Annotated in this window: 34 protein-coding genes and 4 pseudogenes; 13 read left to right on the top strand and 25 right to left on the bottom strand. The window is 67.0% G+C overall.

The features are described 5' to 3' along the window. Positions 1–104 (top strand): annotated as a pseudogene (locus ACS5Q7_RS23615) (IS630 family transposase); the annotation flags it as partial. Positions 105–117: 13 nt separating this feature from the next. Here ACS5Q7_RS23615 and ACS5Q7_RS23610 read toward each other — a convergent pair. From ACS5Q7_RS23610 to ACS5Q7_RS23580, 7 genes and pseudogenes are all read right to left on the bottom strand, one after another. Continuing rightward, a pseudogene (locus ACS5Q7_RS23610) lies at positions 118–2298 on the bottom strand (efflux RND transporter permease subunit); the annotation flags it as partial. Next, positions 2295–3809, bottom strand: a complete 1515-nt coding sequence (locus ACS5Q7_RS23605; RefSeq protein ID WP_478341706.1) for an efflux RND transporter periplasmic adaptor subunit — start codon at positions 3807–3809, stop codon at positions 2295–2297. The pseudogene ACS5Q7_RS23610 and the gene ACS5Q7_RS23605, both read right to left, overlap by 4 nt. Continuing rightward, on the bottom strand, positions 3806–4216 hold the full coding sequence (locus ACS5Q7_RS23600) for a FixH family protein (RefSeq protein WP_478341705.1): 411 nt from the start codon (positions 4214–4216) through the stop codon (positions 3806–3808). The genes ACS5Q7_RS23605 and ACS5Q7_RS23600 overlap by 4 nt, the downstream gene beginning before the upstream one ends. Positions 4217–4297: 81 nt before the next feature. Next, a complete protein-coding gene (locus tag ACS5Q7_RS23595) occupies positions 4298–4723 on the bottom strand; it encodes a hypothetical protein (RefSeq protein WP_478341704.1) in 426 nt (141 codons plus the stop codon). Positions 4724–4878: 155 nt separating this feature from the next. Beyond that, on the bottom strand, positions 4879–6414 hold the full coding sequence (locus ACS5Q7_RS23590; RefSeq protein ID WP_478341703.1) for a carbohydrate porin: 1536 nt from the start codon (positions 6412–6414) through the stop codon (positions 4879–4881). Further along, complete coding sequence (locus tag ACS5Q7_RS23585; RefSeq protein WP_478341702.1) at positions 6411–7451, bottom strand: CorA family divalent cation transporter; 1041 nt, start codon at positions 7449–7451, stop codon at positions 6411–6413. Before ACS5Q7_RS23585 ends, ACS5Q7_RS23590 begins: the two co-directional genes overlap by 4 nt. 49 nt (positions 7452–7500) lie before the next feature. After that, positions 7501–7728, bottom strand: a pseudogene (locus ACS5Q7_RS23580) (CsbD family protein). A 171-nt stretch (positions 7729–7899) separates the two neighbouring features. Here ACS5Q7_RS23580 and ACS5Q7_RS23575 point away from each other — a divergent pair. Beyond that, positions 7900–9291 carry a multicopper oxidase family protein gene (locus tag ACS5Q7_RS23575; RefSeq protein WP_478341701.1) on the top strand — a complete coding sequence of 464 codons (1392 nt, stop codon included), beginning with the start codon at positions 7900–7902 and terminating at the stop codon, positions 9289–9291. 159 nt (positions 9292–9450) lie between these two features. Here ACS5Q7_RS23575 and ACS5Q7_RS23570 read toward each other — a convergent pair whose 3' ends face one another. The 4 genes and pseudogenes from ACS5Q7_RS23570 to ACS5Q7_RS23555 all read right to left on the bottom strand — a co-directional run. Further along, positions 9451–10086 carry a glutathione S-transferase N-terminal domain-containing protein gene (locus tag ACS5Q7_RS23570; RefSeq protein ID WP_478341700.1) on the bottom strand — a complete coding sequence of 212 codons (636 nt, stop codon included), beginning with the start codon at positions 10084–10086 and terminating at the stop codon, positions 9451–9453. Positions 10087–10413: 327 nt separating this feature from the next. Beyond that, positions 10414–10698: a hypothetical protein gene (locus ACS5Q7_RS23565; RefSeq protein ID WP_478341699.1), complete on the bottom strand. Its 285-nt coding sequence runs from the start codon at positions 10696–10698 to the stop codon at positions 10414–10416. Positions 10699–10759: 61 nt separating this feature from the next. Then, a complete protein-coding gene (locus tag ACS5Q7_RS23560; RefSeq protein ID WP_478341698.1) occupies positions 10760–11113 on the bottom strand; it encodes a hypothetical protein in 354 nt (117 codons plus the stop codon). A gap of 166 nt (positions 11114–11279) precedes the next feature. Continuing rightward, a pseudogene (locus ACS5Q7_RS23555) lies at positions 11280–12046 on the bottom strand (DUF4113 domain-containing protein); the annotation flags it as partial. Positions 12047–12655: 609 nt separating this feature from the next. Here ACS5Q7_RS23555 and ACS5Q7_RS23550 point away from each other — a divergent pair. The 3 genes from ACS5Q7_RS23550 (at position 12656) to ACS5Q7_RS23540 (ending at position 17209) form a co-directional block, all read left to right on the top strand. Continuing rightward, positions 12656–15304: an MGH1-like glycoside hydrolase domain-containing protein gene (locus ACS5Q7_RS23550; RefSeq protein WP_478341697.1), complete on the top strand. Its 2649-nt coding sequence runs from the start codon at positions 12656–12658 to the stop codon at positions 15302–15304. Positions 15305–15423: 119 nt separating this feature from the next. Continuing rightward, complete coding sequence (locus ACS5Q7_RS23545) at positions 15424–16566, top strand: carboxylate-amine ligase (protein ID WP_478341696.1); 1143 nt, start codon at positions 15424–15426, stop codon at positions 16564–16566. Positions 16567–16846: 280 nt separating this feature from the next. Next, positions 16847–17209, top strand: a complete 363-nt coding sequence (locus ACS5Q7_RS23540) for a transposase (protein ID WP_478341695.1) — start codon at positions 16847–16849, stop codon at positions 17207–17209. 56 nt (positions 17210–17265) lie between these two features. Here ACS5Q7_RS23540 and ACS5Q7_RS23535 read toward each other — a convergent pair whose 3' ends face one another. The 7 genes from ACS5Q7_RS23535 to ACS5Q7_RS23505 form a co-directional block, all read right to left on the bottom strand. Continuing rightward, positions 17266–18213 (bottom strand): acetamidase/formamidase family protein, encoded by a 948-nt coding sequence (locus ACS5Q7_RS23535; RefSeq protein WP_478341694.1) that lies wholly within the window; start codon positions 18211–18213, stop codon positions 17266–17268. 20 nt (positions 18214–18233) lie between these two features. Continuing rightward, the gene (gene urtE, locus ACS5Q7_RS23530; RefSeq protein WP_478341693.1) at positions 18234–18947 is read right to left on the bottom strand and encodes an urea ABC transporter ATP-binding subunit UrtE; all 714 of its coding nucleotides are present in this window, start codon (positions 18945–18947) and stop codon (positions 18234–18236) included. Further along, positions 18944–19654: an ATP-binding cassette domain-containing protein gene (locus ACS5Q7_RS23525; RefSeq protein ID WP_478341692.1), complete on the bottom strand. Its 711-nt coding sequence runs from the start codon at positions 19652–19654 to the stop codon at positions 18944–18946. Before ACS5Q7_RS23525 ends, urtE begins: the two co-directional genes overlap by 4 nt. Beyond that, positions 19651–20751 (bottom strand): urea ABC transporter permease subunit UrtC, encoded by a 1101-nt coding sequence (gene urtC / locus ACS5Q7_RS23520; protein WP_478341691.1) that lies wholly within the window; start codon positions 20749–20751, stop codon positions 19651–19653. Before urtC ends, ACS5Q7_RS23525 begins: the two co-directional genes overlap by 4 nt. Then, positions 20748–22247: an urea ABC transporter permease subunit UrtB gene (urtB, locus tag ACS5Q7_RS23515; protein ID WP_478341690.1), complete on the bottom strand. Its 1500-nt coding sequence runs from the start codon at positions 22245–22247 to the stop codon at positions 20748–20750. Before urtB ends, urtC begins: the two co-directional genes overlap by 4 nt. 46 nt (positions 22248–22293) lie before the next feature. Next, the gene (locus tag ACS5Q7_RS23510; protein WP_478341689.1) at positions 22294–23520 is read right to left on the bottom strand and encodes a transporter substrate-binding protein; all 1227 of its coding nucleotides are present in this window, start codon (positions 23518–23520) and stop codon (positions 22294–22296) included. 548 nt (positions 23521–24068) lie between these two features. Continuing rightward, a complete protein-coding gene (locus ACS5Q7_RS23505) occupies positions 24069–26504 on the bottom strand; it encodes a PQQ-dependent sugar dehydrogenase (protein WP_478341688.1) in 2436 nt (811 codons plus the stop codon). A 328-nt stretch (positions 26505–26832) separates the two neighbouring features. Here ACS5Q7_RS23505 and ACS5Q7_RS23500 point away from each other — a divergent pair, with 328 nt between their 5' ends. Genes ACS5Q7_RS23500 through ACS5Q7_RS23485 form a run of 4 tightly spaced genes read left to right on the top strand, consistent with a single transcriptional unit; the run spans position 26833 to position 30900 of the window. Then, entirely contained in the window at positions 26833–27837 is a 1005-nt protein-coding gene (locus tag ACS5Q7_RS23500) for a 2-keto-3-deoxygluconate permease (RefSeq protein WP_478341687.1), read from the top strand. A 1-nt stretch (position 27838) separates the two neighbouring features. Then, on the top strand, positions 27839–29083 hold the full coding sequence (locus ACS5Q7_RS23495) for a four-carbon acid sugar kinase family protein (protein WP_478341686.1): 1245 nt from the start codon (positions 27839–27841) through the stop codon (positions 29081–29083). Then, the gene (gene pdxA, locus ACS5Q7_RS23490; protein ID WP_478341685.1) at positions 29080–30081 is read left to right on the top strand and encodes a 4-hydroxythreonine-4-phosphate dehydrogenase PdxA; all 1002 of its coding nucleotides are present in this window, start codon (positions 29080–29082) and stop codon (positions 30079–30081) included. The genes ACS5Q7_RS23495 and pdxA overlap by 4 nt, the downstream gene beginning before the upstream one ends. A gap of 60 nt (positions 30082–30141) precedes the next feature. Further along, complete coding sequence (locus ACS5Q7_RS23485) at positions 30142–30900, top strand: DeoR/GlpR family DNA-binding transcription regulator (RefSeq protein WP_478341684.1); 759 nt, start codon at positions 30142–30144, stop codon at positions 30898–30900. Between the two features lie 395 nt (positions 30901–31295). Here ACS5Q7_RS23485 and ACS5Q7_RS23480 read toward each other — a convergent pair whose 3' ends face one another. Beyond that, complete coding sequence (locus tag ACS5Q7_RS23480; protein ID WP_478341683.1) at positions 31296–33830, bottom strand: VCBS domain-containing protein; 2535 nt, start codon at positions 33828–33830, stop codon at positions 31296–31298. A 779-nt stretch (positions 33831–34609) separates the two neighbouring features. Between ACS5Q7_RS23480 and ACS5Q7_RS23475 the strand changes: the two genes are divergently transcribed. After that, positions 34610–35371 (top strand): ParB N-terminal domain-containing protein, encoded by a 762-nt coding sequence (locus ACS5Q7_RS23475; RefSeq protein WP_478341682.1) that lies wholly within the window; start codon positions 34610–34612, stop codon positions 35369–35371. Between the two features lie 43 nt (positions 35372–35414). Here the strand turns inward: ACS5Q7_RS23475 and ACS5Q7_RS23470 are convergent, their stop codons facing one another. Further along, complete coding sequence (locus ACS5Q7_RS23470; RefSeq protein ID WP_478341681.1) at positions 35415–36578, bottom strand: polysaccharide biosynthesis/export family protein; 1164 nt, start codon at positions 36576–36578, stop codon at positions 35415–35417. Positions 36579–37037: 459 nt separating this feature from the next. Then, positions 37038–39722, bottom strand: coding sequence for a family 16 glycosylhydrolase (locus ACS5Q7_RS23465; protein WP_478341680.1), 2685 nt, complete (start codon positions 39720–39722; stop codon positions 37038–37040). A gap of 735 nt (positions 39723–40457) precedes the next feature. Between ACS5Q7_RS23465 and ACS5Q7_RS23460 the strand changes: the two genes are divergently transcribed. Further along, a complete protein-coding gene (locus tag ACS5Q7_RS23460; protein ID WP_478341679.1) occupies positions 40458–41270 on the top strand; it encodes a hypothetical protein in 813 nt (270 codons plus the stop codon). Positions 41271–41313: 43 nt separating this feature from the next. Here the strand turns inward: ACS5Q7_RS23460 and ACS5Q7_RS23455 are convergent, their stop codons facing one another. Both ACS5Q7_RS23455 and ACS5Q7_RS23450 read right to left on the bottom strand, forming a co-directional pair. Continuing rightward, the gene (locus tag ACS5Q7_RS23455; RefSeq protein ID WP_478341678.1) at positions 41314–42177 is read right to left on the bottom strand and encodes a glycoside hydrolase family 16 protein; all 864 of its coding nucleotides are present in this window, start codon (positions 42175–42177) and stop codon (positions 41314–41316) included. A 55-nt stretch (positions 42178–42232) separates the two neighbouring features. Continuing rightward, a complete protein-coding gene (locus ACS5Q7_RS23450; protein ID WP_478341677.1) occupies positions 42233–43225 on the bottom strand; it encodes a glycosyltransferase family 2 protein in 993 nt (330 codons plus the stop codon). Positions 43226–43448: 223 nt separating this feature from the next. Between ACS5Q7_RS23450 and ACS5Q7_RS23445 the strand changes: the two genes are divergently transcribed. Together ACS5Q7_RS23445 and ACS5Q7_RS23440 are read left to right on the top strand one after the other, a co-directional pair. Next, positions 43449–43715, top strand: a complete 267-nt coding sequence (locus tag ACS5Q7_RS23445; RefSeq protein WP_478341676.1) for a hypothetical protein — start codon at positions 43449–43451, stop codon at positions 43713–43715. Between the two features lie 192 nt (positions 43716–43907). Further along, positions 43908–44882: a polysaccharide pyruvyl transferase family protein gene (locus ACS5Q7_RS23440; RefSeq protein WP_478341675.1), complete on the top strand. Its 975-nt coding sequence runs from the start codon at positions 43908–43910 to the stop codon at positions 44880–44882. Between the two features lie 51 nt (positions 44883–44933). Here ACS5Q7_RS23440 and ACS5Q7_RS23435 read toward each other — a convergent pair whose 3' ends face one another. Next, positions 44934–46214 carry an SMP-30/gluconolactonase/LRE family protein gene (locus tag ACS5Q7_RS23435; protein WP_478341674.1) on the bottom strand — a complete coding sequence of 427 codons (1281 nt, stop codon included), beginning with the start codon at positions 46212–46214 and terminating at the stop codon, positions 44934–44936. A gap of 40 nt (positions 46215–46254) precedes the next feature. After that, a complete protein-coding gene (locus ACS5Q7_RS23430; protein WP_478341673.1) occupies positions 46255–47730 on the bottom strand; it encodes a lipopolysaccharide biosynthesis protein in 1476 nt (491 codons plus the stop codon). Positions 47731–48173: the final 443 nt, after the last annotated feature.

Below are 48173 nucleotides of genomic sequence, written 5' to 3'. Positions count from 1 at the left end.
TCTGGGAGACGATCCACAAAGCCTTCACGCGCTTCTCGCCCGAGGAGTGCCGCAACTACTTCACCGCGGCCGGCTACGAGGATGATGCTTATGCTTCAAGCTGATCGGGACCCGCTCTAGGCCGTAGCGGCCGAGCGCCTCGCGGTCCGGCGTGATGTCAAGGAAGTACCCGCCGATGACGCGCTCGGCGTAGGCGCTCGACGTGCCCGGCACGTTCCGCAGGACGGCCTCGACCCGGCGGGCGACACTCTCCATCCCCTTCAGGTCGGTGCCCAGCACCTTGATGCCGACCGGCGTGCGGATGCCGGTCGAGAGCATGTCGATGCGGGCCCGGATCGGCTGGGTCCAGGCGTTCGACACGCCCGGGAACTGCAGCGCGCGGTCCATCTCGGCCTTGAGGCTCGCCACCGTCACACCCGGGCGCCACTCGGACTGCGGCTTCAGGGCGATGACCGTCTCGAACATCTCCATGGGTGCGGGATCGGTGGCGGTGTTGGCGCGGCCGGCCTTGCCGTAGACCGAGGCGACCTCCGGGAAGGACTTGATGATCCGGTCCTGGGTCGCCAGGAGCTCGCCGGCCTTGGTCACGGAGATGCCCGGGAGGGTGGTGGGCATGTAGAGCAGCGTGCCCTCGTTGAGGTCGGGCATGAACTCTGAGCCGAGCTGCCGGGCCGGCCAGGCCGTGGCTGCCAGCACGCCAAGGGCGACCAGGATGGTCAGGACCCGCGCCCGCAGCACGCCGGCGATGAGCGGCCGGTACGCCCAGATGAGGAGCCGGTTCAGCGGGTTTCGGCGCTCCGGGACGATCCGGCCCCGCACGAACAGCACCATCAGCGCCGGCACTAGGGTCACCGACAGGATCGCGGCCGCCGCCATGGCGAAGGTCTTGGTGAAGGCGAGCGGCCCAAACAGCCGGCCCTCCTGGCTCTCAAGGGTGAAGATGGGCAGGAACGAGACCGTGATGATCAGGAGCGAGAAGAACAGGGACGGGCCGACCTCGGCCGCCGCCTCCATGAGGATCTCGACCTGGGACTTGCCCGGCGGCGCCCGCTCCAGGTGCTTGTGTGCGTTCTCGATCATGACGATGGCGGCGTCGATCATGGCGCCGACCGCGATGGCGATGCCGCCCAGGCTCATGATGTTCGCGCCGATTCCGAGCGCCTTCATGCCCGCGAACGCCATCAGGATGCCGACCGGCAGCATCAGGATGGCCACCAGCGCGCTGCGCACGTGCAGCAGGAACACGATGCAGACTAGGGAGACGACGACGCTCTCCTCCACCAGCGTGTGCCGCAGGGTGTCGATGGCCGCGTCGATCAACTGCGAGCGGTCGTAGACCGGCAGGATCTCCGTGCCGGCGGGAAGGCTCCTGGCGACCTCCGCGAGCTTCGCCTTCACCCCCTCGATGACGGTCAGGGCATTGGCCCCGAAGCGCTGGAGCACGATGCCGCCGGCGACCTCGCCCTCGCCGTTCATCTCGGTGATGCCGCGACGCTCGTCCGGCCCGAGCTCGACCCGCGCGACGTCCCGCACCCGCAGCGGCGTGCCGCCCGCGGTCTTCAGGACGATGTCCTCGATGTCGACGACGCTCCGCAGGTAGCCCCGCCCGCGCACCATGAACTCGAACTCGGACAGCTCGACCGTGCGGCCGCCGACGTCGGCGTTGCTCGACCGGATCGCGTCCCGGAGCTTGTTGAGGGAGATCCCCTGCGCCCGGAGGCGGTTCGGGTCGACCACGACGTTGTACTGCTTCACGAAGCCGCCGACGCCCGCGACCTCGGCCACGCCCTCGGCCCGGGAGGCGCCGAATCGGATGACCCAGTCCTGGATCGAGCGCAGTTCGGCGAGCGTCCGCTCACGCGCCACCACGACGTACTGATAGACCCAGCCCACCCCGGTCGCGTCGGGTCCGAGCGTCGGCGTCACCCCGGTCGGCAGGCGGCTCGCCGCCGCGTTAAGGTATTCGAGCACGCGCGAGCGGCCCCAGTAGGGGTCGGTGCCGTCCTCGAAGATGACGTAGACGAAGGACACTCCGAAAAACGAGAAGCCGCGCACGACCTTCGCCTTCGGCACCGTCAGCATGGCGGTGGTCAGCGGGTAGGTGACCTGGTCCTCGACCACCTGGGGGGCCTGCCCCGGATACTCGGTGTAGACGATGGCCTGCACGTCCGAGAGGTCGGGGATGGCGTCGAGCGGCAGGGTCCGCAGCGCCAGGACCCCGGCCGCGACCGCGAACACGGTTCCGACCAGCACCAGGACGAGGTTGCGGGCCGACCAGCCGATGAGGCGCGCGATCATGGCGTCGCCCCCGCGGTGGCGGCCTGGCGGTCGTCCTTGGGGTCCGCGATGGCCTGCAGCGCCGCCTTCAGGTTGCTCTCGGCGTCGATCAGGAAGTTCGCGGCCGTCACCACGCTGTCACCGGCCGCGATGCCGTCGCGGATCTCGGTGTAGCCGCCGCCGCGCACGCCCACCTTCACGGCCTTGGGCTCGAAGCGACCCTGGCCCCGGTCGATCAGCACGACTTGGCGCTCGCCGGTGTCGATGACCGCATCGTCGGGCACGGCCACGACCGGCTTGGCGTCCCCCGTCGCGATCTCGACGTCGGCGTACATGTCGGGCAGGAGCGTGCCGTCCGGGTTCGGGAGCTCGATCCGCATCCGCGTGACCCGGGTCTCCGGGTTCACCTGCGGGTAGATCACCCCGACCTTGCCGGAGAAGGTCCGGCCCGGGGCCGAGCGCAGGCGGACCGTGGCGGCCTGTCCGACGCGGACGTTGGCGAGATCGCGCTCGGGGACGTCCGCCAGCACCCACATCGTCGCGATGTCGCCGATGCGGAACAGGGTGTCCCCGGCAGCTGCCTTCATGCCCTCGATGGCTGTCCGCTGCAGGACGATGCCGTCCCGGGGCGTGGACCAGGTGATGGCCATCGGCACCTTCCGGGTGCGCTCCATCTCGTCGATGACGGCCTCGGAGACGTTCAGGTTCTGCAGCCGTCGCCGGGCCCCGTCGAAGCCGGGATTGGCGATGAGCTGGGCGGCCGCGGCGTTGATCTCGGGCGAGTAGACATGGACCAGGGCCTGTCCCTTGCGGACGTGGTCGCCGGTGGTGACGTTTTCCACGTGGTCGACGTAGGCGTCGGACCGGGTCGCGATGACGATCACGCGCCGCTCGTCGAGGGCGACGGTGCCGGGCACCCGCACGGGCCGGGCGACGACCCGGCGCTCCACGGCCTCGGTCCGAACGCCGGTGCGCTGGACCTTGCCGGGCGAGACGGTCACGCCATTGCCGTCGGTGTCCTCGCCCTCGTAGACGGGGATGTAGTCCATCCCCATCGAGTCCTTCTTCGGGGTGGCCGAGGTGTCCGGCAGCCCCATCGGGTTGCGGTAGTAGCGGATGCGCCGGGCGGACGCGGCGGGCTTCGGGGCCGGAGCCTTGGCCATGTCGTGCGAGGCCATCCCTTGCCCAGCCATGTCGGTCGGGCGAGCCTCGTCCTCCTCCTCCGGCATGTCGAAGCGCGTGTCCTCGCTGGCGCGGACGGCGCGAAACTCGCGGCCGTCGTCGGTGGCCATCGGCGAGAGCGAGTAGACGGGCTTCCCGTCCGGGTCCCGGTAGTAGACCACCGGCCCGGTCGCCTTGGCGGGCGCCGGTGCTTGGGCGGACGCCGAGACGGACGGAGCCCACTTGGCGAGCTCCGTCCGGGCACGCTCGACGAGCGCCGGCACGGGATCGGTCCCGTGCCCCGCGACGTAGCCGGCGCCCCCCGCCGCAAGCGCGGCGAGGGTCCCGGCAAACCAGGGCGCCCGGCTCACTTGACGGCCTGGAAGACGAGTTTGTCCTCGACGGTGCCGGTCTCGCCCTGCACCTTGGCCCCGAGCGACAGGCGCCAGCCGCCGGCCATCGTCAGCTTCGCCTTGAAGCGGTAGACGCCCGGCTCGGTCGTGGGGAGCTGCTCGATCTTCGAGGTCATCTCGTCCATGCTGTCCGGGGCCATGTCGATGCGCTTGGCGAAGATCACGGCGTCGGGCACGGGCTTGCCGCTGCGCTTGTCGAGAAGGCGCACCGAGAGGACGGCCTCACCAACCTTGGCCTCCTGCTGGACGAGTTGGAAGTGGTAGTCCTTGATGTCCGCAAATGCGGACGAGGTCAGGGCCGGCGCCGACAGGACGGTGCCGAGCACCGCCGCCGAGAGCGGGTGCGCGAATGGGCTTTTGATCACGGGTCTCATCTCCTGAACGCGACGGTCGCCGGCGCGCGGACGCGCGGCGTCGTGCCGGCGCTCACGCCGGCGGCATCGGGTTCAGGCTCGGGGAGGTTCGGGCAGCGGTGTCCCGTTGACGCTGGCGAGGGATGCCGGCGCAGGCCAAGCCATGCTCGCGCGCGACCCGACGGGCGCCGGGAGGACGACCGCCGTGGGCAGGAGCGAGGCGACGGTGGCGAGGCAGAGCGCCATGAGTGGGCAGCCCTTGGCGCAGTCGGGCTTGGCCGCCTTCTCGTGCGGGCAGCAAGGCATGTCGCCCATGGCCATGTCCGCCATGCCGACGTTCCCGGAGGCGTCGTCGGCCGTGTCCATGTCGGGCATCGCGTGCCCGTGATGGTCGTGGACGGCCGCCGACATCTTGGCGTGCATGCCCGCGGTGGCCGCGGGAGCGGTCACCGGCGTCAGGGCGAGACTGAGAACCGCCAGGAGCGGAAGCAGCCGCCGGAGGGCGAGCCAGAGGTTCACGCAGCCAGGATGGCAAATTCCGAGCCGGGACGGAAGGGTGTCCCTGTCTTTTCACGAGCTGTGCGAGGACAAACTCGGTCAGCCTTGAGTGAGGATTGTCAGGTCCCAGAGCAAGTCGGCCGGGTGACCGGCCGCATGGCTGGCGCCGTGGCGCCTCAATAGGTCAACGTGGCTCGGACGCCGACGACCGTGGCGTTCTTGATCCGCTGTCCGGACGCGTCTCGCGGATCCGGGATGTTTCCGCCTGGATGGAAGACGTACTGCAGGTTCGGCTGCACCGTGACGCCCGGTCCCAGGACCGCCTGGTACGTCGCCTCGACGAGCGCCTCGAACCGGCGGCGCGGCATCGCGAAGCCCGTCTCCAAGATGGTGTCCCGGTCGGCCCCCCGGGCCGACGGCGAGATGCGCGCGTAGGACACGGCCACGCCGGCGGTGTCGTTATTGCGGTCCGGCAGCAGCCCCCGGTAACCGATGCCCGCGTCGAGGTAGAGGTCGACCAGGTTGCGGTCGCCGGGCGAGCCCACAACGCGTACGAACACGCTCGCGCCCTCGTCATTCCTGTCGGGCTCTCGGTACACGGTCTGGTCAATGATCCCGTAGAGGCCGTCGTTGCCTCGGAATCGTCGCGCGATGCCGGTCGTCGACGGATCTGCGAGGGAGCGACCCGTGTTGTCGACCTTCAACGAGTCGAACCGGCCGAAATGGTGCCAGCCTCCGAGTGTCACCGTGCCGGGCTCGTTCAGGACCTGGCCGGACCGGTCCCGCTCCTCGAAATTGTAGGCATAGGCGGCTTCCGCGATCAGGAACGGTGGATCCGAGAGCCGGAAGTTCGTCCCGGTTCGGTCACGTCGCTGCGGGTCCGCGTCGTTCCACGGTAGGGCCGGCCCTGCTGGATCGCCGTCGAACAGCCCGACCTGGAACGACAGGTTCGGGGTCGGGAGATATTTGGCCCGAACCGCCGGGGCGCCGAACGGATAGGCCGGTCCGCCGCTCGGCAGGTTCGTGCCGGCGATGGTCGGCCAGCCAAACGTCGAGTTGATGAACAGCGTCGCGGTCTGGCTGACCAGGAACTCGGTGTCGGCTGCGACCTGTCCGAGCTTGATGCCGAGCTGGCCGTCGAAGAATTGCTGCTCGACCCATAGCTCGTACAGGCGCGTCGAGGGTAGCGCCTCCAGTTCGCTCACTACCGCAAGGTCGTTCACGGCAGCCCGGGACAGCCCGGCGCCGTTGATCTGGAAGGCCTCGACCCGGAACGCCAAACCCTTCCATCCCGCAAGTCGGTCGAGGTCGGCATCGAGCTGCATGTCGAGACGACCGGTGACCGTGGCTGTCCGGCGCGTGCCTCCGTTCGTGTCGCCGAGGATGTCGGCGATGGCGTTGAAGCTGAGGACAACGCCGCGGTCAGAGAGGAAGCGGCGCAGGCCGGTCGGGTCCGCCGCGTCGCCCAGCGTCGCCTGGATGGAGGTCGTGGCGACGGCCGACGGCTTGCCCGAGACCTCGGGCTGGGCGACCGAGGTGCGCGGGTCGCCGCCGGCGCCGGCGTTCGCGCCCTGCGCCCGGCCGTCGGACGGCATCAGGCATGCGAGCGAGACGCCAGCGACGGCGGCGCGGGCCAGGGATGCCGTCCGTGGCCGTGCGGTGCCCGGGTCGCGCGGGCCGGGAACCGCGCCATCCGTCAGGACGCCCGTCATTCGCGGGGCGCCCGGATGCCGAGGATGCGGATGCCCCAGTAGGCGAGCACGGCGGAGCCGAGCGAGAGCAGCAGCACGACGAGCGTCCCGTGAGGGTCGTCGGCGAGGGGCAGGCCCTTGGTGTTGACCCCGAAGAAGCCGGTGATGAACGTCGGCGGCAGGAACAGCGCCGTGAGCACCGACAGCGTGTAGAGCTGGCGGTTCGACTGCTCGGCCACGCGCGCCGCGAGCTCCTCCTGCAGGAGCCGGCTGCGCTCCGCAATCAGGTTCATGTCACGGTCGAGGGCGTCGAGGCGCTGCGCGATGCGGGCCGCCGCCGTCATGGCCTGGGGAGACAGGTCCTGGGTGGCGCCATCGATTTCCAGCCGATGGAACACGGCACACAGCCCGAGGAGCTGACGGTGCAGGCGCACCGCGTCGCGGCGGATCGGGCCCAGGCGCCTGCGGTCGCCGCGCACGCGCTCGTCGAGGATGTGATCCTCGATGCCATCGACCTCGTCCGAGAGTTTCCCGCCCGAGGCGGCGATGGAGGCGATGACGTAGCCGATCAACGTCTCCAGCAGCAGGATCGGCGAGTTTATGCGAGCCCCGCTCGCCGCGGCCGCACGGGTGGCCTCCGGGCTCTCGACCGGGCGCCGGCGCCCGCTGACGAGGGAGCGTGGCCCCATGACGAAATGCAGCCTGCCGGTGACGTCGTCCTGTTCGGTGCCGTCCGCGACGCGGCTGAGGTCGGCCACGACCCCACCGATGTAATTGCCCTCGACCGTGACCCGCTGGTGCTCATCCGGACCGAAGGCAGACGCAGCCAACCGCTGCGGGCCGAGCCGACCCTGGTCGATGGCCACATCGAGTTCTGCCCCGCCCAAGTCGAAGTGCAGCCAGAGGAAACCGTCACCGAACGCGCCGAGATCCGGGAGGTCGACGGCCGCGTCGACGATATGCCCGCAGCCGTCCGCATCGAAGCGCATCGCCCAGAGCAGGCCTGGTGGCCGGTCCGCCCGGAGCCCCGTCCCGTCCTGGAGCGTGGGCGACCTCATCCGCGTCGGGACCTCTGACGACAAAAGCACATCTCCCGAAAGGCGGCGCTCAGCCGACGGACCGACCCACGATAGACGCAAGGTGTTCGTGCCCGATACCCTGCCAGCCGAGCCAGCCGGTGTAGAGGCCGGTCGCCTTCTGGGCATCGCCCTTGAGTTCCTGGGCGTGGCCCTCGGCCTTCAGCTTGTCGTTGCCCGTCGCGTTGCATATGCCCTGCTTCACGTTGCCGACGGCCTAGTTGGCCAGGCCCTTGATCTTGTCGGTGGTGCTGCTCACGGCGCTTCTCCCAAACCATGACCGGGATCGGTCGAGGTGCGCAGGAACGGGCGGGGGACAGTTCCCGTTCCTGGATGGCCAACACGGCCGCGCGAGGGAGCTCCCGATCCGATGACCGGCGGGATGCGTTTCCCCGCGACACGTCCCGCCCGCCGCGACAAGGATGCCGACATGCCTTTCCGCATGACCAGCCCGGACCGTCGCCAAATCCTGCGCGCCGGCGGGGTTGCCGCGCTGGGTCTCGCGCTACCGCCGACTGCCGCCCGCGCGTCGGACGGACCGGCCGATCACACCATAAGGATCGCGCCGGTCTCGCACGAGATCGCACCAGGCAAGATCATCAGGACGACCGCCTATAACGGCACGGTGCCGGGACCGGCGCTGCGCCTAAAGGAGGGCAAGCCGGTCCGCATCAACGTCGTCAACGACGGCGGCTATCGCGACCTCGTCCACTGGCACGGGCTGTTCCTGCCGCCGGACCAGGACGGCGCGACCGAGGAAGGGTCGCCCATCATCGCGCCGGGCGGGTCGCTGGTCTACGCGTTCACGCCGAAGCCCTCGGGCACGCGATGGTACCACAGCCACGCCATGGCCATGGAAGACCTGACGAAGAGCACCTACTCGGGCGAGTTCGGCTTCCTGATCGTGGAGCCGGCGGCGGGCGACCCCGGCCGCTACGACCGCGAGGTGCTCCTGGCCTCCCACACCTGGGAGGGCCACTGGGTCAGCATGCAGGACATGCGGAAGGGGCCGCCGCCGGATAACGGCCTGGAGGCGATGTACCGCTCGGCGACGCTGGGCGACCGGATGCTCGGCCACGGCGAGCCGGTGCGGGTCCGCGAGGGCGAGCGGGTGCTGTTCCGCTTCCTCAACGCCAACGCCAGCATGGGCATCTCCCTATCGTTGCCGGGCCACCGCTTCCAGGTCATCGCGCTCGACGGCAACCCCGTTCCGGTGCAGGCAGCGGTCGAGGTGCTCAAGCTCGACGTGGCGGAACGCGCCGACGTCATCGTGGAGATGAACAACCCCGGCGTCTGGGTGCTCGGCTCGACCAAGGACGACGAGCGCGGCATGGGCATGGGCGTCGTCGTCGAGTACGCCAACCGCGGCGGCGAACCGCAATGGCAGAAGCCCCAGCGGGACGACTGGCGTTATGCCGCCTTCGCCCGGGCCGAGGCGGCCGCCGCGCCGGACGAGACCATCGCCCTGAGGTTCGAGAAGGTCCCCGGGGGCCGCGGCGGCTACAACCGCTGGACGATCAACGGCAAGTCCTGGCCGGACACGAACCCGCTGTTCACGGTGCGGCAGAGCAAGCGCTATCGCCTCGTGATGGACAACCACAGCGGCGACGAGCACCCGGTGCACATCCATCGTCACACATTCGAGGTGACCAAGGTCGGCGACCAGGCTATGTCGGGGCTGATGAAGGATACGATCAGCATGCCGCGTTACTCGACGGCGGAGATCGACCTCGTCGCAAACGATCCCGGCGCGACCTTCTTCCATTGCCATCACCAGGACCACATGGACGAGGGCTTCGCGGGGCTAATCCGCTACGCTTGAACCCGGCGGGTCTGGTCGGGGCGCGAGCGGCGCGCACGAATGCGCCGGTCGACGAAGCCACCCGTGGCAGGCATTGCCGTCCCGTCGGGACCACCGTCGACATGGTCGCGAGCTAGCAAGCGGCCTCCCGGCCGTTCGCGGCGCCCACCCAGGCGGGCGTCAGGTCTTCGGCACCTCCATGCCGCGCTTGACCGCCGGACGTTCGCCGACCCGCTTTAGCCAGCCGGTCACGTTCGGCACGGCGTCGACCGTGCCTTTGAGCGGCTCCCTCAGAAAGGACGTCGCCGCCAGCGTCCAGGCGTAGCAGGCGATATCCGCGACGGAGTAGTCCGCCCCCGCGAGGTAGGGTTCCTGGCCGAGGCGCCGGTCCATGACCCGCAGCAGACGGTCGGCCTCCTCGGTGAACCGCTTGATGGCCAGCGGCGCCTTCTCGTCCGAGCGGACCGCGAAGAAACCGAGTTGGCCCAGCATCGGGCCGAGGCCGCCGATCTGCCAGTGCAGCCATTCGAGCGCCTTGTAGCGGGCCGGGCCCGAGGGCGCGAGGAATCGGCCGGTCCTCTCGGCGAGATAGGTGAGGATCGCACCGCTCTCGAACACCGAAAGGGGTCCACCCTCCGCCTCGTCGTCCACGATGGCCGGGATCTTGTTGTTGGGCGAGACCTTCAGGAAGTCCGGGGCGAACTGCTCGTCCTTGCCGATGTCCACCGGCACGACCGTGTACGGCAGGACGCACTCCTCCAGCATGATCGGGATCTTGCGACCGTTCGGGGTCGCCCACGTGTAGAGGGTGATCATGGCGCGTTCCTCGCGGTCCGAGGGAGCGGGTCGTCCCCCGGTTGGGATCTAGGGCGAACGGGGAGGAACGCGACGGCGATCGCGCGTCCGTCCGGCCGGCCTGACGCCGCTCCAGCCCCGCCGGAACTTCCCGGCCGTTCCGGTCGATGAGGTGCCGCTCCTCGTGGGCGGGCCTCATGCTCCCCGCGGCCCCCGGATGGGCATGCGGCGCAGGATGCCATCGAGCCGGATCCTTTCAGGGCGGCCGGACATCGAAGGCGCCGCGTCGGCTCCCGGCATCCGACGTCTACGCGACGCCTTGGCCCGACACGCGTGGCAGCCCTCAATTTATCGTCGGGCATCGAGCGAGGCCACGGCTTCGCCTTTCCAGACGATGCCGAACCCGGCCTGCTCGACGGCCTCCGTGACGACCGCCTTCCAGTCCGCGAGCGGACGGTGCTCCGCCTTGGCGAAGACGAGCTCGCAGATCCGGGTGACGCTTCCGACCGACGCAGCGCCCCGCTCCGCCCAATGCCGGTTCAGGGGCACCAGGGCGGCGTCGTAGAGCCGTGCCCGTTCGTCCATGGCCAGGAGGTCGAGGCGCATGTCCTCGATTTCGGCGGGACCGATCATCTCCGGGATTCCTCATGCTGTATCGGCCGGTCCGTGCGCGGACCGGCAAGTGCGCGGCATGCTACGGGAGGGCGCCGATCATGCCCTTGGCCTCGGTCATTGTGTTCTCGCAGGCCCGCTGGTCCCCCCGGCGGTCCTCCGCGCCGGCGCGGGCGATCAGGGTTCGTGCGGCGGCGACGTGGTCGGCGGTGGAGACCGTGTCGGGGTCGCTCGGCGCATCCAAACGTACCGTCGTCACGCCGCGGGGCGAGCCCGTTCGGAGAGTATGCCCTGCCTGCAGACCCGTGATCCGGACGGCGCCCGCGCTGTCGAGGCGGCGTTCGATGGTTCCGATCTGCTCTGCGCAGGAGGAGGCCAGAGCCGGGAGCGGCGACAGCGCGAGGATCACGGTCGCGAGGTTGGGGGCGATGCGCATCAGGAGGACCTTCGTGGAGGCAGCGCAGCGACCCCGCCCCGGCAGGCGGTCGATCCGACGCCGTCCCCCGATCGTCGATGCGAGGGTAGCGCCTATCCAACCGTGGAGTTCGGTATATGTTGCACTGCAACACGCGACGCTGGGCAGGCCTGCGCGGGATGCGGGATCAGGCCGCCGCTATCACCGGAAGTTCGTCCAAACGGGTCGTGTATCGCGGCGAGCGCATCTTGAACCTGGTCGACCAGGCGCGCTTGGTGCGAGCCCGGCCACGGCCGGAACGACCGCCCCGCGTCCGAAGCGTCGGTTGCAGGCGTCGAGCGCCGCCATCAGCGCGGCGCCCTGCTCGCGGTCGAGCTGGCCGAGGCCGGGCATCGCCCGCTGCGAGGCATGCAGCGGTAGGAGTTCGGGCGTGACCACCCCGGCCTTCGAGTAGCGAAACCCCTCCCGCCAGGTCTTCCGGACGCCATACAGGGCAGCCTTCACCAGCACCAGGGTGTCGTTCGACGATTCCGGCAGGGTCACCACCGTCGAGACCGACCAATGCGGCCGGGTCCGGTCGTGCTCCGAGGTGTGGAAGAAGACCGTGACGTGGTCGGTCCCGAGCCCCTCTCGGCGCAGCTTCTCCCTGAGCCGGGTGGCGTGTGCGGCGACCGCCTGCTCCATCGTCGCGCGATCCTCGACCCGGTCGGAGAAGCTCCGGGTGGCGGCGCAGCCCTTCCGGGTTGCGGCGACCTCCTCCAGGTCGAGGCAGGCCTCACCGCGCAGCTCCCGAACCAAGCGCTCGCCCACCACCGTCATGGCCTTGCGCACGAGGCAGGTGTCGAAGTCGCGCACGTCGGCAGCGCTCTCGCAGCCGAGCGCCCCGAGCTTGCGGGCGTTGGCCGGTCCGACGCCCCAGATGTTCTCCAGCGGGTTCCGGGCCATCCAGTGGTCGGAGGCGGGTCAGTCCGGTCGTAGCCCGAACAACTCTGTCCACACGTAGAGCGAGAATACGGGTATCGGCCCCCGCCATGTCTGCTTCGAGGATGCCGTCGAACCCCAGCGAACGACTGGGTTGGGCGCTGACTAGCCGTAAGCGGAATGGCTGCTTCGGAAAAGATCTGCGGGGAAAGCAGACAAGCTCATTCTAATTCGGAATCGCCGTAGCCGCCAAGCTTGAATGAGCTTGGCGGCAGGCAAACGGTCTGCTGTTGTGCAGGTGATAGTGCCGTCCATCTTGGCAAGCCGGCGTTGACCGGCCGAAACGTTCGCCGTCGCTGATAGGATCTGATGACCGTCGGACCGTCCGTCGACACCGCGGCATACCTCTGGACTGGCCGCAACTCGAGGCGCGCTGTCTCAAGCTTGCGCCATCCTGGCCGCGGGGCTCGCCCAGACTTTGGAATTCTACCTGTGATGCTTGGCTTCGATGATGCATCGCGGCCTTACTTGATTGCTGTTCGCTTGGAACTCCATGACCTACGATCTGTCTCATCGCCTTGTCGTTCGAACGTGCTCTGTTGATCGCCCTGCTTCAGCTCTTCACCTTCGAAAGGGGCGGGCGTGAGCGACGCGATCGATTGGGCCGAGCGCCGCCGGATCGCCGAGCAAACGCGCGGCGAGCGACCGTGGTCGCTCTGGGGACCGTATCTCGCGGAGCGGCAATGGGGCACTGTACGCGAAGATTATAGCAGCGACGGCAATGCGTGGCGCTCGCTGACCCACGACGATGCGCGCTCACGCGTCTACCGCTGGGGTGAGGATGGGCTCGCTGGGATCTGCGACGAGCGCGGCCAGCTCTGCCTTGCGCTCGGGCTTTGGAACGGACGCGACCCGATCCTGAAGGAGCGCCTCTTCGGCCTGACCAACGAACAGGGCAATCACGGCGAGGACGTCAAGGAGCACTACCACTATCTCGACGCGATCCCGAGCCACGCCTACATGAAGTTCCTCTACCGCTATCCGCAAGCGGCTTATCCCTACGATGATCTCGTTCGAAAAAGCCTGCAACGCGGCCGCGACGTCCAAGAATACGAGATCGACGATACCGGGATCTTCGATGGCAACCGCTTTTTCGACGTGACGGTCGAATACGCTAAGGCCGATGTCGACGACATCCACGTGATCATCTCCGCGACGAACCGGGGTCCGGAGGCCGCCGATCTCCATCTCGTTCCGCAGCTCTGGTTCCGCAACACGTGGTCTTGGCGAGATAACAGCCTGCGCCCGCGTCTCGCCATCCATCCCGAGGGCGGCGTCGTCTGCGAGCATGACCGGCTCGGCCCCTATCGCCTGGCGTTCGAGGGTGAGCCCGATGTTCTGTTCTGCGAGAACGAAACGAACCTGCATCGCCATGCCGGACAACGCGAGGCCGAAGGCCCGTTCAAGGACGGTTTCCACGCGGCGATCGTCGGGGGCGATGCCGCCGCGATCCGGCGCGATGCTGGGACCAAGCTCGGCCTGCACTACGTGATCCACCTGGGTCCAGGCCAAACAACGCGGATCCGTCTGCGGTTGTCGGCAGGGACGCGGACGCGCGCGCTCGATATGGATGGCGGCGTCCGCGAGCTGCGCGTCGCCGAGGCTGATGCTTTCTACGACGACCTTCAAGAGGGGATCGCTGACCCGGATGCCCGCGCGATCTTCCGGCAGGCCGCCGCGGGACTGATCTGGTCGAAGCAACTCTACGCCTACGACGTGCAGGTCTGGCTCAAGGGCGATCCGCTGCAGCCGGTGCCGCCCCGCGAACGCGACGGTGGCCGCAACACCCACTGGCGGCACTTTGCGGCTTTCGATGTACTCTCGATGCCGGACAAGTGGGAATATCCTTGGTTCGCCGCCTGGGACCTCGCCTTTCACTGTTTGCCGCTGGCGCTGCTCGATCCGGACTTCGCCAAGAAGCAGCTCCTGCTTCTGACACGCGAATGGTACATGCATCCCAACGGCCAGCTCCCAGCCTATGAGTGGGAGTTTTCCGACACCAACCCTCCCGTTCATGCCTGGGCGACCTACCGGGTGTTCGAGATCGACCGCAGGCGCCGGGGCGGGCACGGTGACCTCGCCTTCCTCGAAGGCGTCTTCCACAAGCTGCTGATCAACTTCACGTGGTGGGTGAACCGCAAGGATGCGAGTGGCCGCAACGTTTTCCAGGGGGGCTTCCTCGGCCTCGACAACGTCGGCGTGTTCGACCGGTCACGACCACCGCCGGGCTTCGGTATGGTGCATCAGGCCGACGGGACTGCCTGGATGGCGATGTATGCGCTCAACATGATGCGCATCGCCCTCGAACTCGCGCTCCACAACGACGTGTACGAGAGCACCGCCTCGAAGTTCTTCGAGCATTTCCTGCTCATTGCCGAAGCCATGACCGACATGGGCGGCGAGGGCTTCGGCCTCTGGGACGAGGTCGACAAGTTCTACTACGACGAGGTCGATATTCCCGGGGCCGGGCTGCTCCCCCTGCGGGTCCGCTCCATGGTCGGGCTGGTGCCGCTCTTTGCCGTTGAGGTGATCGAGCCCTCCGTGCTCCAGCGACTCCCGGACTTCGCCCGCCGTCTCAACTGGTTGCTGGAGAACCGCCCGCATCTCGCCCGCCTCGTGTCGCGCTGGGACGAAGGCGGCGTCAAGGACCGCAAGCTGCTCTCGCTGCTGCGCGGCCACCGGATGAAGGCGCTGCTGCGCCGGATGCTCGACGAGGCGGAGTTCCTGTCACCCTTCGGTGTTCGCTCGCTGTCCAAGGCGCATCGGGACGAGCCCTATGTCCTGAGCGAGTTCGGCGCCTCGTTCACGGTTCGCTACGATCCGGCGGATTCCACATCGAACATGTTCGGCGGCAACTCCAACTGGCGCGGCCCGGTGTGGATGCCGACGAACTACTTGATCATCGAGGCTCTGCGCCGCTTCCACACCTATTACGGCGACGACTTCCTCGTAGAATTCCCGACCGGCTCGGGGGATATGCACTCACTCGCTGCGATCGCCGACGCGCTCCAGGATCGGTTGATCGCTCTCTTTACGAAGGACGAGGCTGGCCGCCGCCCCTTCCGCGGCGACCGGCCGCCGATCCCGGCGGCCGCAGGCGCTGAAGAGGCGCTCCTGTTCTACGAGTTCTTCGACGGCGAAACCGGTCGCGGTCTCGGCGCCTCTCACCAGACAGGGTGGACGGCTCTGATCCTCAACCTTTTGCACGACCGGGCGACGCTGCGACGGTGAATTTCTACGCGTACAGAGGCGCATCGACGCGGCTTGGCGCGGATCGCGCTTGCCGGGGCTAGAACCACGCTTCCAGCTGAATTGCTGGGCGCTGCACCCCCAGGGATCGGAAGCATGCGATGGCGCAGCAGTCAGAGCACGACTACAAGTTCGGGATCGAGGAAGAGTTCTTCCTAGCCAGCGCCCGTTCGCGGGGTGCACCGCGCACATCGATCCAGGGCTTCCATGCCGCGGCCCAACGCCTGGGTTCGGTTGAGCGGGAACTCATCGAGAACGAAGTCGAAATTTGCTCGAAACCAACTGCAAGCGTCGAGGAGGCGCAGGCGGCGCTGGGCAATCTGCGCGACAAGCTCCAGGTGACTGCCCGCGAGCACGGACTCAAGCTGTTCGCCGCCGGGACACATCCCACCGCCGCTTGGTCGGCTCAGAAGGAGACCGACAAGCCGCGCTACCGCGGGATGATGGACGATCTCCAGATCACCGGGCGCCGTTCCGTAGTCGCCGGGATGCATGTCCACGTCGAGGTACCGGACCCAGAAGCGCGGATCGACATCATGCGTCGGATCTACCCATATCTGCCGCTGCTGCTCGCTCTCTCGACGTCTTCGCCGTTCTACGATCGTCGGCGGACTGGCCTGCACGGCTATCGATTACGGGCCTACGCCGAGCTGCCGCGCACAGGCCTTCCAGAGCTATTCGACGATGCCGACGACTACGCCCGTTATGTGCGGGTGATGACCGCGGCCGACGCCGTGACCGATCCAACGTACTTCTGGTGGCACATCCGTCCCTCGATCCGGTATCCAACCCTGGAGTTGCGTGTTGCTGATAGCTGCACGCGGTTGGATGACACCCTTGCCATCGCCCAGCTTTACCGCTGCCTCGTCCGCATGCTCTACCGGCGCCGGGACATCCACGTTGGCCTCACCGGCGCTTCGCGGGGGTTCGTGATGGAGAACCTTTGGCGGGCTGAGCGCGACGGCACGGGTGCCACTCTGATCGATGAGGCGGGCGAGCGAGTTGTTCCCATGACCGAAGCCATCGACGCGCTGCTCGACCTAATCGCCGAAGACGCGGCCGCGCTAGGCTGCACGTCACAAGCTGCGCACGCCAAGGTGATTGTCTGCAACGGCTCGAGCGCGACCAACCAACTTGCTGTCTACGCGGCCTCCATCGGCAACGGAGCGAACGAAGACGCGGCGCTGAAGGCAGTCATCGATTGGCTTGCAGAGGAGACAAGCAGTGCAGCTGATCCCAGCTAGCGGCTCTTCATTTCTGGCCCTTGGAAACTTTTGGGGCAGTCCGCATTGGACATGAGGCAGCTCGCCGGTCCTGGCCGGTACCGGCAAGTCTGCTTCGGGGCCGGGCCGCTGGCAAGCGGAGGGGCATTCATCGGCCCGAGTCAGTCATTGGAACAGGGATCTATCGCGCTTCGCAGCAGACATACTTCGCAGTCCTCTATCGAACGCGGACCCTCGGTCCGCTTTTTGCCCGTGGCTGATCGAATGGACCCACCACGTCTGACGCACCTGGAGATCCTCGATGAGCCGATCCCTGCATACGGATGAGGAGATAGCCCTTCTTCTCGACGAGGCCGCGCGCGGCATTCCGATCGTCGAGATCTGCGCGAGCGCCGGTATCTCGCTCGGCACCTTCTATCGGTGGCGACGCCGCCTCGGTGGGCTCAAACCCGCGGGCGTGGCCAGGCTCGGCCGGGTCGAGCAGGAGAACATCGCCCTGCGGGCCGAGGTGCAGCGCCTGCGCGCGGCGATGACGGTTCATCCATGGCGGGGCGAGGCGGCCCGCCCTGTCATGTCCCCTCGCGCAGCCTCGCTCCGGGGGCCCCCCAATCGGGGTGGCGAGACCTGCATTGGTCGCTTCGCCTTTGTGCGAACCGCAACTTAGAACCGGTACCCGTCCCTTTGCGCGAGGAGCGCGCCGGATGGGCGCGCCCCACGTCATCATGTCCCGGCGAGGGCCGACTTGGGCATCAGCATATGCACGCCCTTATTGCCATCCACCGTCTGGGTGATCCGCAGATTCCCGGCGAGCGAGCACAGCATGTAGGCTTGGTTGCGCGTGAGATTGGTGCGGGCGCAGACAAGGCGGACCATCTCCCGCACGGCTTGCCGCATGGCCTCGTCCAGGCTCTCGTGCAGGCCGATCGACATCAGGTCGGTGGGGGTCTCGGCGAAGGGCCAGGCGCCCGGGATATCCTTGCGCACGGTGAGCCGGAACGTGCCGGTCAATCCCGTTTCCAGGGCGGTGATGCAGACCTCGCCGTCGCCCTGCACGCCGTGGCCGTCGCCCGCGTAGAAGCCGCCGCCTGGGTTAAAGATCGGCAGATACAGCGTCGTGCCGACCCGCATCTCCTTGTTGTCCATGTTGCCGCCGAAGGCACGGGGCACCGGCGAGCCGACACGGCCCCAAGCGGCGGGTGGGGCGGTGCCCATGATACCGAAGAACGGATCAAGGGGCAGTTCTGCCCCCCAGGGCAGGCGGCAGATCCCGCGTGCGGTGTCGATGTCGGCGTGGATCGTCTCGTAGTCGGTGAACTCGTCCGGCAGGGTGCCGAGCAGCGGCAGGATCGACACGAAGCCCCAATCCAGGCGGAACTTCAGGTCGAGGATCTCGACCTGCAACATGTCGCCCGGCTCCGCACCAGCCACATGGACCGGGCCGGTGACGAAGTGCGGGCCGCCGCCGGGCTTCAACGTATCGAGGGCTTGGAGCAGGTCGGCCGGCACCCGGGCCGGGTCGGGATGGAGCGACTCCCGCCCGCCCGCGGGGTGCGAGTGAAGGGTGACGGTGTCGCCAGACTCAACCGTCAGAACGGGCGGCAGGGCGGCATCGAAATAGCCGAGCACCATGGTCTCGGGGGTGGCGGGGATTTCGTGATGAGTGGGCACGGCGTCTCCTGGGCTGTTCGTCAGACCGCGATGTGACGGGTGAGGGTCTCGTGGTTCAGCGTCGCAGGATCGCCGCGCGCGACGACGCTGCCTCGGGACAGCACGACCACGGCGTCGGCGACCCGCAGGGCGAAATCGAGATACTGCTCCACGAGGAGCACGGTGATCCGACCCTTGAGCCCCTCGATCACCGCCTCGATGGCAGCGACGATGGAGGGCTGGATGCCTTCCGTCGGCTCGTCGAGCAGAAGGGCGCGGGGCCGCGTCGCGAGCGCCCTGGCGATGGCCAGCTGCTGCTGCTGGCCGCCCGAGAGATTGCCCCCCGGGCGATGCCAAAGCCCACGAAGCGCCGGGAACAGGGCGACCGCCTCGTCCACCGCGTCGGTCCGTTCGAGATGATGAGCGCGGGCGGCCACGCGCAGGTTTTCGGCGACACTCAGGTCGGGAAAGATTTCGCGCCCCTGCGGAACGTAGGCGAGACCCGCCCGGGCACGCCGGTCCGAGGACAGGCGCGTCAGCTCCGTCTCGTCGAGGGCCATCCGGCCCTGGCTCGCTGGGATCAGACCAGCGAGGCAGCGCAGAAGCGTGGTCTTCCCGGCGCCGTTGCGTCCGAGGACGGCCAGGCATGCCCCCGGCTCGACCGCGATGCCGACTCCGCGCAGCACCTGCGCGCTGCCGTAATGCTGATCGAGCCCCTCAATGGCGAGGCGTGCGGGTGCGGTGGCGTGCGTCATCGGCCGAGGAAGACCTCGATCACGCGGGTATCCTCGCGGGCGCCCTGCATGCTGCCCTCGTAGAGCGTGCGGCCCTCGTGCAGCACCGTCACCCGGTCGGCGATGACCTCGACGAAAGCCATGTCGTGCTCGATCACGAGGATCGCCCGGTCCGGCCGGCGCAAGCCTCGAATGAGCGCGGCGGTCTGGGCGGTCTCGGAATCGGAGAGCCCAGCGACAGGCTCGTCGAGCAGTAGGAGCGCGGGCTCGGCGGCGAGCACCATGCCAATCTCCAGCCATTGCTTCTCGCCATGCGACAGGCTACCCGCCGGCACGTCGGCCCGCGCCGTGAGGCCGATCTCCCCGAGGACGCTGGCGATGCGGGCCGGCTTCTCAGGTGGGCTTAGGGCGGGGCCGCAGCCGATCTCCACGTTTTCGCGCACGGTGAGCGCCGGAAAGACGCTGGGCTTCTGAAACTTCCGCCGCACGCCGGCCCGGGCGATCTCGGCCTCCGAGCGCTTCGTCAGGTCGATATGGTCGCCGAGCATCACCCGGCCGGAGACCGGCTTCGTGACGCCCGAGATGACGTCGAGGAGCGTGGTCTTGCCGGCGCCGTTCGGACCGATCACGGCTCGCACCTCGCCGGGATCAACCGCGAGCGAGACGTGGTCCAGCGCGGTGAAGCCGCCGAAGGCGACCGTCAGGGCGTCGACGACGAGGGCGCTCATTGGCTCCCTCGCAGCCAGGTCGGGCGCAGCCGCCATCCGACGAGATCGAGGAGCCCGTTCGGCAGGACCAGCACCACGAGCAGCACCAGCCCGGACAGGATGAAGGGCCATGCCTCTGGCATCGCGGCGCTCAGCCAGAACTTCAGGCCGTTGACGAGGATCGCGCCGATGACCGCCCCACCGAGCCGCCCCAGCCCTCCGATCGCCACCCACACGGCGATCTCGATCGAGAGATCGGGCGCCAGCACCCGCGGGTTGATGATGCCGACCTGCGGCACGTACAGGATGCCCGCCAGCGCCGCGATCATGGCCGAGAGGCACCAGATCCCGAGCTTGAGTCGGGTCGTGCTGTAGCCCAGGGTGCGCAGCCGGATTTCGTCGTCGCGGCAGGCGAGCATCCGCCGCCCCACGGCACTACCGACGAGGAGTCGCGTGCCCACGAGCACGGCCGCCAGTGTCAGGAGCGCGGCTACGGCCAGCCCGGTGACGACGCCCGGCGAACCCATCGGCCAGCCGAACAGCAGCGGGAAGCCGGTCATGCCGTTATTGCCGCCGAGCCCGGTATCGTTCCGGTACATCAGCAGCATCGCGACATAGACGAGCGCTTGGCTGATGATCGAAAAGTAGACCCCGTTCACCCGCGAACGGAACGAGACGAGCCCGAACACGAAGGCCACGAATCCGGCGAAGCCCAGAGCGAGGATAAAGGCGTAGGCCCCGTGGTCGAGGCCCGCCCAATAGGTCGGCAGGCTCTTCCAGCCCATGAACTGCACGAAGTCCGGCAGCACACCCGTCTCCGCGACGCCGTGGGCCAGGAGATGCATGGCGCAGACATAGCCGCCGATGGCGAAGAACAGGCCGTGCCCCAGACTGAGGATGCCGAGATAGCCCCAGACCAGATCGAGGGCGACGGCGAGGATCGCGAAGGCCGCAAGCTGGCCCAGGGCGTTGACGAGGTACGGGGCGGGGCGCGCCACGAGGAGCCCGACCGAAGCCGCAATGCAGAGCCCGACGAGGCCCGTGATCAGGGGATCGCGCATGCCGCGCCGTGCCGGACTCGCCGCCGAAGCGAGGGCGGTCTGCATCGCGCCGCTCATCGCCGCCGCCTCACCGCGAACAGGCCCTCGGGCCGGCGCTGAAGAAACAGGATAATTCCGACGAGGACGATCACCTTGGCGGCGACCGCGCCCGAAATCGGCTCAAGCAGCACATTGGCACCGCCGACTCCAAGGGCCGCCACCACGGTCCCGGCGAGACTGCCGACACCGCCCAGAACCACGACCATGAAGCTATCGACGATGAAGCCGGAGCCCATGCCGGGATTGACGCTATAGATCGGGCAGAGCGCCACTCCGGCGAGTCCCGCCAGGCCCGAGCCCAGCCCGAAGGCGAGGCGGTCGACCCGGCGCGTCGGAAGGCCGAGGCAGGCGGCCATGTCGCGGTTCTGGGTCACGGCACGGATGTCGAGGCCGAGTGGAGTACGACGCAGGATCAGGAGCGTCAGCGCCAGGGTCGCCACCGCGAAACCGATGGCGAAGAGGCGGTTCCAGGTCATGACGAAGTCGGCGTAAAGCGGGATCCCGCCATTGACGTAAGCCGGCATGACAAATTGCAGGTTCTGGGTGCCGATTGTGACGCGCACGAGGTTCACGAGGAACAGGCTCACTGCCCATGTGGCGAGGAGACTCATCAGCGGACGCCGATAGAGATGGCGTAGGATCAGCGCCTCGACGGTAATCCCCGCCGAAGCGACGGCGATGAAGGCGACCGGGATGGCAGCGAAAAGGTACAGGTCGAGCCAGCCGGGGGCGAGGCGGCGGAAGGCTTCCTGCACGCCGTAGGTCGCGTAGGCCCCGAGCATGATGAACTCGCCCTGGGCGAGGTTGATCACCCCCATGAGGCCGAAGATGATCGCGAGGCCCGCCGCCGCCATGAACAGGATACTGGCGAAGCTCAGTGCGTTGTAGACGACCGCGAGACCGTCCCCGACCGCCACGGCCCGCGAGACCTGAGCGAGGCCCGCATCGAGGGCCACCCGGAAAGCCGGATCGGCGGCGTAGGCGGGATCGCTCTTCAGCGCCGTAAGCCGTGCCAGCGCGGCCCCGGACGGATTCGCGGCCACGGCCTCGATTGCCCCCCGACGCCGTGCCGGATCGGGCGACGACAGGGCCGCTGCCTGGGCAAGGCCGGCGATGGTGTCTTTGAGCGCGAGCTCCTTTTCCGCGTCACGGGCGCGGTCGAGCACGGAGGCCGGGACGGTGGTGATGCGCCGCTCCAGCACGGCGAGGCCGGCGGCGCGACCGGCTGAATTGGGATCTGTCAGCAGTGCGACGGTACCGCGTGCCATCTCGACGGCGGCGCGCTGGCGGAGGCCGAGCACCGGTGTGCGGACTCCCCCCTGGCATGTGAGACGCCGCTCGGCCAGCGCGGCGAGGAGGCCTCCGGCGAATACGAGATCGGCCGCAGGCAGATCGCCGCTCGCCTGGACGAGGGCTTCCGCCGCGCGGACCTGCGCCGCGCCGTCACCACAAAGATCCGCAGCGAAGGCCACTCGGTCGAACGGCGTGGCAGCAGCGGGAAGGGCCAAGACCATCAGGCATAAGAGCGCGAGAAGGGCCCGGAATGCGGACCGTTCGGGATCAACCATAGGGGCTGAAGGGGACCGGCTTCGGGGCATCCGGGGATTGCCAAAGGACGTCGAAGCCGCGCTTCTCGTTGACCGAGCCGATGAAGACGCCACGGGAAACGTAGTTGTTTTCGCCCGTCATGGTCAGCGTGTAGCCCGACGGATCGTCGAAGCTCAGCCCCGCGAAGGCCTTTCGCACCTCCGGCACCGCGAACGACCCGGCCTTGGCGGCCGCCAGCGCCCAGAGATGGACGCTGTCATAGGCCGACACCATCGGATCGATCACCGTGTCGGCGCTGAACGGGACGTTCTTGGCCTTCACATAGGCGGCCCAGTCCGCCAGGAACTTCTTGTTGCGATCACCCTTGGCGGCCTGGAGATAGGCCCAGCAATTCAGGTGGCCGGCGAGCTTGGCGGTCTCGAGCCCTTCGAGGTCTGCTTCCACCATGTCGAGGCCGAGGATCGGCACATCGGTGGCGCTGATGCCCTGGTTGGCGAACTCCCGCAGGAAATCCGGGATCGAGGAGCCGACCACGGTGAGTACCACAATCGGCTGCCCGCCGGGTTGGCTCGCGAAGCTGCGGACTTGGTTCACCAGGGTCTGGAAGTTCGAAAACCCGAACGGCACGTATTCCTCGCGCCAAGCGCTCTCCGGAATGCCCTTGCTCTGCCAGTAGCCCTTCAACTGCTTGTTGATCGTGCGAGGCCATACGTAATCCGAGCCGATCATGAAGAAGCGCTTCGCGCCGACGCCGTCCGGACCCATCAGGTAATCGACGGCGGGCAGCACGGAACTCGCGGGCGGCGAGTTCACATAGACGACGTTCTTGGAATTTTCGTCGCCTTCGAAATGCAGCGGATAAAACAGCAGCCCATCGTTCTGCTCGACGACCGGCAGCACCGACTTGCGCGACACGGAGGTCCAGCAGCCGAATAGGGCCGCGACCTTCTCCTGCTGGAGCATCTGCCGGCCGATCTGCGCGTAGAGCGGCCAATCCGAGGCGGGATCGGAGGTCTGCACCTCGATCTGCCGGCCGTTGACGCCGCCGCGTCCGTTGATGTCGTCGGCGGCCATCCGGACGACGTGATTGAGCCGGCCTTCGAGGTTGGCCATCGTGCCGGAGGACGAGAACAGGCACCCGAGCTTCACGGTATCGGCCGCGAAGGCGGGCCGGATGAGAGCCGGCGCCGCCAGCAACGCCGCCGTGCCGACGAAGCTGCGCCGCGTAAGATGCGTCATCGACCCCGAAGCTCCCCTGGATTGACGGCCCGATTGTCGGCCGGCCTCAGCGGGACTGGAAGGTCAAAGAGGCTGCAAGGCTGGGAGTGCGTTGCGCATATTAGCAGCACTTGCGTGAATCACGGGCGCAGTTCGACTGCGAACGTCAAAATTGCTATCCCGAATGTAATGTCCCTCAAGGCCTTCGTTTTCGCGCATCGTCCGATCGACGATGATGGCGCATGCAAGACGTTACCGCTTGCCAAATCTCTACCTACAGAACGGAGTGAGTACCCATCTCGACGCGTGTCGGTACATGTCCGCTTGCGGCGCATGCAGAGGTCGGCCATAGCGTCCGAAATGGGCGCCAAGCCGAACGTCTGGTTCGGGCAGCGAGCGCATGTCGGCTCCTGGCGCGAAGGCGAAGGCCTGCTTTGCCAGGCAGCTTGAATTCCGTGTTTTCACCGAGCTGGCGCGCCGGGGCAATAAGCGATGACGGCGCCATGGGCTTGGCGCACGCGATCCGGACAGACGAGAGGCGCAGGAGTGAACCGCGCCCCCGCCTTGGTTCAGGCGAAAGTGTAGTCGCTTGCCGTCAGGACGTGGCCCAGCGTGCCCCCCGCGCTCACCATGAGTTGCCCTTCCGATGCCCCGGTGGCGTCGTGGATCTCGTAGACCATCGCGTTGCCGGAGGTTCCGACCAGATCCAGCGTCGACCCCGGCGCAAAGCCGGTGAAGCGGATCACGTCGCCGCCGGCATGGCCCGCCCCTTGGAAGTCGACGATGAGATCGGCGCTGCCCTTCATGCCGAGGTCGCCCGCCGCGAAGATGAAGGTGTCGTCTCCGCCACCGCCGGCCATGCGATCGGTGCCCGGCCCGCCCGTGATGACGTCGTTGCCGGCTCCGCCCGAGAGGATATCGTTGCCGCCTCCCCCGTTGAGCGAGTCGTTGCCGGCTCCGCCCCGGATCGTGTCGTTGCCCTCGAGCCCGGCAATCATCACCCGCGTCGTGGTGGAAGAATAATCCAGCGTGTCGGCCCCCGCCGTGCCGCGCACGTAGCTGCCCGCCATGGCGTCGTCGTTCTGGATCGTGCCGTTGGCCGCCGCATGGAGCGGGTCGATGCTGCCGGCGCTGGACGACGAGAGGGTGACCGTGAACGCCTCATCCGCCTCGACGACCGTATCGCCCGCAACGCCGATCGTGATGATCGCGGTTGCCTGACCGGGGGCGAAGGTGACCGAGCCGGAAGGCAGGGCGCCCGCCGTGAAGTCGGCCCCGTTGGCCGCATCGCTGGTGGTGGCGAAGCTGACGGTCGCGGCCGTGTCGACCGAGCCGTGGCGTTCCACCTCGAAGGTGAAGGGAGAACTGCCGCTGTTCCCTTCGTGGGCGACGGCGGCGAGAGGAGCGATCGAGAAGGTGGTCGGAATATAGCTCGACGCGTTCACGGATTGGTCCGCGAAGGCGAAGTGCTCGACACCCGTGACAATATCCGTCCCGTCATGGGGACCGGGCCGGGTATCCGCGATGGTGAAGCGACCGCTGGCGGCGTCATACTGAATCGTATGTTGCGCGAGGGTGCCGGAGAAATGCGCGGTATCGTCTCCCGCCCCGCCGCTCAGGAGATCGTTGCCGAGCCCGCCGGTGAGATGGTCGTCGCCGTCGCCGCCCAGAAGGGTGTCGTTGCCGCTGCCGCCGTAGAGACTGTCGTTTCCGGCGCCGCCATCGAGCGTATCGTTCCCGTCGCCGGCCGCCTCCGAGAAGTTCAGGTGCAGGAACTTGCCGTCGACCCCCATCGCGTAGAGTTGGCCGTTCCCGCTCTGGGCAAAGGAGACGATGGCGCTGAATTGCCCCGAATCGACGCGTAGATCCTGATCGAGATTGCGGAAGAACTGAGGTTCACCGTTGACGATGCGGGTGGCCCAGAGATGATTGGCCGAGAAGTCGGCGAAGAGGTAGAGATCCTGGGCGCCGCCCGGACCATGGTAGACGTAGCCGCCGGTCACCGACGAGCCGTTGAGTGGTCCCGTTCCGTGCTGGTACTCCAGGGTCGGGTCCGTATAGGCCGGATCGGTCGGCCCCGATGATCCTTCCTTGACGCGCCACCCGAAGTTCAGCCCGCCCGCCGTGCCCGCTTTGACGACATCGATCTCCTCGATATGGTCCTCGCCCACGTCGCCGATGTAGAGATCGCCCGTCTTGGTGTCGAAGCTGCTACGCCAGGGATTGCGCAGGCCGAGCGCCCAGACCTCCGGGGCGCCATCGCCCGGCGCGAAAGCATTTCCATCGGGAATGCTGTAGTCGCGCCCGGCATCGTTCGGGAAATCGTCGGAATGGACATCGATCCGAAGCATCTTGCCGAGGAGCGAGTTCGGATCCTGCGCGGTATCCTCTGCCCGTCCGGGATATCCGCCGTCGCCGGTGGCGATATAGAGGTTGCCGTCCGGGCCGAAATCCATCCACCCGCCATAATGCTGGCTGCCGGGATGGTCGAAGGTGAGAATGACTTTACCGGACGCGGGATCGGCTTGGTTCGGCTGCGACGCGGAGCGGGTGTACTCGCGAACTTCGACGGCGCCGGTCTCATTCGTCAGATAGACGTAAAACTTGCCGTTGCTGGCGTAGGCCGGATCGAAGGCGAGGCCGAGCATGCCCTGCTCCCCGCCGGACGCGAGGCTGGCATCCGGCAGGTCCAGGAACGGGGTCGCCAGCTTGGTGTCCGTGGTCGTGTCGAGGATGACGATCCGGCCGGTGTGCTGCTCGACCACGTAGAGCAGGTCGGGCTGCCCAGGGGGAGACGCGCCGTAGACGGGGCTGGAGAAGCCGACCGGAAGCCGGTGGACGTCGATGACGCCCGAGTCCGGGGCGAGGTCGGCGGATCCGAAACCGTAGAGAATATCGTTCCCGCCGCCGCCGTTCAGGGTGTCCGAGCCGCCTCCGCCGGAGAGGGTGTCCGCGGCGTCCGTGCCCGTCACCGTATCGTCATCCGGACCGCGGACCACGATCATGATCGTCTCTCCATATTCAGTGGCGAATCATAATAGAGTGGCCAATGCACCCGGCCGCGATTCAAGTGACGCCCATGAAGTATTGAAAAACGCCGACCGTCAAGCCTTTCCGTTGCTTGCGTCCGCTCAGGTAGGCGGCTTCATTTACGTGTGTATTCCGGCTGTATCCCACCATCCCAACCATTACCTATTCGTTAACGGCCCGATTGCGCAGATTGTGCAATTGCGTTGACGAAATGCGCGATCTGCGCGAAACGTCGCGCATGGCCGGCCGCGTACGGGAGGCCATCAAGAAGAGTTGTCGAAGACAGTCAGGGAGGACGCTGCCATGCAAGTGCCGATTAAGCGGACGATAGACCGCGTTCCGGGGGGCATGATGGTCGTGCCGTTGCTGGCGGGCGCGCTCATCGCGACGTTCTTCCCCGGCACGCCGAAGTTCTTCGGATCCTTCACCGGGGCTCTGTTCTCGGGCGCACTGACGATCCTGGCGGTCTTCTACGTGTGCATGGGCGCGAGTATCGATTTCAGGGCCACCCCATACATCGTGAAGAAAGGCGGCACGCTACTGGTCGTGAAGATCGGGATCGCGCTGATCCTCGGCTTGGTCTTCGGGCGCGTCCTCGGCGAGGCCCCGGTCGCGGCGGGCATGTTCGCCGGTCTGTCGACCCTGGCCGTCGTCGCCAGCATGAACGACACGAATGGCGGCCTCTACATGGCGCTGATGGGCCAGTACGGCCGCCCGCGCGATGTCGGCGCCTACACGGTCATGTCGCTGGAAAGCGGCCCGTTCCTGACCATGGTGACGCTGGGCGTCGCCGGCCTCTCGGCCTTTCCCTGGCAGACCCTGGTGGGCGCCATCCTGCCCCTCGTCGTCGGCATGATCATCGGGAATCTCGACCGGGAGATGCGGGCGTTCCTGAGCCGGGCGATCCCGGTCATGATTCCCTTCTTCGCCTTCGCCCTCGGCGCGGGCCTCGATCTCACCAAGGTCTGGCAGGCGGGCCTGCTGGGGCTGGGGATGGGTGTCGCGGTGGTGGTGGTGACGGGCATTCCCCTGTTCCTGGCCGACCGGCTCACGGGGGGCAACGGCGTCGCGGGCGTGGCCGCCGCATCGACCGCCGGAAACGCGGCGGCCGTCCCGGCCATCGTCGCGGCCGCGAACCCGGCCTATGCCGATGCCGCCGGCCCCGCGACGATCCTGGTGGCGGCCTGCGTCGTCGTCACGGCCATCCTGGTTCCGGTCGCCACCGCCTGGACGGCGCGGGTCGTCGGCGCCGGCGAAGCCGAGCCGGACGAGGCCCCGGCCGATCCGGTCCGGGCGGAACGGGCCTGAGATGGACGCCCGCTGGCTCATCCTCGCCGACGATCTGACCGGGGCCGCCGATTGCGCGATCGCGTTTCGTCGGCGGGGGCGCGCCGCCGCCGTCATCTGGGGTGAGACGGCCTGGGACGAGGAGGTCCCGGTCCTGTCCTACGATGCGGACAGCCGGGGGCTCTCCGAGGAGGCCGCCGCGCAGCGCCACGCGGCGCTGCTGCTGCGGTTCCACGGCGCCGGGCGCCGGCTGTTCAAGAAGATCGACTCGACCCTCCGGGGGCAGCCCGCCGCCGAGATCGCGGCGACGCTGGCCCCGGCCCGAGCCGTTCACGGCCGGGCCTTCGGCATCCTGGCGCCCGCTTTCCCCGGCACCGGCCGGACCACCGTGGGCGGACGGGTGCGCGTGGCCGGTCGTCCGCTGGAGGAAACCGAGGTCTGGCGGCGCGACCATCGCTATGCGAGCGCCGAACTCGGCGCGGTCCTCGCCACGGCGGGGCTCGCGTCCCGAACGCTCACCCTGGAGACCGTGCGCGGCGAAGGACTGGCCGAGGCGCTGGCGGACATCGCCGCCCTCCCCGACCGGATCGCCATCTGCGATGCCGAAACCGACGACGACCTGCGCCGGATCGCCGAGGCGGGGTTGGCGATGGAGAGCTCGCCCTTCTTCGTCGGCAGCGCCGGGCTGGCCCATGCCCTCGCGACCGCGATGCCGCTCCAGGGGCTGGATCCGGTCCGCCTCGGGCCGGACGGGCGCGGCGCGCTCTTCGTCGTCGGCTCCATGGCCGAAACCTCCCGCGCGGCGGCCCGGCGGCTGGTGGCGGACGGCGCCGTCATGCACCTGCCCATCGCGCCGGATATCCTCCTGGCGGATGCGGACGCCCGGGCGGCCCTCGCGACCCGCGTCGCGGAGCGGCTGGCCGCCGGGGGCGACGTGCTGGTGGAGATCGTGCTGGCGGGCGAGCCCGACATGAGCCTCGGCCCCCGGCTCGCCCAGGCCCTGGCCGACGCGCTGGCCTCGGTCGCCGAGCGGATCGGCGCGCTCGCCGCCACCGGCGGCGAGACCGCGGCGGCCCTGCTGACACGCCTCGGGATCCGGGGCATTCACCTCGCGGACGAGATCGAGCCCGGCGTTTCCCTGGGGCTGACCCTGGGGCAGCTCTCGATTCCCATCGCGACGAAGGCGGGGGCGTTCGGCGATGCCGACAGCCTCGTGCGTATCCGTGACCGTCTGCGCAAGGCGCGAACCGAAGGAAGTCTCACATGACCCGTCCGACCATCGCGATCACCATGGGCGATCCCGCCGGCATCGGGCCGGAGATCATCATGAAGGCCTTGACCCATCCGGAGGTGCACGACCTCTGCCGCCCCCTGGTGATCGGCGATGCCGGGCGCCTGCGGCAGGCGGGCCGCATCGTCGGGTCCGACATGACGGTCGATGCCCGCGCCGATGCGGGTGAGGCGACGTTCGGCACCGGCGCCGTCCAGTGCCTGGACCTGCACTGCGTCCCGGAGGATCTGCCGTTCGGGCGCCTGTCGCCGGTCGCGGGCGAGACCGCGTATCGGTGCATCGCCAAGGCGGTGGAGATCGTGCAGGCGGGGCAGGCGCAGGGGATCTGCACGGCGCCGCTGTCGAAGGAGGCGCTGCACGCCGCCGGCCACAAGTTCCCCGGCCACACCGAGATGCTCGCGCACCTCACCGGCACGCCGGAGGTCTCGATGATGCTGGTCTCGCCGAAACTGCGGGTGATCCACGTCACGACCCATATCGGCCTGATCGATGCGATCGCGCGGATCGAGCCCGGTCTCGTCGAGCGGGTCATCGCGCGGGGGCACGCTGTCCTCGCGAAGGCCGGGATCGCCAACCCGAAGATCGGCGTCTGCGCCATCAATCCCCATGCCGGCGAGAACGGCCTGTTCGGCCATGGCGAGGAAGCGGAGAAGATCACCCCGGCGGTGGAGGCCTGCCTCGCGAAGGGCTGGGACGTCCGGGGGCCGCTGCCGGCCGACACCCTGTTCTTCCTGGCGGGGCGGGGCGATTACGACATGGTCGTCGCCATGTACCACGACCAGGGCCATGGCCCGATCAAGGTGCTCGGCCTCGAAGCCGGGGTGAACATCACCGTCGGCCTGCCGGTGATCCGCACCTCGGTCGATCACGGGACCGCCTTCGACATCGCCGGCACCGGCGTGGCGGATGAGCGGAGCCTGATCGAGGCGCTGCGACAGGCGGTGGATCTGGCGCCGAAATCGCTGGCGGCCTGACGCCTTCCCCGGCATGAATCGGCCGCCCCTCTGTCGCGGGCAGATGGAGAGTGCAAGGGGATGCGGGGGACGGAACGCCGCGCGCGGCTGCTGGCGGCGCTCGAGGTCGGGGAGATCGACGTGGACGATCTCGCACGGCGGTTCGGCGTCTCGGCCTCGACCGTAAGGCGGGACCTCCAGCATCTGTCCGACACCAAGGCGGTGCGGCGGACCTATGGCGGCGCCATCCTCGCCGGCGGCTCGCCCGAGACCACCCTCGACCAGAGGCTGGCGATCGACGGTCCCCAGAAGCAGGCCATCGCGCGGGCCGCCCTCGCCCTCGTTTCCGACGGCGAGACGCTCATCCTGGATGCCGGCTCCACCGTGACGGCCTTCGGGCGCCTTCTGGTGGACCGGCGGCTGCGCATCATCACGAACAACCTCGCGCTGCTCCCCTGTCTGGCCCGCGCCTCCGGGATCGACCTGATCGTCCTCGGCGGCGGGTTGCGGGCGACGAGCATGAGCACCGTCGGCCCCCTGGCCGTCGAAGCGCTGCGGAGACTGACGGCCGACCGCATGGTGACGAGCGCGGATGGTGTGGTCGCGGGGCGCGGCCTGTGCGAGGCTAGCCTGGATCAGGTCGCCCTCAAATCCGCGATGATGGCGCAGGCGCAGGACACGATCGTGCTCGCCACGGCGGCCAAGCTCGGCCGCGCGGAACAGATGGCCTGGGCCCCCCTCCCCCATCGGTGGACCTTGGTGACCGACGCGGGCGCCTCGCAGGATCAACGGCAAGCCCTGGTCGACGCGGGCGCGCACATCGTGACGGCGGAGGCCTGACTCCGGAAGGCTCGTGCGGCTTCCGTTCGGGTTGAGGCAGTTCCAACCCTCCGCCTCATCCTGAGAGTCCGGCCGGAAAGGTCGCGTCCGCCTCCGTCATTGCGAGGAACGAAGCAATCCAGGGACGCGCCACGGTCGTAAGCGGCCCTCCCGCCCCTGGATTGCTTCGCTCACGCTCGCAAAGACGGTGAGGTGTGAGGCGCCGTCGCGACTTTTTCGGTCGGGCTCTGTGGTGAGTGGGTGGGGCCGCCTCAACGTGACCGGTCGCTGTTCTGGCCCCCCGGCTCGACCGTCCTCGTGGGCGCAGCGAAGACGAGGTGGTCGCTCGATCCGGCAGCCTTGAAAAACGCGACAGCCCCCCGTGACGCGCGTCACGGGGGGCTGTCGTCGTTCGATCAGGCAAAGTGGAAGTCGCCGGCGGAGAGGTTCTTCAGGAGGACGTTCTGCAGGGTGATCGAGTGATCGCCCCCGAGATCGATCACCACGCTGGTGCCCACCTGCGCGGCGTGGCTCTTCACCGCCGCGAAGCTGGAATACAAGCTGTGGTCGATCTGGATGTCATCGAGCCCGATCTTGAAGTCGGTGATGACGTCCTTGCCGCTGAAGCGGCCGAACACGAAGGTGTCGCGTCCACCGCCGCCCGTCATCGTGTCGTTGCCGCTCCCGCCGATCAGCACGTCGCTGGAATTGCCGCCGATCAGCACGTCGTTGCCGTTGCCGCCGTCGAGCACCATCGCGTCGTTGATGCCGAGCACCTTGCCGAGCACCGTCTTGCAGGTGGTGGCGCTCAGCACGTCGTTGCCGTCCGTGCCCTGCACGTAATTCTGCAGGCCCTGGGTGGCGATGGTGACGGTGAGGGTGTTCGTCGTGGTGCCGCCGTGCCCGTCGCTGGCCGTGTAGCTGAACGTGTCCTGGGGCACGAGGCAGCCATTCTTCAGCTGGTTGAGCACGCCGAAGAGATCCGACGTGTAGGAGTAGGAGCCGTCCGCGTTGAGGCTGAGCGTGCCGTAATCGCCGCGCAGCGTTCCCGCCTGCGAGGCGGAGACACACACCGTGCTGCATCCGTCGCTGACGGCGGTGACGACCAGGGTGTCGTGGAGATCGACGTCGCGGTCGTTGGCGAGGACACCGTGGGCCGCGTCGACCTTCAGCTTGCTGAGTTGGCCCACGCCGGCGATGTCGGCCATGGAGGTCGGGGCGTCGTTGGTGCCGATGACCGTCACGGTGACGTCCTGGCTGACCGTGCCGCCGTGGTGGTCGTCCACGAGCACCGTCGAAGTCAGCGTCAGGCGCTCGCCCTGGCCGAGGAAATCGAAGGCGCTGTCGGTGGTCTTGAAGGCCCAGTCGATCACGCCGTCATGAGTGTTCCCGGCCTCGGGCGTGATGGAGAAGGCAGATTTGGTCGCCGCGATCCGCCCCGCATCGAGGGTGCTCACCATGCCCTTGGCATCGGTATAGACCACCTTCTGGGCCGAGACGGTGGCGTCCGGCCGGTCGGTGAGGTCCACGTCCTGGAAGGCGACGGTGCCGGTGGCCGACTGGATCGCGCTGCTGCCGGTGATGCAGGCGCGCTCGGTGAGGAGGCCGCTGACGGAAGAATGGGCGAGGTCGATCACCGGCGCGTCGTTGGTGCCGGTGATGGTGATGTCGACCTGCTGGGTGGCGAAGCCGCCGTGCCCGTCATCGACGGTGACGGTGAAGCTTTCGACCTTGGTCTGACCCTTGGCGAGATATTCGACCTTGGCGTCGTCGACATTGTAGGTCCACGTCAGCGCGCCGCCGGTCCCGGTGCCGGTCGTGTCGGCGGACAGGACCGCCGTCAGCGTGCCGAGCGTCGCACCGACCGGCGAGGCCGAGACGCTGTGGACGTCGATGAGGTCGAGATCCGAGAAGGCGATGGTGCCGGTGTCGCTGAGCACGGCACCGGGGGAGACCTGCTCGGTCACCGCACCCGCGAGCTTGGCGAGCCCGATCACCACCGCGTCGTTCGTGCCCGTGATGGTGATGGTCACGTTCTGTGTCGTGATGCCGCCGTGGCCGTCATCGAGGGTGATGGCGAAGGTCTCGTGGGCCGTCTGGCCGGCGGCGAGCCGATCGAGCACGGCGTCGTCGGCGACGTAGTTCCACTTGACCTGGCCGGTGGCGCCATTGGTGCTGTCGGTGGCGAGCGTCGCCGTCAGGGAGCCCAGCACGCTCGGGTAATCGGACGCGCCGCGCGCCACGCTGACCACATGGCTCTGGGTCATGTCGCGGTCGGTGAAGCTGATCGTCCCGCCGAACGTCTCCACCCGGGTGGGGGAGGCATCCTCCACGACCGCGCCGACGACCTGGGAATGGTCGGGATCGATCACCGGAGCGGCGTTCAGGTCGTAGGACACGCCCTTGAGGGTGAACTCGGAATAGGGGTGGGTGGTGTTGTAGCTCCCGATGTACTGCGCCGGCAGGTTCGGCCGCAGGGTCGGCACGTCGAGGCTCGGCGACAGGTCGAGGCTCGCGATCAGCTTGCCGCCCGTCACGGAGGCATCGACCACATAGGTCACGTCGCCGCTCGTGGTGCTGACGGCGGTGACGGTCTGCACGGACGAGGTGCCATCGGTGAAGTGCAGGTTGACGAGAAGCTTCTCCGCCTGCGGCTTCACGTCGAACAGCGATTCCGCGACCAGCATGCCGAAGTTCAGCGTGACGCTGGTCTGCGGTACGTCGAAGGTCAGACTCAATCCTTCCGGCGAATCGTTGTACGCGTCGATCTCGTAGGTCCAGCGCTGAGCGTAGGTATCGCTGGGCGAAAGCACCGACAAACCCTGATACGGCGTCAGAACACCACCGGTCGATTGGATCGAAAGACCCTGTAGGCTCAGAGTTGTCTTGTCTTGAGACAGTGAATCGAGCCACACACTCGAGTCGACGAAGCTCGCATTGTAGTCACTCATCACGCCCCCTCCGAAGAATATTGAAAATAGCTGTACTTGAATTCAGCTAGAATATTTCGGATTGTTAATAAAGGGCTAACCATTGAATTTTCGCAACCTTAGCCGGTGCGAAATACTTAGAAGTCTGCATCGCGTAAGTAGTTGTAGACGGCAGTATGGTTACTGAAGGAAAGCCGGCGAAAACTCGGGCGCGGAGAGTGGTCGGCCGGGGGCAGCGGCCCGCCTCTTGCGGGTCAGGCCGGCGGCATCATCGGCGCGATGTCGTCTCACTGACCGGCGCCGGACAAACGGACGCATCGCGAGGTGGAACGGAAAATGGTGCGACGCCGTTTCGAGGGGTCTTTCGTGTGGCGCCGAGCGGTTGGCCAGCGCGCTGCCGCATGACGGACGGAGACAATCCGGCGCGCGCGATTGACGGCCAATATTCAAGCGCGTTTTGGGATTGGTTCGGTCCGGCCAGTACCTGAAGAATTCAGAGGCACCTCATCAAAACGATTAGAATATCTCTGTCACATCGACCCCGATCGTTCGGTATTGCAAATTTTGAAACACCACTTTTCCGCCTAAATTCGACAGTAACCGCAACGCGGTATTTAAATCACCGGCCGCGAATTCAATGGAGGCGCGATACCGCCTGCCATGGCCGCCACGACAAGCTTTGCAATTCTGATTGGTAAATCCCATCGATCGATGCGTTGTTTGAGAGGATGAACGCCATGCGGGCAATCTCGACGACCGGTCTGAGGCGTCCTGCGAAGTCTCCCGCCGGCGCGACGCCGATGTTGCAGTGGGTTGCGATCCAGGATCTCGTCGTCAACCCGTCCTATCAGCGCGCGATCTCGCCCAAGTCGCGGCGCAACATCGTCCGCATCGCCGAGAACTTCCGCTGGTCCTTCTTCGCGCCGGTCGTCGTCGCACCGGTCGAGGGCGGCCGATTCGCGATCATCGACGGCCAGCACCGCACCACCGCCGCCGCCCTGTGCGGCTTCGCGAGCGTGCCGTGCCAGGTCGTCGTGGCCGAGGAACGGGAACAGGCGGCCGCGTTCAAGGCGATCAACGCCAACACGACCCCGGTCTCGCCCGTCGCGCTCTTCGCCGCGGCCCTCGCGGCCGGCGAAGCCTGGGCGGTCGAACTGCACCACGTCTGCGCCTGCGCGGATGTCGAGCTGCTGCGCGTGCGCCCGAAGGGTGGGCGGCTGCAGCCGGGCCAGACCCTGGCGGTGTCGGCCCTGCGCAGCTGCCTGCGCCATTACGGGCGGGATACGCTGATCACCGCCCTGCAATGCATCACGCAGACGACGAACAATACTCCCGCCCTGCTGACGCGGGTCACCATCGAGGCGATCTGCAAGGCCCTCACCAAAGTGCCGGAATGGCGCGACAGCGGCCTGACGCTCCTCTCGGCCTTCGACGGGATCGACCTCGCGCGCCTGCACGGTGCCGTTCGCGCGGAGGCTTCAGGCAGAGCGGTCAGCGAGGCACTGAGCGAGGCGATCATCGCCGCACTTTGCACCGAACTCCTGCCCCTGGCGGCCGAGTGATTCCGCCCCGACCGCCCGCCATGGCATGGCGGGCGGACCGGCCTCAGTAGGCCCGCGTGGCGGCCACGGCGCTGGCGTTCCCGGTCAGACCCGAGAGAGCGGCGGTGAACCGCTGCAATGCGAGAGCCGGAGCCTCGCCCACGAACACCACATCCTGGCTGCGCATGCCGAATTCGCCCGCCAGGAAGAAGGCGTCGCCCCGGTCGAAGTTCGCGGCATAGATCGTCGGGATCACGTCGCCGCTATACCCGGAGACGTCCACGCCGAGCTGTTCCAGCACGCCGCGCGACTCCATCCGATACAGGAACACCGATTGCGGGTTGGCCCGGCTGGCATCGAGGCCGCCGGCCTTCGCCGCCGCCTCGATGAGGGTCATGTTGTCGTTCTCGAAGGTGAAGCGGCGGTTGTTGGTGCCGCCGATCGAGCCCGGCGGCGGCGTGGCCCCGAGCACGACGTAGAATTTCGGCTCCTTCGACAGCACGAGCGTGTCCCCGGGGGACAGATAGGGATTCTGTTCGGGAAGCTTCACCACCGAACTCAGCAGCGCCTGCGTCGTCCGGTCCCCGCGCTTGAGCGTCACGACGGTTTCGTAGGGTGCGCTGCGTCCGCCGCCGGCGCGGGCGATCGCGTCGAGGACGCGCAGGCCGCCCGGGTCGATCGTCACCCGCGTCGGCGTGTTCACGTCGCCCAGGACGGCGATGCTGCCCGAACGCTTCTCGCCGATGGAGACGACGACCTGCGGCTCCACCGCGCGCTGGCGCAGCTTTTCCGAGATCTCCTTGGACACCTGCTGAGCCGTGCGGCCCGCCGCCCGGATCTGGCCGGCATAGGGCACCGTGATCGTGCCGTTCGACTCGACCTGCTGAGACGGGATCGGGACGAAGTTTCCGGTGCGCGCGGCGCTCTCCGGGGGAATGAACAGGCCGCCCGCCGTCGCCTCGAAGATCGTGATGTTGATGATGTCGCCGACACCGATGAAACCCTGCCGGCTTCCCGGCCCGGCGCCGACATGGGCGAAGCGGGGGGTGATGTTGCGGGTGTAGGTGTTGGCGGCCTGGATCACGGCGGGGTTCAGGTCCAGCACCACGAAGCCCACCGCCTGCCCCGGCTGGACGAGCGTCGCCGTCGCCCCGTCGTGGATCGCGGTCGAGGTCGGCCCGTCGCTGGACACGTAGTTGCAGCCGCCCGCCACGAGAGTCAGCAGCATCGCGCCGATCCCCGCGAGACGGGAGAAGGGCCGCGCCGGCCGGCTTGTCGCCACACGCCGAAGTCGCATCGGACATGGGTCCGTGTGACGGCTCGCTCGGTTCAAACCCACATCCCCCAGCCTTCCGCTCGCGGCATTTTCGCTTATTCGGCCATGTATTGTCGCGCCGGACCCAGGGCGGATCCTCAAGATGCCACGCCAGATCAGAATCGATGACTGACTACTGCGCGGTACACGCCCTCGGGTGCCACTTACCGCCCCGCTTAAATGGCTCATTGCGCCGCGAGATGCAAATCATGCCAGCCGTACCTGTGTATGCCGGGCATGACTCGATGTGTTGGACCGCGTTCGATTCTTGCAACGCTCCAGTCAAAGCAAAGGGCCGGCCCTTGTCCGGGCCGGCCCTCAGCCGTCGCAGAGCCGGCGTCTCCCGTCTGGGTGGACGCCGGGCGCTTCTGGTTAGACGAACCAGAAGTTGTCGTGCGTGAGCGCCGCCGGGGCGATGCCCTTGAGGGTGATCGTGTCGTTCGGCGTGCCGAGGGTGATGACCGTATCGGCGCCCGCGGCGGTGATGGAGAGGTGAGCGAGGTCGGCGACGATGGACGAGGCGACCTTGATGACGTCGTGGTTCGCCCCGGCGCCGGCATGGAAGCCCTGGATCACATCGCGACCGGCCGGCTTGTCGAACAGGAAGATGTCGCCGCCCATGCCCTTGAACACGTCCGCCACGTCCTTCGTCGTGGTGAAGGTCTGATGGGCCTGGCTCGCCGTGACCGTGTGGGATCCGTCCTTCAGGGTCAGGTCGGTGAACTCGACATTGCCCGCCGAGTCGAAGGCCTGATGCTTGGTGACGAAGCTCTGGCCCGTGACGTTGAAGGTGAAGATATCACGGGTCTGGTCGGCGTAGCGGATGGTGTCCTGCATCAGCATGTTGTTGTCGTACGTCTTCAGTTCGGCGGCGATATTCCCGTTCGGCGCGTAGATGAAGTATTCCGACTTCAGGGCGTCGTTCGCATAGGTCTGCTGGATCACGTCCCCGCTGGCCTTCTGGATGGTGCGGGTCGCTTGAGCACCGGTGCTGGTGAAGGTGTCCGTGGTCCGATCACCGCTCACGCTGTCGAATTTCACCACGGTGTCGTGGGTGCCGTCCGCCCGGTCGCGCTCCATCGCCACGAGCATGCCGGACGCGTCGTAGGCGTCGTGCTCGGAATCGTAGGACTTGCCGACGATGTGGCTCAGATAGACGTCCTTGGTGCCGTCGGCATGGATGTGTGTCTCGTTGACGACGAGCCCGTTCTTGAAGGCGAACGAGTCGATCGACCCATCGGCGGACTTGATCAGCCGGCCCGTGAGCTGGCCGCCCGTCACGGTTTCGGCGGTGCTGGACGTGAAGGTCCCGGCGCTGTCGTAGTTGGACAGCGTCGTCGTGCTGCCGCTCGTGGTCGAGACCGCGAAGGAGTAGCCGCCGCTGATCGCGCCGAGCGCCGTCTTGGCGTTGATCATCATCGACTTCATCTCACCGAGGGAGCCGACGGTGAGGACGTGGGTGTCGGTCAGCACGATGCCGCCGAGGTCGGTCATCTTCGGCAGGGTCGCCATCTGCTTCACGATGTCGGCCGCGGTGCCGACGACGATGGTGACGCTGGCGCTGCTCGCCGAGCCGGCGGTCTTGGTCGTCAGCGTGTGGGTGCCGGCGCCGAGATTCGAGAGCGTGGCGCTGTAGGCGCCCGTGGCGGCATCCGCCGTCGTGGTGCCGATCAGGGTGGTGCCGTCGTAGAGTTCGACGAGGGCACCGGCGGTCGCCGTCCCGGTGATCCCGGCACCTGCGGCCAAGCCGACCCCGCCGACGATCTTGCCGAGGCCGAGGCTCGGAGCGCCGGTCGCGGCGATGACGTCGAGGGCCGGCGGCTTGTCGGTGTAGGCCCGGACGTAGTCGATGAGCATGTGCCCTTCCGACGGCGTCGAGGCGTTCGTGGCACCCGGCCAGGACCCCTTGTCGCCCACGGCGAGGTTCAGCAGCATGTACATCGGCTTGTGCATGTCGGCGGGCGTCGCCGCCCTCGCCACCGCCGCGCCGTCAACGTACCACGTGATGTAATCGGCCTGCCAATTCACGGCGTAGGTGTGAAAGGCGGTCGACGTGTCGGAGACGGTCACGGCGGCCGACGCGCCGCCCTTCTTGCCGGACTCCATGGTGTGCGTGCTGGCGTAGAGCGTGGTCGGGTCGTTGCCGAGCACTTCGAAGATGTCGAGCTCCGGGGGCCAGGTGTTGTCGGCGGGCAGCAGCCAGAAGGCGGGCCAGAAGCCCTGCCCCGACGGCAATTGAGCCTTCACCTCGAAGTAGCCGTAGAGCTGCGAGAACGACTTGTACGTCGTGATGATCCCGGAGGTCCACGACAGCCCCGAACCGGCGGGCGTCTCCACACCGGGGGTCGCATGGGCGGCCGTGATGTCGAGCACGCCGTCGTGGATGGAGAACGGATTCACGCCGACGGTGCTGTCGGAGTAAAACTCGGCCTCCTTGTTGGTCGGGAGGCTGCGGCCGTAAGGATAGCGGGTCTGCCACGTCGCGCCGACACCGTTCGCGGACCACGAGAACGTGTCGAAATCGTCCGAGAACGTCATCGCGAACTGACTCTTGTCAATCGGAAGACGGAAATTGTTGGCGTTGAAATCGGAGATGGCGTGGCCGCGGAGAGTGAGCGACTCGCCGCCGCCGAGATTGATCACCGTGTCCGCGCCGACTTGCGTCATCGCCGCCTTCACTTGGGCGAAGGTGGTCAGCGAGGTGTAGTCGTTCAGCTGGACGACATCGGTGGCAGCCTTGAAGCCGACGATGACGTCGGACCCCTCGCCCTTGGCGACGACGAACGTATCCTGGCCGCTGCCGGCCACGAGGACGTCGTTGCCTGCCCCGCCATTGAGGGTTTGCGCCCCGGTGCCGCCGCCGATGATAAGGTTGTCGCCGCGATTTCCGATGCCCGTGGCATTCACGCCGCTGATAACAAGGTTCTCGACATTGTCCGGCAGCGTATAGGCCGGCGCCGTCGAGTAGATGGTGTCGATACCCTGGTTGGCCTTTTCGACCACAACGTCCTTGGTGGTGTAGACGTAATAGGTGTCGTCGCCGTCGCCACCGGCCATCGTGCTGGCGCCACCCGTGCGCAGCGCATCGTTACCGGCGGTGCCAAGCAAAGAAGAATTAGCCTTAGCAACCCATCCCTTCGTGGTGGCCCCGCTCAGAGCCAAAAAAACTCCAGCGGAGTTATAGTAACCCTTGGTAACCATGGTCGTTCGAGCCCGCGCTGAACTAAACTATGGCCTGTTCTAGATTGGATTCATCTCCAAGCTGTGAGGAGAGATGATTAAATTTTGTTGGATTGTTTGACTTGGCAATTTTGCTTAAAAAATCTATCGCATTGAGCGTGTCGGACGCGCCAGGTCGACACAGCAAACGAACGTTGGCCCAGCGTTGCGGACCATCCCGCAGGTAGGATTCGCCGCAATGGGAGGACGCCCCCGGGTGAAGGCGCGAGGACGGTCTCTGAACAGTATACGGGCTGCGTTATCTGCCCCGCCGAGGAGCGGACTCTCGGCGACGCGAAGAATTATCCACACGAGGGCCGCCTAGATCGGCTTGGCAAGCGCAATCGGCCGCTAGATAACAAACCCATCCCGATTGCTGTACAGATTGCAATCTGAAGACGCTTTATATTGCAACATGCCGTGGCTGGTGCTTGCACGAATTTGCCACCCATGCTGTGTTCAGGTACGCCTACTTCTATCGTCGCAAGACTCAGCCGATTATTTCGACGATCATGGACGGTGCGCCGCCTCGGCTTACGCGCTCCGCATTCCGCACTGATGAGGGACATCGCGATGCCGAACGCATCCAAATTGCGACCGGTCGCCAAAAAGATCATCCGGTCGAGATTTGCCCTCAAGGATGCGGTCCACGATGTGATGTCTTGGAATGTCATGAAGGCATTCCGACAGAGCAAGGCCTATCAGGACGTTCCACGCCAGAATATTCTGATCGTGGGGGTCCAAAGCGACCGAGAGCCCGCTTCGCTCAAGCGCGTTTTCGGCGAGTTGAGCAGCCACCGCCATACTATTACAACCTCCGCCAAGACCGTGGAGGGCATGGGCAAGCTGAAGAACACCAACATCCTGCTGTCGCGAAACGACCTGGACGCCTACGACTGGGTCATCATGACGGATGACGACATCAAGGTCAGGTCAGGCTTCGTCGATGATTTTATCGCGGCGGCCTATATCTTCGATCTGTCGATTTGTTCTCCGACGCACAAGCGTCATTCGCATTTCAGCCACTGGATCACGGTTCGCAGGCCCGCGCATCTGGTGAGGGAGACGAATTTCGTCGAGGTCGGGCCGACGGTGGCGTTCCATCGCAGGACCTTCGATCATGTCTTTCCCCTTCCCGAGCTGAAATATGGCTGGGGATTGGATTCGTATTGGCCTGTCCTCGCGCGCGAGCACGGGTGGAAGATCGGCGTGGTCGATGCCGCACCCCTTCGGCACCTGAAGCCCATCGGCGCGACCTACAAGCTCAACGAAGCCTACGCCGAGATGGACGCGTACAAGACGAGCAAGGGCATTCCCGTCGGGCCCCACGAAACGATGACGCTTTCGGCGAAGGACCACCGTTCGCCCGAGATCGCGGAAGCCTAGGCATAAAGGGTCCGGCGCCCCATTCGGACCAAGGGGGCACCTTTCAAGGCAGCTTCCAGACGCTGACGCGCTGGATCATGTACCGGGCCGGGAAGGGCGTGGTGGAATCGGGCATACCGCCCCAGGCCCCGCCGATCGCGAGATTGACCAGCAGGTACATCGGGACCTGCTTCATGTCCGAGGGGGTCGGCGCGCGGAAAACTTCCCTCCGGTCGACGTACCAGACGATTTCCTCGTCCGTCCAAGCCGCCCCATAGGTGTGCCAGGCGGCATCCGGACCGCCGACGTCGAAGGGAAGCGTGACCTTCTTCTGCGCACCCGCCCCTTTCACCTTGGTATGCACCGTCGTCCAGACCTCGCGGGGCCGACCGAGGCCCTCGACGATGTCGAGCTCGCCATTCTCGGGCCAGATGCCGTGCAGCGGCATCAGCCAGAAGGCCGGCCAGAGCCCCTTGCCCACCGGCAGCTGGGCGCTCATCTCGAAATATCCGTAGAGCTGCGAGAACGAGAACTTCGTCGTGAGAAGACCGCCGAGATAGGGCCGGTCGAACAGCTTGGATTTCAGGTCCTCGGGCGTGCGGGTTCCGAGGATCGTGAGGGAAACGCCGGGATCGATCTTGAAGGGATCGAGCCCGAGCGGCGTGTCCAGCCGGCGTCCGTCGACGACGCCGGGAAATTGAGGATCGACGTAGAGGCTGGAACCACTGCCCGAACGCCAGCCGGCCAGTGTCGGGTTGCCGTGCCCCAGAACCGTGCGCCACCGCGTCGGCCGCGCCGGCTTCTTCGGCATCTCGGAGGCGTCGAGACTGGTCCAGCGTTCCTCGAACGTCGGCGCTCCGAACTGCGAGGGGTCGATCACCGACGGCAAGGGCGAAGCGTTTGCCGATGACACGGCGAGAAGCGCCAACAGGACCGATCGCAGGATGTTCATGGAGCCTCTCTCTGTGAAACGGTCGCGCGCGTCAGAAATTCCTGAAGCGTGCCTGCACGCTCCGCTTCGCCAGGGATACGGGGGCCATCATCGTCGCGACGATCCATGCCGCGACCTTGATGCGCCTCCGAAGGGGCTCGCTTCCGGTGGTGAAGAGACCCCGGACGGCATCCATGACGACCCTCACCCGGCTATCGCCGGCATAGGGATGGCTGTCCGGCTTCATCACGAGGGAGCCGACGCGCAGTTGCATCACGTACCAGCTTCGCCGAATGACATCGACCGAAGGCGCCTTCATGTGGTGAGCCGAACAGATCGTCGCGGCGCTCTTTTGCCGGTGGATCGCCCTGGCGACCTCCCGCCCGAAAATATGATCGCTCTTGATCAGGCTGCTGTCGTTCGCGCCATGCCGCCGATACAGGACCAATGGCTCCTTGATCGTGATCACGTCGCCGAAGACCGGAGCTAGCGGCAGGGTCGTCGAGTCGGTGAAGCTGTCGTGCCGCTCATCGAGGGGAAAGAACCGCTCCAGGAACGTCCGCGCATACACGTTGCCGGAACCGGGCGGGGTGGGATACTCGCTCGTCCGCTCGACCCAATCCCTGATCTCGTCCGGCGTGGGCACCTTGGACCACACCGGGAAGGGCTTGCCGATCCGCGCGCCGCTCTTGTCGATGCTGACCATCTGAACCTGGATCTTGCTCACCCCAGGCCGCCACGCCGAGGCAACGATGCGGGCGAAGCTAGGCACGACGAGATCGTCGGCATCGAGAAAGACGATGAGATCACCTTTGCTGCGTGCAAAGCCGGCGTTGTTGGCGGTCCTCTGCCCGCCGTTAGTCTTGAAGACGGCTTGGATCTTATCGCCGAAAGATTCGATGACGGCACGCGAACCGTCCGTCGACCCGTCATCGACGACAATGATCTCGATGTCGTCCCAATCCGAATTGAGCGCGCTTTCAATGGCCTCAGCGACATAGTCCGCGTAGTTATAGTTGGCTATGATGAACGAGACCGACGTCATATTTGCTCCGGCGGCTGAGGTATTGAGGCGTTCATAGGCCGCAGCACCCACAGTGGCAATACCGCAATGTTTAGACAAATTCATTGTGGGTTATTGATCATCTTGCTTCAGCGATTAATATGATGGGCGACCGTTCAGGGCCTTCCTGGGCCGCGGGTCGCAACGGATTGCCGACACGAACAGCTGCTGATGCCGCTGTATCTTGGGTACGGAGTGTCGCCGAATGCAGATTATATCCAAGTATCGAGCACTGTTTCTGCTATTTCTGGGCATCGTTTGCTTGAATGGCGCAATCGCCGCAGCCAGCGCAGAAGATAACGATGCCCTGCAAAAAAGATCCGCGAAGGCGGAGCGGAAACTGACCGATGCGAAATCCGCCAACCCGTTCCGAAGCGGTTGCGTGAATTACAGCTATGGCTGCGGCTACGGAACCATTCCCGGATACGGCTATGCGCCATCCTATGGCGAAGGGTCGAGCCGGCAAAAATAGAATTGGCCGGGATAGGCCGAGGGACGTCGCATCTCTGCATAGCGGCCGTGATTTCGTTCGCAGGCCGGCTTGCTATACTCATGTTGCACCGCACCCGGCAGAGGGGTGCGCTCGAGTCGCTCACGAGCCGCGGCAGCACCTCCGGCTGTGCCGGGTCCCCCCTCACGATATCACGCGCCCGGAGCTTCCCACGTGCGGCTTACCTATTTTCGCGGATCGGTCTCGAACTTCGGTGACGACATCAACGCGGTGCTCTGGCCCGCCCTGGCCCCGAACGTCTTCGAGGACAGCGGGACGACGGGCTTCGTCGGCATCGGCACGATCATCGGGCGGCCCTTCCCGGAGCTGCGCCGCCTCCATGTCTTCTCCAGCGGAGCCGGGAACGACTCGATCGAGCGGTGGGCGGGGCGCGAGGTCACCTATTGGTGCGTGCGTGGCCCGATCTCGGCCGCCTTCCTGGGCCTCGATCCCGACCGCGCCCTGAGCGACGGCGCCATCCTCGCGCCGCGGGTCCCCTCGCTCTTTCCCGCCGCGCGGACCGGCGGGAACGGTGTGCTGGTGATCCCGCATTGGCAAAGCCTCGAGGATCCGGGTTGGGACGAGGCCGTGCGCCTGGCCGGCTTCGGTCTGCTCGACCCCCGTGGCTCGCCCGAATCGGTCATCGCCCGCATCGCGGACGCCCGACTGGTGCTGACCGAGTCGCTTCATGGGGCGATCATGGCCGACACCTACGGCGTGCCATGGGCCGCCTTCGCGACGTCGGGCAACTTCCAGATCTCGAAATGGCTCGACTGGACACGCTCCGTGGGGCGCGACTTCCACGTGACAGTCCTTCCGCCGCCGAGCACGCCCGGTTATCTGCGCCATGGGCGCCCGATGGCTCCCCTCGGCACCCGCGTGTCCATGACCGACGACGAGGCGCTGGCCAGCATGCGCGGTCGCGCCGACACGGCCATGACCCATGCCAATCCCGTCTCGAAGCTGAAGGCCCGCCTGGTCTCCACCGGGCTGCTGAACGGGCTCTATCGCTTCTCACCGGCCCGGACGGCGGAAGCGCTCACGAAGCTCGCCGGCCAAGCCACCGAACCGAGCGCACCCGCCACGATCGAGCGCCTGCAATCCCGGATGCTGGAACGCCTCGACCAGTTCCGCCGCGACGCCTCTTAGACGGAAGGGACGAACCGCCCCGGTTCCGCCCGCGATGGGCCGCGCCGGGGCTCACCGACGCGGAAGGGCCGCCTTCAGCGCGACCGGATCGACCCGCGTGAGGAGGACCCGGCTGCGCCCCTCGCCGTCGAAACTGGCGAAGGCGAAGCGGCCCTGCCCGTCCCAGGCGTCGTAACCGGTGTGGACGTTCAGCGTCCCCAATCGCGGATCGAGATCGGCCAGGCTGCACAGGCGCAGCGACTGGCCGGTGGTCAGGTCGACCTCGTAGAGGTTGGCCGGTCCGGCATTGGGCGCGTAGCTGGTCGCGGCGGCGTAGGCCTTGGTCCCGTCCGGGCTGACCTGAAACATCCAGAGGAACGAACCCGGCCGCTCCATGGGCACCTGCCCGATGGAGGACCACCGTACCCGATCCCCGCTGTCGTCCTCGCTGAAACGATAAAGATGACCCCGGCTGTCCGCCGCGATGCAGATGTGACGCTCCTTGAAGCAGCGCCCGGTCTCGAGCGCGCGGGGCTCAACGAGAGGCATGTCGGGACGGGATGTCGCCGCTCCGTCTCGCTCGATCCGGTAGAGATGGCCGTAGATGGCCGGATCGTATCCCTTGCCCTCCCCCGCCGAGGTGTAGACGCGGCCCTTCGCATCGGTGAACATGAAGCGGTTCACGTAGAGGAAGGGCCTGTCATAGGCCCTCGGCCGGCCGAGCGGCACCGACGCTCCGGTCTCGGCATCGTAGCGGACGATCGCGCCCGTCGGCAGGACGGCACCGAACAGGGTCTTCCTGGCCGGGTCCGGCGCGAGCGTCACGAGGCTTCCATGCGGCAGGCCGGTGCCGCCCGGCTCGGCGGCGCTGAGATCCGAGAAGCGATCCGCGCTCGGATCGTAGGCATACCAGTGGAAGCCCCGGAGCTTTTCATAGCCCGCGTCGAGGTTCGACGCGTTCATGGTCGCGACGTAGACGCGGCCGTCCATGAAGGTGGGCCGGGTGTGAAACTTCTCGGCCGTCTCGCCCGATTGCCAGTTGTTCGCGGCCTCCGACGCGCTGCGGGCGTCGCCGACCAGCCGGAGCCGGTCGCTTCCCTCCGGCAGGCGATAGAGGGCCGCGTTGGTGCGGTGGTCCATGCCGGCGATGTAGAGGTCGCCGTTGGGCGCAGACCCCGTGGCGTGCCAGCTCTGCGAGGGCACGAGGCCGTTGGGCGTGGGCGGGAGTTCCCAAAGCTGCACGCCGGGCAGGCGTCCCTGCTGCGGCGCCGCGTCGCGAGGGGACTGCGCCCCTGCGGGTCCCCAGCACAAGCACAGCATGAGCCATGCCGGCACGGATCGCTTCCAGGCCATCGCAACTCCGTTCAGGGGGACAGAGGTCGGTGAACGCGGCTTACGCGGAGGCATCGCCGATGACGCTGCCGCGTTCGCTTCGGCGGAAGAACGACATGACCTCCTTGATCAGGCTCCGTTCCACGAGAACGAGGAGCGCCAGGTAGAGGACGATTCCGGCGAGCGGGCCTATCGCCATCCGGACCGGCGCGGACAGCGTGCCGGCGGCGGCGTGGTCGAGGAGCGCGACGCAGACGGCCATCGCGATGGCCGAGATCGCCGCCGGGCGGATGCTCCTCACGACCGTCCAGACGGAGAGCCCGGTGGTGCGGTGCAGAAGATAGACCCCGACCGGCAACAGGAGATACGCCCGCGCCACGCCCGCCCCCAGCATGGCGACCCAGCCGAACTGCGCCGCGTAGGCGATCACCACGAGCCCGAGGGCGATCTGAGCCATCGACCACAACAGCACCGCCCGCGCATGTCCCGTCGCTGTCAATGTCGAGATGAGCAGGACGTTGAACTGAAGCGGAAACACCGTGAGGCAGATGATCTTCACCGCGATGGCGGCCGGCATCCAGTCCGGCCCGAACACGATCATCACCAGCGGATCGGCGATCGCGGCCAGACCGAGGAAGGCCGGGAACATCGCGGCCGACGAGATGCGGCTGAACGTGACGAACGTCGACCGGATCGCCTGCGGGTTTCCGTTCGACCGCGCGAGGATCGGAAGTGCGATCTGGTTGAACGGCGTGAAGGTGATCTGGTTCAGGATATCGACGCAGCGGCCTCCGACGCGGATGAACGCGACGGCGCTCGGGCCGATGAGGAAGCCGGAGATCAGATCGGTCAGCCGCGTGCTCAACTGAACGAGGAGCTGCGACCCCATGATCTTCAGCCCGAAGGACAGCAGGGTCCTCATGGCCTGGGGACGGAACTCCACGCGGGGACGCCACGGGCACAGCACCCAGACCAGCACGGCCATGATCAGCGCGAAGGTGATGCGCTGGGAGACCAGCGCCCACACCCCCTGCCCCGTCGCGGCGAGACCGATCCCGATGATTCCGCTGATGAAGTTGGCGATCAGGCCCCGATAGGCCAGGGACTTGAACTGCAGGTCACGGGCCAGCATCGCGTTTTGGATGCTGCCGAGCGGCGTGATCAGGAAGATGATCGACAGGCCCCGGATGACCGGTGCCAGTTCCGGCTGGGCCATCAGGTCCGCCGTGGCGCCCGCGAGCGCGTTGGCGATGAGGAAGAACAGAAGCCCGCTCGACAATCCGATCCAGAAGGCGGTGCTGGCCTCTTCGTGCCCGGAATTTTGCCGCTGGATGATCGCCTCGGTCATCCCGCAGGCGGCGGCCACTTGCATCAGGTCGATGCAGATCGCCGCGAGCATGACGACACCGAAGTCGTGAATGCCCAGCAGGCGCGCCAGCATCGCGAAGATGATGAACGAGATGAACTGGTTTCCGACCGTCGACACCGTCGACCAGGAGAGCGCGTGCAGCACACCTCGGGCATGATCGTTCGCCATTCGGATGCGACACTCCTGAACCTTCGGCAGACCTGAGGGCGGCCCGATCCGCGACCGCAGTCCAACCGACGATGCGATCGATCCGAGGCGACAATGAACTTGCGCGACCGATCGAAGTTGAGGGCCGCCGAATCAGCACACTGCTCAAGATGGAAGGCAATCTGCACGCCATTCCAAATTTGGTTGCTCGTATGTACGAGATCGGCGGCAGAGTAGATTGACGTTCGTTAGCGAATTTGCGCGGGCTTGGCTAGTGCATCGATCCAGACGACGGCTTCAGCCGTGGCCGGAGAAATCGATGCGAAAACAAGACGCTAGCGCGTTTTCGGGGAAACCCGGCTCATGCCGCGCCTCCCGTCTTTGCGAGCGAAGCGAAGCAATCCAGGGATCCGCCACATCCGTTCAGGTCCCGCTGCCCTGGATTGCTTCGCTGTCGCTCGCAA

Source organism: Methylobacterium sp. Gmos3, assembly GCF_056430985.1.
This window is presented reverse-complemented; position numbering and strand designations above follow the sequence as displayed.

Excerpts from the sequence above, each read along its gene's own strand:
- ACS5Q7_RS23445 (WP_478341676.1), top strand. The coding sequence starts at position 43,449 with ATGCAGATTATATCCAAGTATCGAGCACTGTTTCTGCTATTTCTGGGC.
- ACS5Q7_RS23460 (WP_478341679.1), top strand. The coding sequence starts at position 40,458 with ATGCCGAACGCATCCAAATTGCGACCGGTCGCCAAAAAGATCATCCGG.
- ACS5Q7_RS23590 (WP_478341703.1), bottom strand. The coding sequence starts at position 6,414 with ATGACGGGCGTCCTGACGGATGGCGCGGTTCCCGGCCCGCGCGACCCG.
- urtE (WP_478341693.1), bottom strand. The coding sequence starts at position 18,947 with ATGACGCACGCCACCGCACCCGCACGCCTCGCCATTGAGGGGCTCGAT.
- ACS5Q7_RS23470 (WP_478341681.1), bottom strand. The coding sequence starts at position 36,578 with ATGCTGCTGACTCTCGTGGCGGGCGGCTGCAACTACGTGTCCAGCGAC.
- ACS5Q7_RS23510 (WP_478341689.1), bottom strand. The coding sequence starts at position 23,520 with ATGACGCATCTTACGCGGCGCAGCTTCGTCGGCACGGCGGCGTTGCTG.
- ACS5Q7_RS23465 (WP_478341680.1), bottom strand. The coding sequence starts at position 39,722 with ATGGCCGGTGGCGACGGCGACGACACCTATTACGTCTACACCACCAAG.
- ACS5Q7_RS23505 (WP_478341688.1), bottom strand. The coding sequence starts at position 26,504 with ATGATCGTGGTCCGCGGTCCGGATGACGATACGGTGACGGGCACGGAC.
- ACS5Q7_RS23435 (WP_478341674.1), bottom strand. The coding sequence starts at position 46,214 with ATGGCCTGGAAGCGATCCGTGCCGGCATGGCTCATGCTGTGCTTGTGC.
- pdxA (WP_478341685.1), top strand. The coding sequence starts at position 29,080 with ATGACCCGTCCGACCATCGCGATCACCATGGGCGATCCCGCCGGCATC.
- ACS5Q7_RS23450 (WP_478341677.1), bottom strand. The coding sequence starts at position 43,225 with ATGACGTCGGTCTCGTTCATCATAGCCAACTATAACTACGCGGACTAT.
- urtB (WP_478341690.1), bottom strand. The coding sequence starts at position 22,247 with ATGGTCTTGGCCCTTCCCGCTGCTGCCACGCCGTTCGACCGAGTGGCC.
- ACS5Q7_RS23430 (WP_478341673.1), bottom strand. The coding sequence starts at position 47,730 with ATGGCGAACGATCATGCCCGAGGTGTGCTGCACGCGCTCTCCTGGTCG.
- urtC (WP_478341691.1), bottom strand. The coding sequence starts at position 20,751 with ATGAGCGGCGCGATGCAGACCGCCCTCGCTTCGGCGGCGAGTCCGGCA.
- ACS5Q7_RS23485 (WP_478341684.1), top strand. The coding sequence starts at position 30,142 with ATGCGGGGGACGGAACGCCGCGCGCGGCTGCTGGCGGCGCTCGAGGTC.
- ACS5Q7_RS23570 (WP_478341700.1), bottom strand. The coding sequence starts at position 10,086 with ATGATCACCCTCTACACGTGGGCGACCCCGAACGGTCGCAAGATCCCG.
- ACS5Q7_RS23560 (WP_478341698.1), bottom strand. The coding sequence starts at position 11,113 with ATGCGCATCGCCCCCAACCTCGCGACCGTGATCCTCGCGCTGTCGCCG.
- ACS5Q7_RS23500 (WP_478341687.1), top strand. The coding sequence starts at position 26,833 with ATGCAAGTGCCGATTAAGCGGACGATAGACCGCGTTCCGGGGGGCATG.
- ACS5Q7_RS23545 (WP_478341696.1), top strand. The coding sequence starts at position 15,424 with ATGGCGCAGCAGTCAGAGCACGACTACAAGTTCGGGATCGAGGAAGAG.
- ACS5Q7_RS23475 (WP_478341682.1), top strand. The coding sequence starts at position 34,610 with ATGTTGCAGTGGGTTGCGATCCAGGATCTCGTCGTCAACCCGTCCTAT.
- ACS5Q7_RS23565 (WP_478341699.1), bottom strand. The coding sequence starts at position 10,698 with ATGATCGGTCCCGCCGAAATCGAGGACATGCGCCTCGACCTCCTGGCC.
- ACS5Q7_RS23495 (WP_478341686.1), top strand. The coding sequence starts at position 27,839 with ATGGACGCCCGCTGGCTCATCCTCGCCGACGATCTGACCGGGGCCGCC.
- ACS5Q7_RS23540 (WP_478341695.1), top strand. The coding sequence starts at position 16,847 with ATGAGCCGATCCCTGCATACGGATGAGGAGATAGCCCTTCTTCTCGAC.
- ACS5Q7_RS23525 (WP_478341692.1), bottom strand. The coding sequence starts at position 19,654 with ATGAGCGCCCTCGTCGTCGACGCCCTGACGGTCGCCTTCGGCGGCTTC.
- ACS5Q7_RS23585 (WP_478341702.1), bottom strand. The coding sequence starts at position 7,451 with ATGAGGTCGCCCACGCTCCAGGACGGGACGGGGCTCCGGGCGGACCGG.
- ACS5Q7_RS23575 (WP_478341701.1), top strand. The coding sequence starts at position 7,900 with ATGCCTTTCCGCATGACCAGCCCGGACCGTCGCCAAATCCTGCGCGCC.
- ACS5Q7_RS23480 (WP_478341683.1), bottom strand. The coding sequence starts at position 33,830 with ATGAGTGACTACAATGCGAGCTTCGTCGACTCGAGTGTGTGGCTCGAT.